This is a genomic window from Chryseobacterium sp. SNU WT5, assembly GCF_007362475.1.
Classification (GTDB): domain Bacteria; phylum Bacteroidota; class Bacteroidia; order Flavobacteriales; family Weeksellaceae; genus Kaistella.
Map to the genome: position 1 here is coordinate 1,786,936 of NZ_CP041687.1, position 57,671 is coordinate 1,844,606.

A 57,671-nucleotide genomic window follows, 5' to 3' on the forward strand; every position below is an offset into this window, starting at 1 on the left:
TATGCCTCAGAATCAAACGCCGCAGAACGGAGCATTTGTGAGACATCTTGCCTCCTTACTATCTTCGGGAGAGCGCTTGAATCCTACTTTATTCAGATTAAGCTGCAAGAGCGAACTCTTCGTTGCCAGTTAAAAGTTTGTAGCAAGGGATTTAAGAGATCGCGCTACGGTTCTCTGCATGCTTACTTATCCATCGATCTTGCTGTCGAAACCAGTCAACCCCAATGTTTGTAAGACTACAAAGATAAGCAAAAATAGTTCTAAAATTATAATCATTTGGGTGTATCCTTTACATGATCATTGCGCGCTCGCCTTGCTCGCGCTCCATTCCTTCTTGGTCCTGGATTTCCGGTTAAATCTTTTTTATTTTCCCAACGTTAATTCCATCACTAGAATAAAAATATTCTACTGCAAATCTGTAGTCATTATTGATACAACTACAAAAAATTCCAAAGGAAATAATTCATCAACCTAATTCCACTACTTCAGTATTTTTGATGAAATGTATAGAATTTATTTTGCAGGGTTGTACTTTTAATCACCGTTTGCTAGGGCAGAAAGCCTTCCGGCATTAACTGCTTAATACATTTTTGGATTGCGTTTGCGGGGATTACATTTAAATCAACCTCCCTCATTACCTCTATCTTGGGAATTTTAACAAAAAACAAATGCCCTTTTTCTAAAAAAATCATAAAAGGGGTTAAAGACGGTTAAACTTTTACCCAATAAAACATTAAATGGATATTTAAACCCCTATCAGATTTATTTTTACGAAAATTATAATGAATGAAAACAAAACTACTTACTCTTATACTCCTTTTAGGAGTTTCTTTTCTTTTTGGCCAGAAAAAATACGTGATAGGAAATGTGAAGAATGAAGCTCAGGACAATATTCCTCAAACCTATATTTACAATCCGCGCACAGAAGAAATTGTGGTTACTGATAAGTCCGGTGATTTTATTATTTCCGTAATTCCGAGCGATGAGCTTCGTATTGTGAAAGCGGGATTTGAGAGGCTAACCTTAAGAATTACTGAAGATAGTTACAGCAAACCAATGCAACTTACGCTTAGTAAATTGCCTTTTGATATTGAAGAAGTAACCATTGCATTTAATCCGACTGGTAATTTAAAGAAAGATCTGGCATACTTTAAAACCTCAGCCAAGAAAGAGAAGCTGAATACCGAAATGAATAAATATATGAGAGGACCTTTAACTGAAATGGTGCCGCAAAATAACATTCCCTCGATGTTCGTTATTAAAAAGCCAGGTGATGGGCAGATTTCGCTGCTAACTATTGGTTCTGACGGATCAGGTGGCATTTTTGGCTTGATCGGAAGCGCAATTATAGGTAAGAAAAACAAGCCGACACCACCGAATCATGCTGAAGTTGAAGATTTTTACCGCCGCGTAAAAGAGGTCGTTAATTTGGGTTATTTCAAAAGTTATGGGATATCAGAATATGATTTTGATATATTTTTAGCCTATGCAGACCAGACTCATTCCCTTTCAAAAAAGTACTTTAGGAACTTTAATAAATCGGCGATCGAAACGGAGCTGAAAGTTGCTTTGATAGAATATCTTAAAACCCATAAAGTGAATTCTTGATGTGTAGAATAGTTGTGTTGTTTTTATTTTGTTTATCGTTTAATTCATTTGGGCAGCAAGTTTCGGGTATCGTTACAGATGATGAAGGAAACCTTCTTCGCGCGACTATGGTATTTAATATGAAAACCGAGCAGAAGTCTTATACTAATAGTAGTGGTGAATTTAGTATTGAAGCAAATGTGCGTGACGAGTTACGATTCATTCGGGCAGGTTTCGAGAGAACTTCAAGAATTGTAAATCAATATGATCTTAGTAATCAATTAAAAGTCGTTATCATCAGAAGTGCGGAGAATATTGAAGAAGTAAAAGTTCCTGCGGTACGACTGACCGGAGATTTAGATAAAGACACCAGAAATTTAGCAAAGCTTGATAAAGTGGCTCAGCTTCAAAGGGAAGTAGGAGTTCCCGGACCACCAGAAAAACCCAGAGAAACTCCACCACCTACAATAGAGCGCGCAGGCGTCCTACGTTACGCATTGAGTAATTTAAATTTTAATAATTTATACAAAAACATTTCTGGGGATGCCCGCAGAATGCGTACGCTTTATCGTTACGAAGATCTTCAGGATCATATTTCCTGGTTAAGAGAAAGAATACCTGATGAATATTTCATAAAAATGGGAATACCTGAAGAAAAAATTTCGGAGTTTTTACAATTTTCAATTGGGGTGCAACCGGAGATCACTAAAGGAATCGAAGTTAAAAATCTCTCGAAAGTACTTTTCCTTTTAGAAGAAACATTTCCTATTTATATTGATAAAATGTCCATGAAAGCCAAACCATAATGGCTCGTTATGCTTTTTTAATATTTTTGTTATTTTCCATCCATTTCTTTGCACAAAAGGTGTCCGGAATCGTCGTTGATGAAGATCAGAATCCTCTTTCTGCCGTGTTGGTATTTAATATGAAAACAGAAGAGAAAACATACACCAATTTCGATGGAGAATTTATCATTAAAGCAATTGCGAATGAGGAATTACGATTTGTTAGAAAAGGGTTCGAAAGAAATTCTACGAACGTAAATCAACAGAATTTGAATGTTGCTGTTAAAGTTATCCTTATTCGAAGTATCCAAGAAATTGAAGAAGTAACCATTGCGTACCAACCAACAGGAGATTTAGTAAAAGACGAGAAAAATTATGGTGACACAAAATTGGTTGCTAAAATGAAATTAGAAACCGCAGAATATATTCGTTCAGAATCGTCACCAGAAGTTTTAGCGCCAAAACCAGGTGAATTTGTGCAACCTGTTGGACCCGGGTTCTCGGGCGGTTCTATAAAAAATCAATGGGATGATGTGGATTTTATGGAATTCCTTATTGAAAATATCGGCCAAGATTTTTTTACCGATGATTTGCGTCTCACGAAATCAGAAATTCAACCTTTCATTTATTATGTATTCAGAAATTTTCCCCGAAAAAGAATTCTCTTTAGAGGAATATGCACACAATATGACCTTTCACGCTTTACAAAAGAAGCCTATTTGAAAATAGAATCTTACCGAAAAAACCTGCCTAATTCTGTGTCTCCAAAGAAAAAGTAAAATTGATTTTTAGTGTAGAAGCAACCTGTTATTAAATATCATCCATGTTAATTTGCACTAAATGGTAATTCCGGGATTTTATCTTCGTTGGTGAAAGATTAGGGTTAAATATAATACTAAATATAAATAATCGCAAAAAAACAAATCAAAAATCCGTACCTTTAAGGATAAATTTCACCCTAAATCATAAAACAAATGAACAAAAATATCATTACTATCGCCATTGCTGCACTGGGTTTCATTATCGGAGTTGCAATCCTCGGTAATGCCATTAAAAATAGAAATAAGTCAGATAATACAATTTCTGTAACTGGTTTAGGAACTAACAAATTTACTTCTGATTTGATTGCGTGGAGCGGCAATTTCTCACGGAACAGTTTTGAATTGAAGTCTGCTTACGATGAACTCGCTAACGATAAAAAAGTGATTGAAAACTATTTGGTTTCAAAAGGAATCCCGAAGGCACAAATGGTTTTTTCGGCTGTAGATATTCAGAAGCAATTTAATTATGGCAGTGATGCCAATGGTCGAAGTATTCAAACTTTTTCTGGTTATCAGCTTTCACAAACGGTATCAATTGATAGCAAAGATGTGGCGAAAGTCGAAAACCTTTCCCGTAACATTACAGAAATTATTAATTTAGGAATTGAGTTCACATCATCATCTCCTAATTATTTTTACACCAAATTAGCCGATGTAAAACATGAAATGATTGCGGATGCGACCAAGGATGCGAAGCAACGAGCGGAGAAGATTGCAGAGAATGCAGGTTCAAAATTAGGTAATCTGAAGAAAGCAACCATGGGCGTTACTCAAATTACTGCACCTAATTCTACCGAAGAATATTCCTATGGTGGCACATTTAATACCTCTTCCAAAGATAAAGAGGCGAGTATCACCATTAAACTGGAATATGAAGTCAATTAAAAAAAGATAGCAGGTCATTATTTGTGAAAAATCAGATACTGCTCTTCTTTCTAATAAACAACATACTAATAAATACCTTAAAAAAATGAGCGAAGATCTTTTAAATGAAAGTTTCGGAACACTGTCAGAAACGATAAATGGCTTGATCAAAATAGGTTATATCCATGATTTTAATATTCAGGAAGAATGCATTGTATGTCATCAGACGAATGTGAAACTGTCACCAAGTGAATTTCATATTGAGAAAGTATATCGTTTTGAAGGAGAATCGAATCCAGATGATCAGTCAATTTTATATGTCATTTCTTCTCCAAAATTCAACATCAAAGGTACTTTGGTCAATGGATACGGAATTTCATCAGACGAAGCTACGGCAAAGGTGATTGAGAAATTGCAAACGCACCCTGTTCCTGCTTCTCCTGAAAGCAAGTCAAATGAAGCCACACCACTTCGACCGGAAGGAGATCGGGTTATAGATGCACCATTATTGGAAATGAATTTAGATGGTTTTATTACTCAAATAAAAAACGAAGTTACGTGGAAGGAAAGCGACCGAAATTCGTTGACCATTTTCAAATCTAAAACAATGAGAATCGTGTTAATGGGATTGCATGAAAACGCTGAACTAAAACCTCATAAGGCAAATGGAGTAATTAGTGTTCAAGTATTAGAAGGGAAGATAAATTTTAGTGCAGAAGAGCAAAGTTGTATTTTGGAGAAAGGGAAAATGATAGCCTTGCACGAAAATATTGTTCATAGCGTAACTGCATTGAAAGATAGTTTCTTTCTTCTCACCCTTTCTATGAATGCTAAATAGAAGTAAATATCAACATAGAAGTTTAAAAAATAAAATGATATTGCATTAAGAAGTCTTGAGATGCAATATCATTTTTTTATTTTGATGACGAGAAATAAACTTTGAAAACTGCATAATGTATCAGTTAATTAGCAATAAACGACATCGTAAAGTTCCTCTTTAATCCAATCTGTTTTCTCTGGTTTCCAGTTTGCCAGAAGCCAAAGGTCTAAAGGCTTTTTTTCGGTATCGTACGCAGGTTGAATATATGCCTCTTCGATGATTGAAAAACCATTTCTTTCATAGAAAGAAATTCTTCTTTTTGCGTCCTCATTTAGATCTGAAGGTTCAGCTTCTAAAACAATCCGCGAATATCTCTTAATAAGATCTGCAATAATCTGTGAACCATATTTTTTACTTCGGAAATCAGAGAAGATTTCAAAATGTTCCAGGAAAACAAAATCTGTCAGTTCCCAGCAAATGAGATAGCCGACATCTTGAAGGTGATCTAAAACTGCAAAAATTTTCACTTTTGGATTTGCGAATAAAGCACGAAACTGTGGATCACTTCTTCGTTCATCAGCAGGAAATGTCTGACAGTAATTCCTGTAGATTTCTACCGCACGAAAATCATCGCATAAACTGACCTCTAAATATTCCATAGTAAAATATCAAATTTTATACTTGCAAAAAAGTAATGGAGTTGTTATAAATCGAAAACGCTCGGTCGTCTTGTGATGAACATATCTTTGATCCAAAGCGTAAAAGCCAGTCCTAAATAGATCAGAAAGAATACGCCTGCAGTTGCAAAGGTGGAGTAGATGAAAAAAACCCGCAATTTAGAAACTGGAATTCCCAAGGTCGCACCCATTCTGGTGAGCACGCCGAACCATTGTCTTTCGATAGAATGTCTTAAATTATTTAGCATTTCTTTGTGTTGTTATCAACATTCAAAGGTACTTATTTTTGCTTTAATTTTTTAAAAACAGAGAGGTTTTGCCTGTATTTCTAATTTTAAAAGTAAAGAATCATGGCTGTGGAATAGTTTTAGCTGATAGCTAACATCATCAAGCCATCAAAACACTCACGATATGAAAAAATTAGCAATTTTCCTTCTTCTGATTATATTCTCATGTAATAAACAAGAGTCTGTTTCAACTCAACATTCTCCAGACACAACGCAGGCTATTGATGGCAATTTAGGTGAAGCAGATAGTAACTCAGCCGAAAATGGAGTAGTGCAGGTCCCCACTACTGAAAAAACGGACAGTATATCAAAAATATTCCGTGTGGTTGAGGGAAATAAAATTATAAAAACCATTAATGGAGATATGATTCCTCTAAGTATTTATGATGAATTTACCTCGCCGGATGAACAACTGATCATTAAAATCAAAAATTTTCAAGGCAAAGAGATTTCCGGAACTATCAATCCAGAAAGTTCAAAAATGAACATTCGTTTTAACCAAATTAAAATGGCAAATGGGGAATATGATGGACCTTTCGGTCGAGAGCTTTCTTACTTCATCAAAGAAAATGGGGAGATCTGGCTCATTATTGCAAAAAGTAATATGGCCTCAGGGGAGGCAACGGGAAAGTTTACAGTAAGTCTCAGATAAAATCCTTGCATAAAATTGTAATAAGCTAAAATTGAAAACCATCTCGACCTCGAGATGGTTTCTGTTTTTATTATTTCGGATCCTAATTTACCGGTGCTACAAATTTTGCTAAAGATCGTTCTCCTTTCAGCAAAACTAAATGATTTCCGTCGATCTGGAAGCGATCTGCCGTACTTAATACTTTACTAAGTTCTTTCTCCATGGTCATATCTTGACAAGCCATCAACGTGCTCATTCCTACTCCTAGATTTAGACGATTGTTAGACTCAGTAGCAAAAGTTCCCGACATGGTATTACAACCACCGTTGGCAGAATACCGATTGTCAGTATCGGAGAATTGAATGTAGGCCTCTTTTTGCATGCTTTGGCTCGTGCTTGATTTTCCATCTAATTCAATCAATTTCCATTTTCTGTGCAGAATGCTATAATTATCTTTCGACAGAACATATTTTGAAGCCAATGCGCCCGTCATTTTTTTACCTTCTTGGTCCAGTTGCGTCAAAGTATTTTCTCCCACAAAATAACTGGTTACATCGTTTGCTGATTTTAAACTCACTGTATTTCCTTCTTCATTCCAGGTAAAATTCCCACTCGTTTCAAATGGTTTAACGTCTCTTCCTAAATATTCATATACTGTTTTAAAAGTATTGTTTCTCATCAGATAAACCGTAGCCTTTATTCCTTCACAATCTGCACAGGGAATTGTCCCACGATATATTCCATCATAGTCTAATGAATTTTGTGCGGTATGTGCCGGATCGGGAATGGGTGATACTTCCGTATTTTGAACTTTACAAGAATAAAGTACAAAAAGCAAAAATAGAGTGGCCACTGGAATCGAGGTGAGACGTTTTAGAATTTTATTTTTCATAAGGTCAAATTTAATTATTGAAATGGTACCTAAGCAATGGTGTTCCTATTGGTATAGTTTGCAACATCGCAAAATAACAAAGTTTGTTTCCGGTTAAAAATGAAAGAACCATCCTTTATTTAAGGATGGTTTTTCAATTTTCTTTCATCGGGCTTTATTCTGCTACGGCTTCTTTATTAATGAATCTTTCCGCAAGTCCGGTTAGCGTTCCGTTGGTTGCTTTTTCATTGTCAAGTGTTTCTGCTAATAATCTTTCTTCTTCTTTATGTCCCATGTGGCTTGCAAAAACTTTTAAAGTTCCATAAGTTGCAATCTCGTAATGTTCTACTTTTTGAGCAGCCAATACTAAGCCCGCATCTCTGGTCATCGTATCTTTTGCAGTGTCTTCAATAATAGAATGTCCTTCTTTTAGAATTCCAGCCATCGCCTCACATTTTACACCTTCTGCTTTTTCTCATAAACTTTCGAATACTTTTTCCAGGCGGGAAATATGTTGTTTGGTCTCTTCGTGATGCTTGCCAAAGCTTTCTGCTAATTCTTTACCGGTAGATGCTTCCTGCATTTTAGGAAGTTCTTTTAATAATGCATTTTCTGTCCAGTACAAATCTTTTAATTCATCTACAAAAAATTTGTGAAAGTCAGAATTTTTCATTTTTTCGGAAATCATAATATTTTTTTTAATGTTAGTAATGCTATTCTAGACATACTACGCAATATCCCTTCCATAATCTGAACTTGAAAGTTAATCTTATGTTAAACTGCAAAATTGGTATAGTTTCTGAATATGACCCATTAATTAAAAATTACTATTATGAAAAACATATTTTTATCAGCCGTCGTTGCCACTGCAACTATGGTAAGCTGTTCAACAGTTTCTTCAATTTTACAAAATACCTTTCCTTATACTGCAACGGTTTTAGTAACTTCTGGATCCCCAGCGAACACTACTTTATCCGCAGTTTCACCTTCGCAAAGTATTAATCAGCTTACGGGCTCTGGTGCAAATGTGAAAGATATCCGTATTTCCAACGCAACCCTTTCTGTAGGTTCTAATACCAGTGTTGGAATGTTTAAATCAGTGAAAGTTTATCTTTCTACGAATGGTAACAATGAGGTATTAGTTGCTTCCCGTGAAGATATTCCAGATAATGTAGGAAATTCACTTTCATTAGATGTAAGCAGTTCGCAAACATTAGATAATATGATGAAGTCAGGAAGTGTACAGCAAAGATTAGTATATGTATTAAAACAATCTCCTACTTCTGATATTTCTGTAAAAACTTCTGTTGGATTTAGCAGCGTTCCTGTTAATTAAAATTTTAGGAGCCGTACATATAGAGCTTCTTCCACAATCAGTCCGGCTTTCCGTTGCAATCTTTTTTGCTGATATAAAAAAGCATTTGCACTTCAATCCAGGCTAAAACAAATTAAATTTTTCATTAAATATAACCGACGTTAATCGTTGGTTATTTTTTTTATGCATGTCCGTAACTTCGCATAATTTTGTATATTTGTTTGATAATTAAATCATTAAGATGAATATTTTTAGTTTTGGAGCGGAGTTTAGTAGTGAAGAAGATTGTGTGAAGCATTTTAAGAATGAGCGAGATAAAATTGGAGTCTCTTGTAAATGTGGAAAGACAGATTTTTTCTGGATCAAAAGCAGGTTGAGTTATGAATGTAAGTCTTGTAATAAGCGGATTACACTAAGAAGTGGTACCATTTTGGAAAATTCAAATTTGTCCTTTTTAGTTTGGTACAAGGCAATTTTTCTAATGAGCGCTACAAAAAAGGGATTTTCTGCTAAAGAAATGCAAAGGCAATTAGGTTTGAAGCGCTATGAGCCAGTTTGGGCCATGATGCACAAATTGAGAAAAGCGATGGGAAAACGAGATGAAAGATACACTTTAGAGGGCATGATTGAAATGGATGAAGGGTATTTTACAGTTGAATCTAGAGAACTGGAACAAGAGAAAGGGATTCGTGGAAGAGGTGCAGTTGGAAAGCAAAATGTTGCAGTGATGGCGGAATCTACGCCATTAGAAAATATAGAAACGGGAGAGACATCGAAATCTTGTAGATATTTTAAAGCAATAGTATTAGAAGATCATACAGCAGAGGGAATTAATGAGACTATTAAAGAATCTTTGGCAGAATCCAGCATAGTTTTTACAGATCAAAGCACGTCATATGTTGATATATCACAACTTGTAGAAATTCATATTTCAGAAAAATCTTCGAAAGAAACTACAAAAGATACTTTGCGTTGGGTTCACATATTTATCAGTAATGCGAAAAGGAATTTATTAGGAAATTACCACAAAATAAAACGCAAAAACCTTCAACTTTATCTAAATGAGTTTGTTCATAAGTTAAATCGGAGATATTTTGAAGATAAACTGTTCGATAGACTTGTGATAGCAAGCATTACAGGAGTATGATGAAAAACGGATATACATTATTTTTTTTATACGAATTTAAACAGATGAGTTGAAAAGTCTGTAGATTTCCATTTATAGAGTTGTTTTCAATCCAGTTTTGTAAATATCAAATGAAAAAAATTTCTCTGTGTAAATTTGTAAAATTCGTCCGCAAAGATTTAGTATTAATTAACGAAATACTATTCAATTTTATCATTTAATTATAACTGATTAATGCAAAATAAATATAAGTGTTGTTACACTTACCAATCATTTATGGCCGCAGATTTCTATCATCCAAGATCTCCAGTTCTAGCACAGTATATCGAAGGGTTTTACTTTATTCGAACGGATAAGAAATACCCTTTCGAATATTATACCTTTCCTAACAATTATTGCATTTTGTCTTTATTGAACAATGTTGAACTCAACATCACAGGTGGTTTAGTAGAAATAAAAAAATCACAGCATAAAAATCAGATTTCCAGTCTTACCTTCCAGTATCGGGAACCGCTCAATGTTGTTTACTTAGAACCAGTCGAGGAATTGACTATTTATTTTAAGCCAAATGGAATCAACTTTTTCTTTAAAAATATGGAGGATTTTTATCATAAGAAATCGATGTTGAATTTTAATCCCTTTGCAGAGTTTAAAAATTTATTTTTTAAAGTATTTGAAATCTTCGACCGAGATGCTCAGGTTAAATATATCGAAGATCAACTTTTATATCTATTTCAATCAAGTGATGAAGGTTTAATCGAAAATCTTTTAAATGACTTGGAAACCGATTTAGGTATCGAAGAGATTGCTTTTAAAAATGATATTTCCAGACAATATCTGAATCAGTATATCAAATTAAAATTAGGAAAATCGCCATCTGAATTTAGAAAGATTGCTCGTTTTAGGAAATCATTAACAATGATGAAAAACAGAAATACTACGCTTACAGAAGTTTCGTACGAAAATTTATTCTTTGATCAATCACACTTTAATCGTGATTTTAAAGGACTTACTACTTTTTCACCCAAAGAGTTTTTTCAAAATACCGATTTGGAAAAGAATAATGTGTGGTTTATGCTTTAACACATTTTAATTTACATTTTTACAATTTCGTTATAGCGTAGAAGTATATTTTTGCAGATATACTTTTAAACCGATGAAATACTTTTTACTCATTTTCTTTTTTTGTTCGTCTGTGGTTTTTTCTCAAAAGATGAAGCAAACGAAAATCGTGGATGCAGAAACAGGAACTGCAATTCCCAGTGCAAGAATTATCCATGATCATCAAATTTATTATAGCAATGATGATGGTGTTGTTTCCTTACCAAAAGATTCGAAACAATTTGAAGTTTCGGTCGCTGGATATGAATCCTTGAAAAGTCCAAAACAGCAATCTATAATTAAACTAAAGCCACTTTACAGTGATATCGACGAGATTAAAATAGTCTCGATTGATGTTAAGAAAATTTTCACTGATGTTTATAAGAATTATGAAAAGCGTTATTATAATCAACCAGCGATGTACGATGTCACTTATTCTCAAAAAAGATTTGAAAATAATAAAATGAAATTATTGGTAGTAGCAGACGGGAAATTTTGGACCCGAGATGGACAATATAATGCAAAAGAAGCATTTAATGGAAAACATAAAAATTTTGTGCAATTACAAATTGACACCCTGAGATATTTAAAATTGGAAAACAATGACTTTAATATTAAAGTAAAACCACAAAAAGTAAGTCATGAACCTGTCGGAAGTATGTTTTTTGATTATGAACTTTTTTATATGATGCGACGCAGTAAAAATAAAAATGCGGTAACCTCGGGTAAACTACTTTACGAAAATGAATTCGAACAGGAAATTTCTTACAAGATAAAAACTGAAAATAATGAAATCTATAGTGGTAAAATAATTTTCAATAAAAAAGATCGTGCAATTACGTATTATGAAATGAATTTTGATCAAAGGAGTTATAAGCCAAATCAACTAAAAGATGCAGACGGAAATAATTACCAATACCAACCACCGAACGGAACGTATGTTTTTGATTTTTATAAAAGTGGAGAAAAATATGTGCCATCTAAAATTAACATTAAATATGAAGGAATTAAATACACAATGGGTGATAAAGTTTTCGAATATCGAAATGCCAGAGATATCATTTTCAAAAATTTTAAACCTACTGAAGAAATTGGAGTGGAAAATTCCGTTGAAATTAACGGTTATTTCTGGAAAGATATGAAGATCAATGACGACAAAGGACAGGTAGATTTAAGTAAAGAAGAACAAGATTTTATAAATGAAAAAGCAGATGAAAACTAATATTACATTTTTTATTTTACTCTTAAGTTTTTACGCATCAGCGCAAACGCACCGATTCATCTATGACGTTGAATATAAAAAAGATTCAACTTCTCAAATGACCACCAAAGAAAATTACCATCTTGATATTTCTGGTGATGAGGTTCTTTATTATACGAGGGATTTCTTTATTGCAGATTCTTTGATTGTGAATAATTTTCCGTTTCCTAAAGATATGAAACTAAATACTTCAACAATTATTAAACATAAGAAAGGAAGTTCAAGTTTTGAAGAATATGATTTACTCGAAAATACAGTTCTAAATCTCCAAACCACAGATTCCCAAAACTGGTTATTAACCTCTGAAAAAAAGCAGGTAAAAGATTTGACGCTTCAGAAAGCCACAACGAATTGGGGCGGTCGAAACTGGATAGCCTGGTTTGCCAAAGAAATCCCTTTTCAAGAAGGACCATATAAATTCCATGGTTTGCCTGGACTTATTGTTGAAATCGCGGATGATAAAAACAATTACAAATTTTCATTAGTAAAATCTGAAAATATAAAAGAGTCAGCAGAAAACCAATATATTGAAATGGCTTACCAAATGAGCGTTCCGGTTACTTGGCAAAAATTTAAAAACGCGAAAATTAAATTTTATGAATCGCCTATAAATTTTATAAAAAACGGAATTGGAAGTTTAAAAAACAATGAGTTCTATTTAAACGATGGCACAAATGTAAACTCAACGAACAGCCGAGAAGTGAATGAGCGATTAAGGAATACAATTAAAAAATATAATAATCCGATTGAACTGGATAAGGCGATTTTGTATCCCTAAAGTTTCCAAAGTACAGATTTCACATATTCTTTTGAGAAACCTAAAAATTATTTCATTCTAATTGTTCTAATGATAAAGAAGCAAAATGCATTTATCTGTGAAAATCTGTGCAATCCGTGTGAATAATATTTATCATTCCCGCCTGCAATCCAATCTCACATATCTTCCTTAAATTTGTGTTCTAGATATTTTCCCACATGAATGTTTTTGATCTTATTATTCACGATAAAGAGCAGGTTTCTTTAGATGATGTTTTTCTTAATAATTATAATCAGCAAAATATAGAGCAGCTAATCAAAGAATATAAATATGTTGATGAGCTTACAAAGTACGGATTACCTGTTAATAACAAAATTCTTCTGCAAGGACATTCCGGTTGTGGCAAAACTACTACAGCCAAGGCAATCGCAAATGCATTAGGAAAACCCATCTTGATCCTAAATTTGAGCAATGTAGTTTGTTCCAGAATTGGTGAAACTTCCCAAAACCTAAAACAGATTTTCGATAAAGCAACGCGGGAAAAAGCTGTTCTTTTCTTGGATGAATTTGATCAAATAGGAAAAGAGCGAGGTAGTGATGATAAGGATGTTGGCGAAATGAGAAGGTTGGTCAACACCCTTATTCAACTGATTGATTATTTCCCGGAAAATGCCTTGCTAATTGCAGCTACCAATCATGCGGAAATTATTGATACCGCTTTAATGCGGAGATTTCAACTGCGGATTAATTTCGAAATGCCAACTTCTGACATTTTAGATACCTATTACGATAAGATTTTACTGCCATTTCCCGCAGAGATGCAGCATTTCGAAAGACGATATAATATCTCTTTTGCCGAAGCCAAAGATTATGCATTTACCTGTATTAAATCTTTACTTATTGAGCATTTCGAAAAGTTAGATCATCTGGACGAATTAGCCCAAATAGAAAAATCAGTAGAATAATGGCAGAATCAATTGTAGAAAATCTGAAATTTATTCTTCAGCGGATAGAAAATGCCTGTATTGAAAGCGATCGAAATACGAATGAGGTACGGTTGTTGCTTGCTACGAAAACAGTATCTGCAGAAAACATCAAAATTGCAATTAACGCAGGTCAGCCTTTAATAGCAGAAAATAAAGTGCAGGAACTGAAAGAGAAATACGAATCTTTAAAATCTGTTCCTCATGAGAGTCACTTCATTGGGCATCTGCAAACCAACAAAATTAAGGATATTTTAAGGTGCGACGTTAGCTGTATTCAGTCACTCGATCGTTTGGATTTAGCGCAAAAACTGCATCAGAGATTGTTGTATGAGCAAAAAACAATGGATGTTTTAATTCAGGTTAATACTTCCGATGAAGAAAGCAAATTCGGGGTACATCCCGATGACGCTGTTGAACTGATCTGTCAAGTTTCCAAATTTGAAACTTTAAAAATAAAAGGATTGATGACGATTGGTGTATTCAGTGCCGAAACTGAAAAAGTTAGGAAGTGTTTCCGATTGCTCAAACAAATTCAACAGGAAGTAATTGTTCTTGATATTCCAAATGTAGAAATGAAAGAACTCTCAATGGGAATGAGTGGCGATTTAGAAACAGCGATTGAAGAAGGTGCCACAATTGTAAGAGTAGGCACGGCCATCTTTGGACAGAGAATCTATCCAGACAGCTATTACTGGGATGAAAATAAAAAATAACCGACAATTACTGCCGGTTATTACCATTTTAAGATCAAAATTATCTTATTTTTTATTCTTTTTCCCTACGACCATCTTATTAATGCTTTCCAGAATTTTTGCACTTTCATATTTTAAAGCGAATAAATGTTCGCCACTAAATTCCAAAAATTGTTTTGGTTCACTTGCATTAGTAAAGACCGTCACTCCTTGAGCAAAAGGAACATCTTTGTCTTCTTTACTGTGAATAAATAATTTTGGAATTTGATGAATGAGCTTAATATCCTCCTTTGCAGAATAGGGAGAAATGTAACTGTTCAATAAGAAATCTTTAAATTCAGGAGAATAGAATGCCGCAATATCACCAAAAGAAGCCATTGCTCCTTCCAGTACCAATCCACTTATTTCATCTTGATGGTTTTTTGCTAACAGGGTGGCGATTTGTGTTCCGATGGAAGCACCATAAATAACTTTCTTAGTGTTTTTTATTCCCTCTTTTTTCGAAAGTTCTACAAAAAATTTCTCACCGTCTTCCGCGATGTTTTTATGCAAAGGTTTTCCTGTCGATTTTCCATACCCTCTGAAATCTACGAGTACAACTTGAAAATTGTCTTTGACCAAGGGAGTGATAATGGGTGCGTAATAAGAAAGGTTACCACCTGCACCATGAAAATAGAAAATTGTTGCTTTGGGTTTTTGAGCTGGCTTTAGAATGACCGCGGTAATGGTGTCATTTTCTACAGCTAATTTTACCTCTTCAGTATTAGCCCACTCAATTGGTTTTAATTTTTTTTCAGGGTAATAGAATTTATCATCCATTTGTGCTTTCGCAAGATTGAACTGGAGGATGATCAGTAGCAGGAATAAGATTTTTGTTTTCATTTTGATTATTTGTTATACGAAGATATGCGGCATCATTTGTTTTTCAAAAATAATGATACTGAATGGTAAATATTCGATTCTGAACAGTTTTTTTTCAGGGAAAGTGGAATTTTTTCGACCAAAGAAAACCGACATCACTGCCGGTTTTTTTTTAATTAGTACAAAAGTACATCTTATTTCATTTTATTGTCTTACTTTCCTTTTTTGAAAAAAGCAATTCCACATTCCAGGAAGTTTTTAAAATCTTCTTTCGGCATGTAGCCAGAAACAGGAGTGTTAATTACTTTGCCGTCTGGAGAAACCAAAACATAATGGGGCTGCGAATTATTATTAAAGTTGATCTGTTGGAACAAACTCCATTTATCACCAATAGTCTTAATCTTTTTCTTCTGTCCATTGCCCATATCAATTGATGTCTGTTCGCTTTCCGGTAGCGCTTCTTTGTCATCAATATAAAGAGAAACCATAATAACTTCATTTTGCAGTATCGGTAGAATGTCTGGTTCGCTCCAAACATATTCTTCCATTTTTCGGCAGTTTTCACAACCATAACCCGTGAAGTCGATCAACATTGGTTTGTTTTCTTTTTTAGCAATTTCAATGGCTTTGAAGTAATCGTGTTCGGGATGCATTCCAAGGATTCCATCGCCTTCATTATGCAAGTAGCTTACATTAATTGGAGGCAAAATTCCACTTAAATTTTGAAGTCTTGGACGCTCTGCAGGGAATAACCCCTGAACCAGATAAATGATGAAACCAATTCCTAAAACACCAATTATTTTTCTCGTAATAGAAATTTTTGCATTCTTGTCATCATGTGGGAATCTGATTTTTCCGAATAGATAAAGAACTAAACCGATCGAAATCAAGATCCAGATTACAATAAACAATTCTCTTTTCAGTAAGAATGTTTTTGAAACCAGATCTGCTTTTGACAAGAATTTTAAGGCCAAACCTAATTCAATAAATCCTAAAACTACTTTCACGGTATTCATCCAGCCACCAGATTTTGGTAAGCTTTGTAATGCTTGTGGGAATAATGCTAACAATCCGAAGACAATCGCCCAACTTAATCCAAATCCGGCGAGCGCGAAAGTAAGTAACATTGGAATGTTTGCGGAACCAGTAAGAGAACTTCCTAATAAGCTTCCTAAAATTGGTCCTGTACATGAGAATGATACGATCACCAAAGTCAGCGCCATGAAAAAGATCCCTATAATTCCACCTGCATCTTCTGCTTTTGAAGATTTATTAGCAATAGAACTTGGCAGTGTTATATCATAATATCCGAAGAAACTTCCTGCAAAAAATAGAAAGATCAGGAAGAATGCCACATTCAGCCAGACACTAGTGGAGATCTGATTAAAGATATTTCCTGCAATTCCATCAATAATATGGAACGGAACACTTAATAGTACGAAAATTAACAAAATAAAGAATCCATATATAAATGCATCTCTCTTGCCTTTCGCTTTGTCTTTGGACCCTTTTGTAAAGAAAGAAACAGTCAATGGTATCATTGGGAAAACGCAAGGTGTTAACAAAGCGATTAATCCACCGAAAAATCCTAATAATAGATACGTCCAGAAATTTTCTGAATTTTTTTCTTGTGTGATTCCGCAATCTGTTTGTGGGTGAGCGAAGTCTAAAGATTTCACCTTTAACCCATCTTGAGTGGTTGCAACCGGTGCAACAATATTGGTCGCTTCAATATCAGTCGTTCTGATGCTGTCTGCATTTTCGGCGTCAATGGGCGGCGCAAGTACTTCTTCAGGAGTAGTGCTTGTGTCTACCGTTGCGGTTGGCGTTACTTTCTGTTCAAACTCTAAGGTGTTTGGTGCCAAGCAAACTCGGTCATCACAAGTCTGATAGGTGATTTCTGCAACTACATTCGCAGGTTTTGCATTATTCTTAAGTTTGAATTTTTGTTTAAATAAAACTTTATCCGAATAGTAAACGATTTGAGCACCAAATGCTTCCGAAAACTCATCGTGCTTTTTACCTAATTCCTGAACTTTTCCGATGAGGTCAATTCCTTCTTTGGACGTTAGTTTCATTTCGGTTGGAATCCCAGAATCGGGAGGTAGATCTTTTGAATAGATATGCCAGTTTTTATCGATAGAGGCTGTTAAAACAGCTTCATATTCATTGTTTGCTAAAGCATTGACATTGTATTTGAATTTTACCGGATCTTTAATTTGGGCGGTTATCCCTTGAAAAAGGAACAAGAGAATTAAGAGAAACCAATTTTTAAATTTCATATGATTAGATTTTTTGCAATCAGGATTGCTATAGTTTTACAGTGATTATTTCTGCTGATTCGTTATCTGCTAAAAATCGGCGATCTTGGCGCAAAGGAATAATTCCTAGAATTTGCTCATCCGCGTCGCACAAAAGCCAAGTTTTTTGTTGGGCTAAAATAGGTATTTTTTCATCCTTAAAAAATTTTGAGATTTTCTTTTTACCAATCATTCCTATCGGATGAAAAAAATCACCCTCTTTTTTTTGCCTTAATTTTAAAGGTAAGTGGACTTTCTCTTTATTCAATTTCCAAACGACACCTCCTTCACCATTAGTTTTATTATTAAATTGGAAGGGAATATTAATTTCATTTTGAGCATTGCACTCCAAAGTGAACTCTGCATTAGTGATATACGAGGTTTCTGCTGCTAAAGTTTTTATAAAGTACGTTTCGCGATCTATTACTAATTCATATTGGCTGGAAATAAATTTCTTTCCCGTATCTGCTCTGTTGATTTTTTCGATTTCTAAAAGATCCGTAAAGCCATATTTACGTAGAATTTCAAATTGTACAAAAGCAGTTTGTTTCTTAAATGCTTTTTTATCAATACTTAGATATAGCTCATCTTTGGTAGTTATTTTATTTTCGATAGCTGAAATCTGTTCATGCACAAATTTTTTAGTCTGATGTAGATAATTTAGACTTTTACTGAAGTTTTCCAGAAAGTTTTCATTTACTTGTAGTAAGTCAGGGACTATTTTATTCCTAATTTTATTTCTTAAATAATCACTTTTCTGATTGGATAGATCTTCACGAAAATCAATTTGGTTTTGTTTTGCAAAATCATAAATATCTTCTTTAGTAAACCGAAGAAGTGGTCTCAAAAGCTTATTTTCATTGGCTGGAATTCCTGTTAAACCATTTATTCCGGAAGCTTTTGAGAGATTGATGAGAAAGGTTTCTAGTTGGTCATTTAGATGATGTGCAGTAACAATGAAATCCAGATTATATTCCTTTTGAGTTGTTCTGAAAAAATCATAGCGAACAGTTCTCGCCCAATCCTGAATAGAGTTCTCTGGCTTTTTGTCTTTCGCTGTTACCTTATACAAATGCATAGGAATGTTGTTCTGTTTACAGATCTTTTCTACCAATTTTTGGTCCTTCTCAGAATCTTGTGCTCGCAAGCCGTAATTCACATGCGCAACTTCGAAATATAAACCTACTGAATTGAACAGTTGCATCAATACCATCGAGTCGGCACCACCACTTACTGCCAAAAGGTATTTAGACGATTGGTAGTTTGTTTCGAGTTTTGATAGTGATTGCAGGAAAGACTCTGGATTAAGCAATTTTTAAGGTTTTATTAAGGAATATTTAGCAAAGATAATTCTTCTATTGATATTGAAATACCTATTTTTGGTTGATAAAATTGAAAATTATGAGATTAGGAAAAATTGGAGCCGTTTTAGGAATGGCAGTCATGATGACTTCTTGCGTAAGCAAAAAGCAGTTTGATGCCTTGAATACGAATTACAACCAGTGTATCACCAATGTAGGTGAGAGACAACGTGAAATTCAGGATTTAAAAGGGGTTAATGCTGGTTTGACAAGTGAAAATGCTTTGTTGAACCGTCAGAATGATGCTCTAAAAACCTCCCTTGATGCTTGTTTAGCAAATAGTGGAAAAGGGTCTGCCAACATTGATAAACTGATTGGCGAGATTAATTCTTCTAATAAATATATCAAACAGTTGATTTCTACCAACTCCAAAAATGACAGTTTGAATTTAGCGTTATCTAACAAATTGAAACGTTCTTTAGATAATATCGCGGATAATGATGTGCAGGTAAAAGTTCTGAAAGGAGTCGTAATGATCTCTTTGTCTGACAATATGTTGTACAAAACTGGAGATTATAACATTCTGCCAGCAGCTCAGGACGTTTTAGGAAAAGTTGCGAAAGTAATTAATGATTACGATACTTATTCAGTATTGATTGAAGGTAATACGGATAATGTTCCATTAACTTCTAATAACTTACCAAAAGATAACTGGGATTTATCTGCTTTGAGAGCAACTTCAATGGCGAAAGTGCTTCAGTCAAAATTCGGCGTGAATCCAGCCAGAATTACTGCCGGTGGAAGAAGTGAGTATAACCCAAAAACGACCAATGCTTCAGTTTCTGGAAGAGCAGAAAACAGAAGAACAGAAATCATCATTATGCCTAAATTAGATGAATTCATGAAATTGATGGATGTTGCTCCAGTAAAAAACTAAGCAACCATTAAAATAGTACGAAACCTTGTCAGGAATTAAACCCTCGACAAGGTTTTTTGTTTTAAATGTTTAAATTTGATTTAAAATTAATATTAAATGGGTTTTTTTGAAGAACAGCTTCCAGAAATGGATCGTTATTTAGAGGATCATACTTCTGCTGAACCAGAGATTTTGAAAAGGTTACGGAAAGAGACTTTTCAAAAGACAACGCAACCTCACATGATTTCCGGAGCTTTGCAAGGGAGATTATTGTCAATCTTAGCGAAAATCGCGAGGCCGAAAAATATTTTAGAAATTGGAACTTTCACGGGTTATGCAACTTTGTGTCTTGCAGAAGGCTTAGTGAACCAGGGCAGAATAACAACTTTGGATATTAATGAAGAACTCTCTTACCTTCCTAAAAAGTATTTTAACGAAAGTGAATTTTCGACTCAAATAGATTTTCAATTAATAGATGCCCACTTATTTTTGAAAGAAACGGAGGAAGTTTTTGATTTTGTATTCATCGATGCGGATAAAGAAAATTACGTAGAATATTTTAAATTATTAAAGCCAAGAATAGAACGTGGAGCAGTGATTCTCTTTGACAACGTCTTGTGGTATGGGAAAGTTTTAGAAGAAAATCCTAAATTAAAATCTACGCAGATCATAAAAGAACTTAATGAGATCATCTCAAAAGATGAAGATTTCGAAAATCTTATTTTACCTTTGCGTGACGGACTTCACCTAATCAGAAAAAAATAAAACGGTACGATCACTAATGAATAAAGGAATTTGCACAGTTGCAGTTGCGCCACTTCGAGCAGAACAATCTCATCAGTCAGAGATGACCTCGCAACTTCTGTATGGGGAAACTGCAGATATTTTGGAAACTGATGGAAAATTTCTAAAGGTTAGGATGCATTATGATGATTACCAAGGATGGGTAGATGCACAGCAAATGGGTAAGATATCAGACGAATATTTTGAGAAAAGACGTACAAAGCTCGTCAATAATATATTTGAAACGTATAATACATCACAGGGTAAAATGCTGCTTTCTATGGGTAGTGAAGTGAATTCTGAAATGGGAAGTGCTCCAGTCTTAACAAGTAAAAGTATTTCAGAAACAGCACTGCAATTTTTGAATGTGCCTTATCTTTGGAGTGGCCGAAGTTTTTTCGGCGTAGACTGCAGCGGATTTGTTCAGTTAATTTATAAAACTCACGGCATTGTTTTACCTAGAGATGCTTATCAACAGGCAGAATTAGGAGAGGTTTTGAGTTTTGTGGAAGAGAGTAAACCTGGGGATTTAGCATTTTTTGAAAATGAAGATGGTCTAATATCACACGTAGGATTAATGCTGAACAATAGCGAGATCATTCACTCCTTTGGGAAAGTGAGAATAGATCCTTTGGATTCTACCGGAATATTTAATAAAGACCTGAATAAGCATACCCATAAATTGCGTTTTTTGCGCAGCATTTTTTAAAAATGAAATATATGCTTACTTTTAGAGCAGATCTTTATTTTTTGTATCATGAAAAAACTTCCTTTTTATCTTAAGATTACTTCTTTTTGTCTGCTGATTTTTATTTGGGATTATATTTTCATTCATTACCGTGAGTTACCAAAGATTATTCCTATACATTTTGACTTTCATGGAAATCCTGATGGCTTCGCACCCAAAATGATGATTTGGGTATTAGCAGGAATTGCAACATTTCTTTATCTTTTGCTTTATTTGGTTTCAAAGAATAAAAACTCAAGCTTACTCAATATGCCTCAGAATGTAAAAGACTCAGTCAATGCTTCTTTAATAATAGATTCTATGAACTTGGTAGTGATGCTTATGTTAGCAGTTATCAGTTCAGAAAGTATTTCGGTTGGACTAGGAAAAGCGGATGGTTTAAGTCCAATCATTAATTATTTAGTTATTCTGTTAATTGTAGGAGTTGTAGGAATTTTGATTTATTCCAATATTATTTCTAAAAGAGATCGTTCCCAAAATTCTACAAATTGAAATTCATTTACAATATATTTATTCGACTTCTAATTTCAGCCATGCGTGTTGGAGCTATCTTTAATTATAAATTAAAGAAAGGATTAGCTGGAAGAAGACAGAGTTGTACGATCGTACAATCGAAATTCTCATCTGAAGATCGGGTGATCTGGATGCATGCTGCGAGTTTGGGCGAGTATGAACAGGGGCTACCGGTCCTTGAAAAAATGAAGGTTAAGTTCCCAAATCATAAAATCCTTATTACTTTTTTTTCTCCTTCCGGTTATGATAATGTGATTAAGAAAAATACAATTGCAGACGTAATTTGCTATCTTCCGTTTGATACTGAAGAATGGGTGAAAGAATTTACAGCTCATTTTAAAACCGATCTATTTTTCACGGTAAAATATGAATATTGGTATCACCTTTTACAGGAACTCAAAAAACAGGGAGCACAGATTTATGTAGTTTCTGCTTTATTTTATGAAACGCAAGTGTTCTTTAAAGCGTACGGAGCCTGGTTTGTGAGACAGTTAAAGAAAAACGTGGATTGGTTTTTTCATCAAACTTCGCATTCTACCGCATTAGCAAAAGGAATTGGATTAAAAAATTCTTCTACTGCTGGTGATACCCGATATGATCGGGTTCGTCAACTTCGCGAAAGAGACAACTCGGTTGACTTTATCAAGGAATTTAAACAGGATTTTAAGACAATCATATTCGGGAGCTCATGGGAGGCAGAGGAACGTTTGGCAGAGATCATTTTTTCACAAAACAAAAATATTAAATTAATTATTGCGCCTCATGATTTAAAAAGAGTAGCGCATTTACAATCAATTTTTCCGTCTGCAATTTTATATTCCCAGATTATTGAAAATAGCTCGTTACACTTTTTCAACGTAAGGATTCTGATTATTGATTGTATCGGCTTGCTTTCTAAACTCTATTCTTATGGCGATTTAGCAATTATTGGCGGTGGCTTCCATTCGAAGGGCCTTCATAATATTTTAGAAGCTGCTACATTTGGAATTCCGGTCTTCTTTGGCCATCAGTACACCAAGAATCCAGAAGCAGATGAATTAATTGCCAGAAATGGAGGTAAGGCTTTTGAAGATGAATTTTTTGCAGCACCCTATCTTTTGAATTTATTAAACGATGATGTCTCTCTCGCAAGGATGGGAAATAACGCCCGTAACTTTATTGAAGAACAGCCTATTGCGTCTGAAATAATCGTGGAACAAATTGTCAGGAAGCAACAGCTTTAAAATTATTTTGTAACCTTTTGATTAGTGTTGAACTCTATTAAAGTAGAAATCAATTATTAATATAAATAAAACAAAATGGACTCAACAGCCGTAAAATCTCACGTCGCACCTATCTTTAATCTTTTAAAATTAACCTTCACCGTCGTTCCGATTGTGGCAGGGCTTGACAAATTTTGCAATATTCTGTGTGACTGGACCCAATATATCAATCCGATGATGTTGGATTTATTACCGTTTTCAGGAGCTACTTTTATGATGATTGTTGGTGTAATCGAGATTGTTGCTGGGATTTTAGTTTTTATGAAACCTAAAATTGGTGGATTAATAGTTTCGGCTTGGTTAACGCTAATTGCTTTAACTTTGTTAGTAGGATGGAAGTATGCCGACGTCGCGGTTAGAGATTTAGTAATGGCGATATCTGCGTTTTCGATGGCGAGATTAGCAGTGATTTTCGATAATAAATAATATTAATGAATACAAACGCTCAATACTCAGATCAGGAATTGATTCAAAGGATTCTTAATAAAGAAACTGCACTGTTCGAATTAATCATCAGACGAAATAATCCGTATTTATATCGGATTGGAAAGATGTATCGGTTCAGTCATGAAGATACGCAAGACTTAATGCAGGACTCTTATGTTCAGGCTTATACGCATCTTTATCAATTTAAAAATAAATCGTCTTTTCGAACCTGGCTTTCGAAGATTATGGTGAATGAATGTTATCGAAAATCTCAGAAATGGACTTCGAAAAATGTAGAATCGCTTGAAAACAATACTCCCGCTTTTGAAAAATTAAGCAGTGTAGAAACCGCTCATAATGTTATGAATACAGAATTAAATTCAGTGATAGAAAAAGCTTTACTCCATATTCCGGAGGATTACAGAACCGTATTTACGTTAAGGGAAATTAATGGACTAAGTGTCGCTGAAACATCGGAGATTTTATCAATTACCGAAAGCAACGTCAAAGTTCGACTCAATAGAGCCAAAACCTATCTACGAGCAGAGATTGAAAAATTCTATAACAAGGAAGAGATTTTCGAATTTAATTTAATCTATTGCGATGCAATGGTGGATCGTGTGATGAAGGCAATTTCTTAGTTATTACTTCAACAAACCTTCTGCTTTAATTCCTTTTAAAATTAAATCAATATTATCTGGAATGTTATCGGCTTCTAGCCAGTTTAAAAATAATCCATTATGCAATGCCAGTTCTTCCAAACCTTTACTTCCTAATATTTGCTGATGAACAGCGCTGTAATTTTCCCGTAAATCCAAAAAATAATCAGGATCCAACTTTAAAGTTAAGACCAAAGATCTAAAGATTTTGTTCAGTAAGTAAATATATAATTTATAATGATCGTGAGTTTTGGGTAAATGGCTTAATGTCTCACTGACTAATAAAAGAGTCAACGAAACTTCTCCAAATTTATCGGTGGTAATTTTGACGTGTTCTGTTATTTTCGCACTAATTTTTCGAATGCTTGGTAGAAAATATTTAGTTCGTCCAAACCTTTTTGCGGCTTGCTTAACTTCATTTTTAATAAGTTCTTCCATTTGATTTCGTTTGTCATCGGCAGTTTCTTCATCAATCAATTCGAAATAGAGACGGTGTGATAAAATTCTGTCTTTTTTCAGCAAACGAATAATGAGTTTGTCTTTTTCCTGAGAGGAGAAATTGGAAATCGCTTCCTTAAATTCTTTCGAATATTCCATTAATTAAATATTTTTGAATATTTCATAAATCCGTTCAAAGCCCAATTAGTAGTATAGTACCAAGATTTTAGCGTAGAAAACTTCATGTGATTTTTATATACTAAATATTGATCCTTCATAATATTGGTTTTTCTTCGCGAAATACTGGTGGCGTGCATTCTATATTTTGCCATTGTTTTTGGCAGAGGCTTTCCGACCGGAATTTTCTTCAATAAGTTCAGCCACATCACGTGATCTTCTCGTTTACTTCCTGGTGGAAAAAACTCTTTACCAACTCTTTCAGAATCGTACATCGAACTTAATAATGATAAACGGCAAGTTTTTAATAAGTTATCAAAAGTTACTTCTTTGTCTGCCTGAAAATCTGCAATCTTAGGAGTTAAGTCTTCATCGCATCTTGCATAGTTTGAATAGGCAAGTTCTGCTTTTTCTTTTTTCATGAATGAAACCATTTCCTCTAAAAAATTTGGTTCCCAATAATCATCAGCATCTAAAAAAGTGATGTATTTGCCAGTGGCTTTTTCTAAAGATAAATTGCGGGCGTGGCCAGCACCGCCATTTTTTTCTGCAATCGTGAGAATAATTCTCGGGTCATTAATTTTCATGATAATTTCAACAGAATCATCCGACGAACAATCATCAGTAATCAGCCATTCCCAATCGGTAAATGATTGGTTAGTAACTGATTGAATGGTCTCGTTTAAAAAATTTGCTGAATTATAACAAGGAGTAATAATTGAAACTTCGGGCATTTTATAATGTATTTCAAAGCAAAGATAATTGAATATTATACAAATGCTAAAAATTAAATGGCATAAAACTTGGCTCATATGCAGTACATAACAAAATTTAAATATTATGAAAAAGTTATTTTTAATAAGTACAGCAATAATTTTCGCATTATTAACCAGTTGCCGGAGTGATTCAGATTCAAACTCTGATCAACTCATGCTTACTGGAAATTGGCGACCAGATAAAATTGTATCTGTTGCAACTGAAAATGGCAACAGTACAACAACCACAATTGTCACGAACGATTGTCAGAAAAAAGGAAGGTTGCTATTTAACAACAATGCGACTGGTAACGCAACTTACTGGGACGATGCAACCGGGACTTGTGCCGTAGCGCTAAATTTAGATTTTGCGTACACTTATAATCCAGATACCAAACTATTTACGATTACCATCAATAACAACACAATGGAAGGTGTAGTTTCGACCTTGACGAATACTAATTTAGTCGTTAATTATGTGGATCGGAGCAACCCAGCAATTGTAAATAAAGTGGAGATTTCTGCGACCAAAGTGGCAAACTAATTTCTCGATTTTTATTAAAGAATAGTCCTCATGTAATTAGGTGAGGATTTTTTCATTTCAAAACCTTAAATTTGTGACTTATATAAATTTAAGAATGTTTTACGACCATCAATCGATCGAAAAAAAGTGGCAGAAATTCTGGGAAGAAAATCAAACCTACAAAACTGATAATACAACCGATAAACCAAAATTTTATGTTTTGGATATGTTTCCTTATCCGTCTGGAGCAGGTTTACATGTTGGACATCCGTTAGGGTATATCGCTTCAGATATTTATGCGAGATATAAAAGACATCAGGGATTTAATGTTTTGCATCCGATTGGATATGATTCATTTGGTCTTCCCGCAGAACAATATGCGATTCAAACAGGTCAACATCCTGCGGTAACAACGGAAGAAAACATTACGAGATATGAACAGCAAATGCGTAAAATTGGTTTTTCATTTGACTGGAGTCGTGAGGTGAGAACTTCAGACTCTTCCTATTATAAATGGACGCAATGGATCTTTATTCAGCTTTTTGATTCATGGTATAATATATCGACTGATAAAGCAGAACCAATTTCAAATTTGATTCAACATTTTGAAAATTATGGAACTCAAAATTTATCAGCAGTTCAAAACGATCAATTAAATTTTACGTCAGAAGAGTGGAAGAACGCTTCTGAATTAGATCAACAAGATATTTTGTTAAACTACCGTTTGGCTTATCGAGCAGAAACGACGGTAAATTGGTGTCCGGGTTTAGGAACAGTTTTGGCAAATGATGAGGTAAAAGAGGGTAAATCTGAACGTGGAGGATATCCCGTTTTCCAAAAGAAAATGATGCAGTGGAGCATGCGGATTACTGCATATTCAGAAAGATTATTGCAAGGTTTAAATAATTTAGATTGGCCACAACCTTTGAAAGATGCCCAACAATATTGGATTGGTAAATCTCAGGGAGCGCAAGTTACATTTGATGTCCTCACCCCAACCCTCTCCAACGGAGAGGGAGCAAAGTCTATTCAAAATGAAAAACCACGTTTTTTAACAGGAGGGGACAATTCCAAAATACTTTTACAACATGCAAAAAGCATGAGAAAAGATTCCACGGCAGCAGAAGAGATTTTGTGGCAGGCATTAAGGAATCGAAATCTAGGAGATAAATTTAGAAGACAACATTTGATTGAAGATTATATTGTTGATTTTGTTTGTTTAGAGAAAAAGTTAGTAATTGAAGTAGATGGTGAATATCATAATATAGAAGAGCAGAAAGAAGCGGATGATTTGAGAACGCAATATTTAGAGTTTTTTGGGTTTAATATCATTCGTTTTTCAAATTTTGAAGTTGAAGAACAAATTGAATCTGTTTTAGAAAAAATTAAATTAAAATTAGAATCCCAATCTAACTCCCTCTCCTCTGGAGAGGGTCGGGGTGAGGATAATTCGAAGGTAGTTGCAGAAAAGATTTCAGTATTCACCACACGCCCCGACACTATTTTCGGTGCAACCTTTATGGTTTTAGCACCCGAAAATCCTTTGGTTAAAAGCTTGACGATTGAAGGTCAAAAAGAAGAAGTTGAAAATTATATTGAACAAACTTCGAAGAAAACGGAGCGTGATCGTATGGCAGATGTGAAGAACGTCAGTGGTGCGTTCACCGGAAGTTATGCTTTGAATCCGTTTACCAGTCAGAAAATGCCGATTTACATTTCGGATTATGTTTTAATGGGTTATGGGACGGGAGCAGTGATGGCCGTTCCTGCGCATGACGATCGCGATCATCGTTTTGCAAAGAAATTCAGTTTGCCGATTGTTAATGTGATTGAAAATGACCAGGATATTCAAGAAGAATCATTTGATTCAAAAGATTCGGTTTGTGTCAATTCAGAATTTTTGAACGGTTTAAAATATGATGACGCCAAAACTTTAATAATTTCTGAAATAGAAAAGAAAAATATTGGTCACGGAACAACAAATTACAGACAAAGGGATGCCATTTTCTCCCGTCAAAGATATTGGGGAGAGCCAGTTCCAGTTTATTATAAAGAAGGAATGCCTTATACTTTGCCGATTTCTGCTTTGCCCTTGGAGCTTCCAGAAGTTGAAAAATATTTGCCGACCGAAGATGGAGATCCGCCTTTAGGAAACGCTAAAACGTTTGGTTGGGATGAAGCGAATCAGAAAGTAGTATCTACTGATTTAATAAATAATGAAACGGTATTTCATTTAGAATTATCGACAATGCCAGGTTGGGCAGGAAGTTCTTGGTATTTCTTAAGATACATGGACCCGAACAATGAAGGAGTTTTCACAGATAAAAATCTGTCGGATTATTGGGGACAGGTGGATTTATATATTGGCGGAAGCGAACATGCAACAGGGCATTTACTCTATTCCCGTTTTTGGAATATGTTTATGAAAGACCGAGGTTATATCAGTCATGAAGAGCCGTTTAAAAAACTCATTAACCAAGGAATGATTTTGGGAATGAGTGCATATGTTTTCAGAATTGAAGGGACCAATCAATATGTTTCTAAAAGTTTAGCAAAAGATTATCAAGTACAAAAAATCCATGTTGATGTTTCACTTTTAAAAGGTGGAACGGATGAACTTGATACGGATGCTTTTAAAAGTTGGCGTTCAGAATACGCAGATGCTGAATTTATATTCGAAAGTGGGAAAAGCTCCCTTTCCTCTGAAGAGGGTTGGGGTGAGGAAAAATACATTACCGAGCGGGAAGTAGAAAAAATGTCCAAATCAAAATACAATGTGGTCAATCCAGATGATATTTGTGATGAGTTCGGAGCAGATTGCCTGCGTTTATATGAAATGTTTTTAGGACCTTTAGAGCAATCAAAACCTTGGAATACGCAAGGCTTAAGTGGCGTTTATGGTTTCTTGAAAAAGTTCTATAATCTTTATTTTAATGGAGATGATTTTGAGGTTTCAGAAGAAGAACCTACCAAAGAAGAATTTAAAATTCTTCATACTTTAATTAATAAAGTGGTTACGGATATTGATCACTTTTCTTTCAACACCTCCGTCTCTCAGTTTATGATTGCGGTGAACGAACTGCAGAAAATAAAAAGTAATAAAAGAGAAATTCTAGAGCCGCTAGCCGTGATCGTTTCACCGTATGCACCTCATATTGCTGAAGAGTTATGGAATAAATTAGGACATACAGAATCTATTGAATTTGCATCGTTCCCGGTATTTGAAGAGAAGTATTTGGTGGAGAATGAAATCGAATATCCAGTAAGCTTCAATGGCAAAATGCGATTTAAATTACGTCTCGCTGCTGAATTGTCGGTTCCTGAAATACAGTCAATTATTTTAGAAGACAATCGGACAAAAGAACAATTACAGGGAAATAATCCCAAAAAAGTAATCATTGTCCCAAAAAAAATAATTAATATTGTTTTTTAAAGTTTGAATATTTTAAAATATTTGATAGAATAATCTAAAAAAAGTACGTCCTATTTTTATTGAATTTTTAAGGGTTTTTTCAGAAGGTCTATATTATAGATAATTTTAACCTTGAATTTTAATGATATATGAATGTTAAGAAGCCTTAACATGTCAAAAAAATAGTGGCATTACAGATGAAGTACTTGCATTATTAAATATTTTAACTTTATTTTACAACTCGAAAAATTTAAAAAAATAACAATTTATAATTTAGTTTAGTATGGAAATGAATGTTTCAAACAACGAGGAGCAAATAGTTGCTAAAAAGTTAGGGGGATTAAATCCTATTTTAATTATTCCGATTCTAATCGTTATAGGTATCGCTATCTATATATTCGTATTGGGTAATCCAGGTAATTTTAAAGCTGATCCAAGACTTGAAGGTCTTTCTTCTGTAGCGTTTTCTGGTTTAGAAACCAAAGAATTACATCCTGGAGATGGATTTATGGGAATTATATACATGGGTGGACCAATTGTACCTATCCTTATTTCTTTTATGATTATCGTAATCGTATTCTCTATTGAGAGAGCTTTGGTTTTAGGGAAAGCTACTGGAAAAGGAAACATTGATAATTTTGTTTTAACTGTAAGAAGATTATTGAACCAAAATAAAATTGATGAAGCATTGGAAGAATGTGACAGACAGGAAGGTTCAATCGGAAATGTAGTAAAAGAAGGTTTAACTACCTATAAAGCACTTTCTAACGACACTACTTTAAGTAAGGAGCAGAAAATGGTTGCATTAAATAAGGCAATTGAAGAAGCTACAACATTAGAAATGCCAATGTTAGAGAAAAACATGATGGTACTATCTACGTTAGGTACTGTTGCAACATTAGTAGCACTATTAGGAACGGTAATCGGGATGATTAAAGCATTTAGTGCTTTAGGTTCAGGCGGTGGAACACCAGATTCAGCTGCATTGTCAATCGGTATTTCTGAGGCGTTAGTTAATACGGCTTTAGGTATTGGTACATCTGCAGTTGCGATTATTCTTTACAACTATTTTACTTCTAAAATTGACGGTTTAACGTTCAAAATTGACGAAATCGCAATGTCTATTCAGCAGTCTTTTGCAGAATTCCACTAAGAATTATTGTAAAGATTGGAGGTTGTTGATTTCAACGAATCTCAAAAAACAGAAGTTTAATAAAAAATAATTTACAATGGCGAGAGTCAAACCAAAAAGACATAATATAAGGGTAGATATGACGGCCATGACCGATGTATCATTTCTACTCCTTACGTTCTTTATCCTCACGGCTCAGTTTGCAAAACCTGATATCGAGACGATAACCACGCCATCTTCTATATCTGAAAAGCTTCTTCCTGATGCAAGTTTGATGACTATATTAAGTACAACAGACGGAAGATTCTATTTTACACCAGTGGAAAACGGAACAGAGCGTATTGCTTTGTTAGATAAAATGGGAGAGAAGTATGGTATGAAATTTACTGACAAAGAAAAAGTTGCTTTTTCTAATGCGCAGTCAATTGGAGTTCCCATGAATCAACTGAAAGGATTCTTGGATCTGTCAGATGAAGACCGTAAAGCCTTCAAAAGCAAAACGGGAATTCCTATGGATAGTACGAATAAACAATTAATCGACTGGGTTCAACAAAGTTTAGCCGTAAACCCTGATTATAAACTGGCGATAAAAGGTGATACTGAAACCAAGTACCCAAAAGTTAAATCATTATTTGAAGGATTGAGAGATATAGACTTCTTGAAATTCTGGTTAATAACAAGTCAGGAAACGGCACAATAATTAAGAAATGGCAGAAGTACAAGTAAAAGACAACGGCGGAAAAGGCGGAAAGGTACGCTCTAAAAAGCAAGTGCCTCACGTAGATTTAACCCCCATGGTGGATTTGGCGTTCCTTTTGATCACCTTCTTTATGTTAGTGACTACTTTTAACAAACCGAATGTGATGGATTTAGGTCTTCCGGCGAAACCGAAAAAAGACCAACCAAAACCAGAAGATACTCAGATTGATTTATCAAACTCTATTTCATTAATTATAGGGAAAGACAATAGAATTTTTTATCATCAGTTAGACCAGGCAGGATTGAACGATCAAACCTTACAGGAAACTAGTTTTGATAGAAATGGGATTACGAAAGTAATCGAGCAGGCAAAAGCCAGAGCGAAAGATGGAACCATATTTACGGTTATTATTAAGCCAACGGACGATGCGGTATATAAGAATTTTGTAGATATTCTAGATGAAATGGCAATTACCAAAAATGAGCGATATGGGGTGACCGATATTAAACCTTGGGAACAGGCTATTTATGAAAGAAAAGTAGGTGGTGCGGCAGCTCCGGCAGAAAGTCCTACCAACTAAAATACTACTTTTAATATTTAAAAGAAAGAATAATGGCAGATGAAAACACTTACAATAGTAGTCCAGGATTGGATGAGATTGTATTTGAAAATAGAAATAAAGCGTATGGAGCCTATAATTTAAGAACAAATTATAGATCAATACTAACTAAGTCTTTCATTCTAGGAACAATTTTATTCTTAGTGGTTGCCATTGCACCATTTGTGATAATGAAAATTAAGCAAATGAATGCAAAGGAGGCGCAAGAAGTAAATGCGAACCTAATTGATATTATCCCTGATGAAGAGATAATTATCGAAGAGAAGAAAGAAGAGGAACCACCTCCACCAGAAGTGAAAGAGGAACCCAAACAAGAGGTAATTCAGAATGTTGTTCCAGAACCGGTAAAAGCACCAAAGATTGAAACGCCTCCGCCACCAATCACAAAGCAGTTGGAAACAACTACTGGATTAGTATCTCAGGAAGGGGTTAAAACTCCAGCGTATACACCGCCGCCGCCACCTCCTTCAACAGGAAAGGTACAGACGGTAGAGGTTAAGCCACAGGTTTCAGCAACACAAGTCTATACAGAAGTAGAGCAGTTAGCGGAATTTCCTGGAGGGATCAATGCATTTAGAAGTAAAGTCGGTAACAGTTTTGACACTTCTGCAATGAGTGGAGATGAAGGAACTGTAAAAACTGAGATCACCTTCGTTGTAGAAAGAGATGGTTCAATTACAGATGTGAAAGCAAATGGATCCAATAAGGATTTTAATGCGGAAGCAATCCGTACAGTAAAGTCCGTTAAAAATAAATGGGCTCCTGCAAAGATTAATGGTACACCTGTTAGATACAGATATAGATTGCCATTAACAATGAACTTTGAATAAATAGAAGTGATCATATCGTAGAAAAGAGAAGCATTTGCTTCTCTTTTTTATTTTTTTTGTAGTTTTGTGAAATATGATTTTTAATTGGTTGTCAGTTGTTGCTGGTTTTTTTTACGTATTGCTTGGAATAGTAGTGATCGTATATAAATTTTTTGTAATATTTTTAGAACCTCGTATTGCTTATGCCTTAGGGGCTCTTTTAATTTTTTATGGAATTTTTCGAATAGTGCGTGCAATTTATAGAATACGAGAAAGCAAGAATGAAGAATAGATTTTTAGTATTATTATGTTTTTTTACATTGATTTATTCCTGTAATAAAAAAACACATACAGTAGATAGTCCGCAACAAGGAAATATTACGATCGCCACTGACGAGTCTTTTAAAAGTTTGGCAGAAGCACTCACTGATCGATATATGGCCCTTTATCCCGAGACTAAAATTAACTTGAAAATAGAGAAGGAAGATCTGGGTCTATTAGATTTACTTGATAATAAGGTTAAAGTGATTGTTATGTCTCGAGATCTTTCCGAACAAGAAAAGAAAGCTTATAAAGATAAAGTGGATTTGGATTTGATTATTTCAAATTTTGCTGCGGACGCAGTACTATTTGTTGTTCCTAAAAATTCTCCCAAAGAAAGTATTACCATAGAAGAACTTAAGGAAGAACTCAAAAGTGATAAAAAAAATATTATTTTTGATGGAAATAATTCCAGTAATCTAAATTTTGTTGCACAGAAATTAAATACGGTTCCAAACAATCTGAAATTCTCTATTATTAGTGGAAATAAGAATTTGATCTCACAGCTGGATAATTTTCCTGGGAAAATTGGAGTGGTAAGTTTGAATACATTCAGTAGACCGTATGATCCTGAATCTGAAAATTTACGTAATGCTGTAAAAGTTCTTAAAGTGGTCGATGGTGAAAAATCCTTCGAACCAACATTGCAAAATCTTGCTAGGGGAACATATCCATTTACCAGAATTTTATATTTCATAAGTAATGAGAAATATTTTGGTCTTGGAAGTGGATTTATTCGTTTCTCCTGTACCCAACTTGGCCAAATTGTTGTTGCCAAGGAAGGATTACAACCTTATCATATTTTTAAGAGAGAGGTCCAGATTCGTTAATTTTTATTAATGTTTACCGGTTTTTAGATCTTAAACAGAAAATGGTACAGTAATTGGGTGAAAAATGATGATAATTAATTTAACTAATAAACAATTTAAAATGAAAGATATAATGAATTTGACGAAGAAAATTGCCTTCGGGGTTTCAGTGGGTTTCTTGACTAACTTTGCGTATGGCCAAACGTTACAAGAAGGGATTAATAGTGCAGATAGTCACAAATATGCGCAAGCAAGAGAAGTTTTTAGCCAAATGATTGAAAAATCTGCAACCAGTGAAAACTATTTCTATTTAGGAAACTCTTATTTAACTCAGTTTGAGCCTAACTTTGATAAAGCTCAGGAATATTTTACGAAAGGTTTAGAAGCAGATAAGAAAAGCTATTTAAATAAAATTGGTCTTGCATCAATAAAACTTGGAAAAGGAAACAAGGCAGCAGTTGGTGAGATTCTTGGGATTGTAAAAGATTCCCGTGAAAAAGATCCTGATGTTTTGTATAGAGCAGCAGAAGCTTTAACGATATTCGGAGGTGATTCGAATGCAGATACTGCAATTGATTTATTGAATAAAGCGATCCAAAAATCTGCAAAGAAAGGAACGCCAGCACACTACTACTATACGTTAGGAGATGCATACCGTTTGAAGTTGACCAACAGTCCACAGGTAGCAGGATCAGCAATGACTGCATATGAGAAAGCTTTGCCAAGTGCTAGAAATAAAGCATCTGTATTTACAAGAATCGGAACACTTTGGATGCAAGCTCAGCAGTGGAAACCTGCAAAAGAAAATATTGATAAAGCAATTGCTTCTGATGCAACTTATGCACCAGCGTATAAAGCAAAAGCAGCATATGATATCAGATATCAGCAAAATGCTTTAGCAACTCAGGATTTAATTAACTATGCGAAATATGCAGATGAAGATACAGATACGCAGTTAGAAATTTCTAAGTTATTCTTCACCAATGAAGATTACGAAAACTCTAAAATGTATTTGGATAAAGTATTTGATAAAGTAGAAGATCCAATCAAATATAAGCTAAGAGCGTATCTTCAATATGCAGATGGTGATTATGCAGCAGCCAAAACAAGTATAGATATGTTCGTTTCTAAAGCAGAGAAAACGAGAGTCTTGGCGGCGGACGAAGGATTGCAAGGTTTAATTGCAGCAGGTTTAGCTCAAAAAGAAACTGATGCAACGAAAAAAGCAGCTCTTCTTGCAGAATCTCAGAAAAAAATTGCTTTAGCGAAAGCAGCTAAAGACGAAACCATGAAATGGGATGAGGAATTAGTGAAAATAAAAGGAGGTGGAGCAGTTAATCAAGCTGCAGTAGATGCAGGTGCTACGAGTCCCGCGATTGAAGCATTGAAGAAGCAAGTTGCTGAAAAACCTCAGGATACTGATGCTCTTTTTAAACTGGCAAATGCTTATCAAGAAGTTAAAAACTGGAATGGGGCTATTCATTCTTGGCAGAAGATGAGTGGATTGTTGCCGGATTGGGCACCCGCTTATTATAGTCAAGGTTATGCACAGCAGCAAGCGGGGAATACCGATCTTGCAGTGATAGGTTATGAAAAATATATTACTACTGTAAAACCAGCAGAAGTAGAAAGCAATAAAGAAACATTATCATATGCGTATTTTGCAGTTGCCTACTTATCCAAAGATAAAGATTTGGAGAAAGCTAAAGATTATGTGAATAAATCAGTAATCTTAAATCCAACTTACAAAGATGCAATTAATCTAAAAGCTGAATTGAGTAAGTAAGACCTTATATTAATAAGAGTCCCATTCGAAAGAGTGGGATTTTTTTTGCTCTAAATACATGTTATACGCACGTTGATAATGTCCGTCAAGTTGCTCTTTTTTTAGATTTATTATATATTATATAGAATACCGCGATCAATTGCCATCATTCTTGTCCGGTTTTCGCTATTTCTTTTTTTAGTTACAGGACGTAATCTTCAAGTCCAGGCGGGGTTATATTTAGTGTTCTGCACCCTGTCATTCCCTGAGAGGTGGTGATAGGCTGGAGGATATTTACGGGTATTCTTATTTGGTGGAGTGCTAGTAATTAAAGATTACAGCTAATAAAATCTCAGTTTGAGATAAAGTGGATAACTTTTATCGGTTTGCATTGTGTGGATATTCAATCTCTTAGGGTATTAATTATGCACAAGAATAAAATAAGGTTGTTATTAAGTTGTGAGATATGATAAGTAGGATTACATTTGCACCACTCTAAAAAACAGAGTAGCGAAGTAGATCAGATAGCTAATAATTAGGAATAGAATAAAGGATTAATTTTTTTTATTTTGTTTTAAAAAAAGCTTGTCGATTAAAATAAAGTTATTATCTTTGCAATCCCAAATCGAAAGAAAGGGGAAGCGAAGATGAGCAGATTGAATGATAGAGAAGGGAGGAAATAGTTTAAAAAAACTTTAAAATTTCTTTAAAAAACATTTGGTCAATTAGAAATAAGTTTATACTTTTGCACTCGCAATTCGGGATTAACGACAGAAAGAGATTCCGGAGTACTGCGAGAAGAATAGAGATCATTGACATATAAATAACAACCAAGAAATTAAGGAAAAACAAAGCGTCAATAACTTTGAGTGAGTCAGACAAACATACAATGGAGAGTTTGATCCTGGCTCAGGATGAACGCTAGCGGGAGGCCTAACACATGCAAGCCGAGCGGTATTTGTCTTTCGGGACAGAGAGAGCGGCGTACGGGTGCGTAACACGTGTGCAACCTACCTTTATCAGGAGGATAGCCTTTCGAAAGGAAGATTAATACTCCATAATATATAGACAGGCATCTGTTTATATTGAAAACTCCGGTGGATAGAGATGGGCACGCGCAAGATTAGATAGTTGGTGAGGTAACGGCTCACCAAGTCATTGATCTTTAGGGGTCCTGAGAGGGAGATCCCCCACACTGGTACTGAGACACGGACCAGACTCCTACGGGAGGCAGCAGTGAGGAATATTGGACAATGGGTGAAAGCCTGATCCAGCCATCCCGCGTGAAGGATGACGGTCCTACGGATTGTAAACTTCTTTTGTATAGGGATAAACCTAGATACGTGTATCTAGCTGAAGGTACTATACGAATAAGCACCGGCTAACTCCGTGCCAGCAGCCGCGGTAATACGGAGGGTGCAAGCGTTATCCGGATTTATTGGGTTTAAAGGGTCCGCAGGCGGGCCGATAAGTCAGTGGTGAAATCTCATAGCTTAACTATGAAACTGCCGTTGATACTGTCGGTCTTGAGTAAATTAGAGGTAGCTGGAATAAGTAGTGTAGCGGTGAAATGCATAGATATTACTTAGAACACCAATTGCGAAGGCAGGTTACCATGATTTAACTGACGCTGAGGGACGAAAGCGTGGGGAGCGAACAGGATTAGATACCCTGGTAGTCCACGCCGTAAACGATGCTAACTCGTTTTTGGGGCTTCGGCTTCAGAGACCAAGCGAAAGTGATAAGTTAGCCACCTGGGGAGTACGTTCGCAAGAATGAAACTCAAAGGAATTGACGGGGGCCCGCACAAGCGGTGGATTATGTGGTTTAATTCGATGATACGCGAGGAACCTTACCAAGACTTAAATGGGAAATGACAGGTTTAGAAATAGATCCTTCTTCGGACATTTTTCAAGGTGCTGCATGGTTGTCGTCAGCTCGTGCCGTGAGGTGTTAGGTTAAGTCCTGCAACGAGCGCAACCCCTGTCACTAGTTGCTAACATTCAGTTGAGGACTCTAGTGAGACTGCCTACGCAAGTAGAGAGGAAGGTGGGGATGACGTCAAATCATCACGGCCCTTACGTCTTGGGCCACACACGTAATACAATGGCCGGTACAGAGGGCAGCTACACAGCGATGTGATGCAAATCTCGAAAGCCGGTCTCAGTTCGGATTGGAGTCTGCAACTCGACTCTATGAAGCTGGAATCGCTAGTAATCGCGCATCAGCCATGGCGCGGTGAATACGTTCCCGGGCCTTGTACACACCGCCCGTCAAGCCATGGAAGTTTGGGGTACCTGAAGTCGGTGACCGTAACAGGAGCTGCCTAGGGTAAAACAAGTAACTAGGGCTAAGTCGTAACAAGGTAGCCGTACCGGAAGGTGCGGCTGGAACATCTCATTTTAGAGCGTCTACAGGACGTTAAACAAAAAAGATACGCAAGTATCAGAGCACTTGCTCAAAGTTAGCTTTCGTTTTTCTTTATTTGGTTGCTATTTTATAATAAAACATACCCACTAGGATTAGTATCAAGGGATAAGAGATAATTAAAAGTTATTAATTAATAATTATTAATTAGAGAGAGTCTCGTAGCTCAGCTGGTTAGAGCGCTACACTGATAATGTAGAGGTCGGCAGTTCGAGCCTGCCCGAGACTACTAATAATAAGACGGGAAGATCATAGAAAAAAGATAAAAGACGATTATTAGTCTTTACTCTTTATTCTTTAGTCTCCAGGTCTGGAACTAGCGGGGAATTAGCTCAGTTGGCTAGAGCGCCTGCCTTGCACGCAGGAGGTCAAGGGTTCGACTCCCTTATTCTCCACAATATTGTACAAATTAAAATGTGCAATGTAAAGAGTACTTAAAATAGTACGAAAAGTTGTAGAGATACAACGAAACGCTTCGGAAAGAAGCAAGAATAGAAGATATTTATAATACAGAATAGAATTATGCCGAAAGGAGGCAAAACGACCTAAGGAATTAGGGAGTTTGATAGGATCGAACCTATCTTATTCACAGTTTTGAAGGACTGATTTAAAAGTTACGGATGGAGCCAAAAACACATCTGTTCATCAGTATTACAAAAAGAGATAAGATCATTGACATTAACGATAAGAACATCACAAAGAGAAAACCGAGCACTTTCGAGTGCCGAGTTTAAATAAAACTAGTCTTAACACTTAGGTGTTAGACAAAAAACTGAACTAATATATTATTAGGAAAGAAATCGTTAAGGGCGTATGGCGGATGCCTAGGCTTTCAGAGGCGAAGAAGGACGTGGTAAGCTGCGAAAAGCTGCGGGGATCGGCACACACGAATTGATCCGCAGATGTCCGAATGGGGCAACCCGGCTGGTTGAAGACCAGTCACTCTAAATTTATTTAGAGAGCAAACCCGGAGAACTGAAACATCTAAGTACCCGGAGGAAAAGAAATCGAAGAGATTCCGTAAGTAGCGGCGAGCGAAAGCGGATTAGCCCAAAAGCTTTTATATGTTTAATAGAATGTTCTGGAAAGAACAGCCATAGAGGGTGATAGCCCCGTATATGAAAGGCATATTTGAGTGATAAATGAGTAGGGCGGGACACGTGAAATCCTGTTTGAATATGGGGGGACCATCCTCCAAGGCTAAATACTCCTGAAAGACCGATAGTGAACAAGTACTGTGAAGGAAAGGTGAAAAGCACTTCGAATAGAAGGGTGAAAGAGAACCTGAAACCGTACGCCTACAAGCGGTCGGAGCCCACAAGTTGGGTGACGGCGTGCCTTTTGCATAATGAGCCTACGAGTTAATTTTACTAGCGAGCTTAAGTACTTCAGGTACGGAGGCGGAGCGAAAGCGAGTCTGAATAGGGCGCTTAGTTAGTAGGATTAGACGCGAAACCTTGTGATCTACCCATGGGCAGGTTGAAGCTTTGGTAACACAAAGTGGAGGACCGAACCGGTTGACGTTGAAAAGTCTTCGGATGACTTGTGGGTAGGGGTGAAAGGCCAATCAAACTGGGAGATAGCTCGTACTCCCCGAAATGCATTTAGGTGCAGCGTTGCGACAAGTTTATTAGAGGTAGAGCTACTGATTGGATGCGGGGGAGTCAAATCCTACCAATTCCTGACAAACTCCGAATGCTAATAAATGTTTCGCAGCAGTGAGGGCATGGGTGCTAAGGTCCATGTCCGAGAGGGAAAGAACCCGGACCAACAGCTAAGGTCCCCAAATCTATACTAAGTTGAAATAACGCGGTTGAACTGCATTGACAGCTAGGATGTTGGCTTGGAAGCAGCCATTCATTTAAAGAGTGCGTAACAGCTCACTAGTCGAGCGGTTCGGCATGGATAATAATCGGGCATAAGTATAGTACCGAAGCTATGGATTTATAATTTTGAATTATATCTGGTAGGGGAGCATTCTGTTTGCACAGAAGCAGTATCGTGAGATGTTGTGGAGCGGACAGAAAAGAAAATGTAGGCATAAGTAACGATAAAGCGGGCGAGAAACCCGCTCACCGAAAGACTAAGGTTTCCTCAGCCATGCTAATCAGCTGAGGGTTAGTCGGGACCTAACGCGAACCCGAAAGGGGAAGTGGATGGACATAGGGTTAATATTCCCTAACTTGCTCACACTAAAAAGGGGACGGAGTGCCGTACTTACTGGAGACTGACGGAATAGTCAAGACCTAGCCTTCGGGCGAAGTTGTTGTAGGGAAAGTGCTTCCAAGAAAAGCCGAAGTGAAGCAACCCGTACCAAAACCGACACAGGTAGTCGAGGAGAGAATCCTAAGGTGCTAGAGTGAATCATGGTTAAGGAACTAGGCAAAATAGTCTCGTAACTTCGGAAGAAGGGACGCCAGCAGCAATGCTGGCCTCAGTAAAGAGGCCCAGGCGACTGTTTATCAAAAACACAGGACTCTGCTAAATCGAAAGATGCTGTATAGGGTCTGACACCTGCCCGGTGCTGGAAGGTTAAGGAAGGTTGTTAGCGTAAGCGAAGCAATTAACTGAAGCCCCAGTAAACGGCGGCCGTAACTATAACGGTCCTAAGGTAGCGAAATTCCTTGTCGGGTAAGTTCCGACCTGCACGAATGGTGTAACGATCTGGGCACTGTCTCAACCATGAGCTCTGTGAAATTGTAGTCTCGGTGAAGATGCCGAGTACCCGCAATGGGACGAAAAGACCCTGTGAACCTTTACTATAACTTCGTATTGACTTTGAATAAACAATGTGTAGGATAGGTGGGAGGCTTTGAAGCTGGCACGCTAGTGTCGGTGGAGCCAATGTTGAAATACCACCCTTTGTTTATTTGGAGCCTAACTTCTCACAAGGAAGGACACTGCGTGGTGGGTAGTTTGACTGGGGTGGTCGCCTCCAAAAGAGTAACGGAGGCTTTCAAAGGTACCCTCAGCACGCTTGGTAACCGTGCGTAGAGTGTAATGGCATAAGGGTGCTTGACTGTGAGACCTACAAGTCGATCAGGTGCGAAAGCAGGACATAGTGATCCGGTGGTTCCGTATGGAAGGGCCATCGCTCATAGGATAAAAGGTACTCCGGGGATAACAGGCTAGTCTCCCCCAAGAGCTCATATCGACGGGGAGGTTCGGCACCTCGATGTCGGCTCGTCACATCCTGGGGCTGGAGAAGGTCCCAAGGGTTGGGCTGTTCGCCCATTAAAGTGGCACGCGAGCTGGGTTCAGAACGTCGTGAGACAGTTCGGTCTCTATCTATTGCGGGCGTTAGATGTTTGAGAGGGCTTGAATCTAGTACGAGAGGACCGATTTGAACAAACCTCTGGTGTATCAGTTGTTCCGCCAGGAGCACCGCTGAGTAGCTACGTTTGGAAAGGATAAGCACTGAAAGCATATAAGTGCGAAACCTGCCTCAAGATGAGACATCTTTTAAGGGTCGTTGGAGATGACAACGTTGATAGGCTATAGGTGTAAAGGCAGTAATGTCATAGCCGAGTAGTACTAATTACCCGTAGATTTATTGCCTAATTAAGGCACTCGACAGTGCAACAAGGTTTGCTCTTTGTGAACGTTTTTATCGATTTTTTTAGTTAGACTAAAAGAACCAAGATTAAAGAAGCAAGACACTTATGTCTTTTATCTTTCTTCTATTCTCTTTTATCTACTAATAACATATACTGTACATCCTTTTGTACAAAACAGCCTTTAGGGTGGTTTTAGCAGAGGGGCTCACCTGTTCCCATTCCGAACACAGAAGTTAAGCCCTCTAGCGCCGATGGTACTGCTAACGCGGGAGAGTAGGTCGCCGCCAGTTTTTTATCCGCCACGGCGGACACAGAAGCTCATCAATTTATTTTGATGAGCTTTTTTGTGCTATAAATTCAACGGAATTTTGAAAGGTTATAAGAATTTTTGAATAAGAGAGCAGAGTCTAAGATTCTAAGAAATACGAATAGATAATAGACGGAGGAACTTGCAATAGAACAGTTTAAGAATATACAGTTTAGTCGAAAATTTATTATACTATTTTTAATGATGAATTATCAATATTTTCATCTTTTAATGATCTGAATCTCGTCTAGAATGTATTGTATTTTGTCTGATGATACAGGGATTTGATAACCAAAATTTAATTCTAAACTACCACCATTAGACTTATTAAGTACAACAACGTTTTCTAAATTTACGATATAAGATTTATGAACTCTTAAAAAGCCATTATTGAAACAGAGAATATCTTCGAACTTACTTATCAATAGAATAATTAGAAAAATAGTAAGAGAAGTATTATTTGTCTTCCTTTTTTTCGTGAACTGAAAACCGCTTTTTGTAAACGGACTTCCAACTATATTAAAATTTGACAGATCTGGGTAGAAACTTTTCTTCGGTTTTTAATCGATGAGATAATCCTTTTTCCTTGATAAAGGAGTTGTAAGCTTCTTTGAAAGTTATATCTATTGTTTTTTTTATTAAACTTTTCTTGTGCTTTTTTCTCAGCTTCAATTTTTGCTTTGTCCAGTTTAGGCCATTCTGCATTTTTTTATTTTCAATCGCTCATTTATTTCATCAAGTTTTCGTTGATCTATTTTTGTTTGATGGTAATATTTCCATAATGTTTCAAATACTTTGTATATAGGCGCTCGCTTAATATCATCTTCATCTTCTACGTAAATAGGAACTGTTTCAATTTCTTCTTTTGTCTTAAAACCGATTCTCAATGCTACCGGAATTTTCTCGGTTTCTGTTCCATGAATTGAAACCAATTCTCCACCGTAAGGTTGCATTGAAATTACTTTTCTGAAATCAAATTTCACGGTATTTTTTATAGGTTTATCTTTCGAATCATAAGTATTGTAGGTAATTTCGAAAAACGATCCTGAAAAAGTTGGATAATATTTATTTTATTATCTTCGTAAATGTGTTGTTAATAGACTGTATATGAGGTAGGTCTATTCATAGAAATTAAAATATATTTAAAAAGTCTGGTAGAGATTGATACCTATTATCAGTTTTAAAACCGACTCAATATTCCCCAGTGAATTTTGGTGTCTCCGAATTTAATTGGATTTCCAAACTCGCTTCCGTTCGAGATCTGAAAACTCATCAATCCAATAGGCAAAATGAAATTAAAGCCTAAACCTAAACTGTAAATTTTGGGTTTTAGGTCCAAGTTTTTATTATGAATTTCTCCGTATTGACCAAAGATATCGAAGAAAGCTTGATCGCCAACCAAATATCGATATTCGGTCGTTCCGAAATAATAGAAATCTGCAAACAGAGAATTTTCATTAAAACCACGGAAGGAATTCCAACCACCAAAGCGCAATAGTTCATTGGTAGACAAAGTGTTTTTTGAGTTGATAAGAGCTGTTTGTCCTTGAAAATTCAAGTAATGATTTCCAGAAATATGAAAATTCCGTTCGGCAGAAAGAAAATATTGTGTTTGATTGGCATTGAGATCTTCTTTTGAGTAGTAGGTGTTGCTGTAACCCGCATCAGCGCTAATTCTGCTTCTGTACTGAAATAATTCTATGGTAGTTGGTTCAGTATAATCGTACCAAAGACCAATTCCTTTTTTACTGAAATCTCTCCCTTGAATATAAAGAGAATCCAAAACCGTAGAAGTCTCGATAGTTGCTCTTAATCCGATCCTTTGATTGCTTTTTAAATGAAGATAGAAAGCGGGTGTAAGTTTTACATTCGCATAAGTTGAATCCTGTCGAAAGATATTAACTTTAAAGTTTCCGCCAATATTAGATTTAAATAGGTACGGGATGTCGGTTTGCAAATCAAAAGTTTGTCCTTGATCTGGATTTCGTTGCCAAAAGAAATTTACTGTTTCAAAACCATTGAACATATTTCTAAAATTGAAATTGATACTTCCGTTGAAACTGAATTTTTCTGATTTATCATTTCCAAAACCAATTATTCCATCAAAACTGTTAGATTTCTTCTTTTGCAGAAATAAAAAAACTTGTGTAGAGTCTTTCGTAAATAATGTTTGTGGTGGCTTGTCGAGTGATAAAAATGGATGATTCTGCAATGATTGTCCCAATTTTATGAGCCTTGATTCCTGGTAAGTCTTTCCGGTATATTCCTTTTCTAAATTTTTAACGAAACGATTTGGAACTTTTTCGTATCCTTTAAAAACGAGTCCATCAATTTTTCGCTGATCACTTTTAATTACGGAGATTTCAACCTGGGGAATATCAGCTTTCATTCCTTTAAACTGAGATCTTATACGATTGAAAACAAAACCTTGGACTCGATAATTCTCATTGATTACTTTTTTTAATGAATCTAAATTTTTGGTAAAGAATTCCTTAGAATATTTGGAATCTTGTACAATATCATCCGAAAGTTTGACATGTGCTTTATTGTAGTTTCTTCCTTTGTTAAAGAAAATTTCAGTCAGTTTACCTTCCTGAATTACTTTTTCTACTTTGGTGAAATAGTAATAATTTTGAGTTAAAGAATCTAAAAATTTCACTGCAGAAACAGAATCCTTTGCCATTGTTTTCTTATTGGTCTGAATGTCAATCAGCCAATACTCTTTAACCTGCGCTTCAACTGAAACGCTGGTTAGTAAAATCAATAGATATAGGATTGTTTTCAATGAATTAATCTCTATGGTTGAACTCAATTTTATCTTATTTATTATGGAATAAGCGAGAATTTTTTATCTTTATAAAATTAGCGGTTTCTTATGGAATTAGCCTAAAAATTGAAAAGAAGAATTCGTAGTGTTATGAAAAAAGTTGGTTTGTTTTTCGGGAGTTTTAATCCCATTCATATTGGTCATTTAATTCTGGCAAATTATATTATTGAAAATACAGATATGGATGAACTGTGGTTTGTAGTTAGTCCACAAAATCCGTTTAAAGATAAAAAATCTTTGCTGAAAGATCATAACCGTTTAGATATGGTGCAACTTGCAGTGAAAAACTATCCTAAATTGCGTGCTTCCAATGTGGAGTTTTCCTTACCGATACCCAGTTATACGATTGATACGTTGACTTATTTGCATGAAAAGCATCCCGACTATTCCTTTTCTCTCATTATGGGTGAAGATAATTTGAAGGGACTTCAGAAATGGAAAAACTCCGATATTCTGATCAAGAATTATCAGATTATTGTTTATCCAAGAGTATTTGAGGAACGAAAAGTCGATAGCCAATACCTGCAACATGAAAATATTTCATTAATTAAAGCACCTATTATCGAACTGTCTGCCACAGAAATTAGGAGGATGATTAAGGAAGATAAAAATGTAAGGCCAATGGTGCCGCCTGAAGTCTTTGACTATTTAGACGGGAGCAGCTTTTATAAATAGAAAATATTCGCAATCCCATTTTTTAATCCTTAAATTTGCAGATTAACTTTTTTAAAAAGTTTTCTAACTAATTTCTATGAAGTATATCGAGGATTTTTTTGCAAAATATAGCCAAAATCAAATTGACAAATGGTTTAAACAAATTTGTCTTGCAGAGGCGATTTCTTGGCTATTTCTCTTCAGTGCCATGATCTGGATTCGGTATGATCGAGATGGGCTTTTACCTACGATTTATATTATAATTATTGGTAATGTTCATGGTCTGTTTTTTACGTTGTATTTATTGCTCCTTGTGAATGCAAGAAAAATGTATAGTTGGGATGAGGAGGATACCGTCTTCGCGTTACTCGCTGCTTTTTTTCCCTTTGCAACCATTTGGGTGGATAAGAAATTGGCACACCTCAAGCTGTAAGTCTTGATCAATAATCAAGTGATAATTTAAAGAGTAGAATTTTTCTACTCTTTTTTTTGTTTTATGTAATAAATAGGGTATTTCAATTGTCTTAATTAAGAAGCATGGATTAAATTTTTCATACTGATAATCAACGTATTAAATTTGTTAATGAATTATTTACACTACTTTGTATTACATAATACTAAATAAATAACATATCTTTGCAATGTAATACTACTAAAAACATCACTAACGATAAAAGAAGGAAAAAAACGGATAACCAGAATTTAAAAACATCCCAAAAACTAATAGCTCAACTTCCTTCTTTTTTTAAAACTCTAAACCATGAAAAAACTAATTCTTTCTCTTTCGCTTCTTACCGGTGTTGTTGCTTTTGCACAAGAAACGGCAAAATCCGATTCTACTAAAGTTCAAGATATTAAAGAAGTTACAATGACCAAAAAAGTCTTTCAAAAGAAAGCAGATCGTTTTATTTATGATGTAGCATCTTCCCCAGTTGCAAAAGGCAATACGGCTTTTGGATTGTTAAAAGAAACTCCGCTTGTATCTTCTACAGATGATAAAACTTTGCGAATTGCCGGAAAATCAAATGTACTTATTTATCTAAATGGTCGACCAACCCAAATGGATGCAGAATCTTTGGTTCAGTTTTTAAAAAATACTCCTGCAGAAAATATTCAACGAATCGAAGTAATCACAATGCCCGGAAGTGAATATAAAGTAGAATCGTCCGACGGCATCATCAATATTGTTCTTAAAAAGAAAACCAGTGATGGACTGAATGGTAATTTGAGAATGAATAATCAGCAAAATTATCACAATTCTACCGCCGCTGGCTTAAGTTTGAATTACAGAAAAGATAAACTAGGAATTAATTCTAACATCAATACAAGTGAAAATGTCCAAGATCAGTATTACATTTTGAGAAACGGAAATAGTCAAGCTACCAATCAATCCGAAGGAAGAATTGCTGATCCCAATCTAAATTTAGGTGGCTATTTAAATATTGATTATCAGTTCAACGATAATAATAGTTTAGCGCTTACCTACAACTCATCAGCCAACAAAAGCAATAATTCTACGGTGAATCTTTTTAATACAACGAAAGATCTAGTTAATAATGTGACCGATTATACGTGGACTAAAAGTAGAGAAGATGCTCATTCCTACAACAACTCGATCAACTTGAATTATGAATTAAAAACGGACTCGTTAGGAAGTAAATTGAATTTGAATGCAGCTGGTTTACTGTATAAAAGATTACAAAGTTCTAATAATTTCACTATTGCATCTGATCAAACTGGAAATGACAACGGGAAACTTTTGAAAATTTACATGGAACAGCCTCAGTTCATCAATAATTTCTCCGCTACTGCAGATTACATTCAAAAGTTTAAAAAAGATTTAACAATTTCAATTGGTGGGAATTTTAACAAGACAAAAACAGACAACGATACCAAATACGACACCTATAATTATACTACGAATGCATTAATTAAGACACCGAATCATTTTCTTTATGATGAAAATATATTTGGTGGTTATCTAACGGTAGAGAAAGTATTGACGCCCAAGTTCTCTGGAAAAGTCGGTGTAAGATATGAGTTAACGCAGAGTGAGGGTAAATCTGATAATGCGCAGGATGTTAACCTTCGTAATATCAAAAGAGATTATGACAAATTACTGCCTTATCTAAGTTTGAACTACGCAATTAACGATACTAATAATATTTCTTACGCATTTTCAAGCCGCATGAGAAGACCAAGTTTTTGGGAATTAAATCCCGTACGAAATGTTTTAACCGAATTTAATTATACCCAAAACAATCCTTTTGTAAAAGCATCAGCTGTTTACAATCATGAATTAACTTACATGTACAAAAACTCCTACTTTCTTATCTTAAGTCATAGTTTAGAAAAAGATGGTATTACGCAAGTTCCTTTACAAGGCGTAATTAATGGCAAAAATCAATTGAGATATATTAGAACAAATTTTGGTGATACTCAAGAAATGAGCGCCATGCTGGGAATGCAGAAAAGTTTTTTCAAAGGATATTTAACTTCAAATTTCAATGTTGGACTGCAGCGGAAAATCAATAATGGAAGTTTAAGTCAAGATCCTTTAACGGGTGATATTTTCCCACTTTATGAAAACCACACTGTCTCAAACAGTTTTATTTTGCAGACCAGTAATAATATTCGATTGGATCAAAAGAAAACATGGTTTGCTGGGGTCAACTATTTCTACGTAGACAAACAGCAGATCGAATTAGGTCAGCTTAAAGGATTAATGAGTTTGGATTTAGACGTTAAGAAAATATGGAATGAGTGGACTTTTGCGCTCGCCTTCAGAGATGTTTTGGACACTCATAAAATCGTCATTGAAGACTACCAGAAAAACGGAAATTATAATTACGTTAACCAAAATCAGTACATGAGAGGGGTGGAATTAACTATCGTTTATAATTTCGGAAATCAAAAAGTGAAAAAGGTCAGAAATATCGAAAGTGCAGATAAAGATATTAAAAGCCGAACCAAATAGACTTCATACTATTCAATTATATTTTTTGAAAAAACCCTTAGGATTTCTAAGGGTTTTTGATTTTTACTAAAGAGAATTAACCTTTTCAAGGTTTCTATGTGGTACAATTTATTTCTTCGGCAAGAAAACTTCTGCCAGCATGCATCTTGCACTTCCGCCACCATTCACCTCAATCGTATTCAGATCAGAATAGATGATTTCACAATAACTTTCAATTTTTGCAATTTGTTCTTTCGTTAAAGCTTTGTAAGCAGTTTCACTCATGACCAAAAACTGAGTTCCTTCTTCATTTTGAACCTGGAGCATATTTCCTGCAAATTGCTGCATTTGATCTTCAGAAATTTCGATTACTTCTTTTTCTGTTGATTTAATTACTTCCTGTACTTTACTTCGTTCCATTTCATCATCAATGCAATCCAGGCAAATGACCACAAATTGTTCAGCTACACACATCATCACATTCGTGTGATAGATTGGTAATCTTTGGTCGCCAACATTCTGAAACGAATGAAAAACGATGGGAGTATAACCATATTTATTGCAAAATCCCCGAAATAATTCCTCGTTTAACCGAAGAGAAACAGATCCATAAGCAATTTTATAATCGTGATCGAAGATCATACTTCCTGTACCTTCCAGAAACTTTTCCTGATTTTCGGGAGCAGATAAGTCATCTACTTCAGAGATCGTAAAACCTTCATTTTTAATAGTCTCCAAAATGTCAGTTCTTCGCTCTACTCTTCTGTTTGGGGCAAACATAGGATACAAAGCGACTTTGCCATCTTCATGAAAGCTTACCCAGTTGTTTGGGAAAATAGAATCTGGCGAATGCGGTTCTAATGTATCTTTTACCGTAATCACGTTAATTCCTTTATCACGCAGCTTGTCTGCGAAAGTATTGAATTCCTGAAGCGCTTTCTCTTGAATATCGGCTTCTTTTTGTTCGACCTGGAAATAGTTATTTTCCGCGGTTTGTGAATTGTAACCGAAAGCAATCGGTTCTACCATCAAAACGGTACTGGCTGTTTGCATGAATTATTAAGTTTACTGGATTGTCATCCTTTATCTCACAAAAATACTTAAATTTATAGATAATAAAAAACCCATGTTAGAAATTGCTTGTTTTGAAATGACTTCTGCAGAAATTGCTTTACAGTCAATGGCCGATCGAATTGAATTTTGCGAGAATCTGGACTTAGGTGGGACTACTCCTAATCTTTATGAATTTTTGCATTTAAAAAGACATTATCAAAAACCAGTATATGTGATGATTCGTCCAAAAGGGGGCCCTTTTTATTATACTGATGCAGAGTTTTTGGAAATGAAAAACAGCATAATCATATTTAAAGAAGGGGGAGCTGACGGTTTTGTGTTTGGGATCTTAGATGCTCATAATGAAATTGATAAAGCCAGAAATCAAGAATTGCGTGAACTTGCTGGTGACACGCCTTGTACCTTTCACCGTGCTTTTGATCGGACATCAAATTTGGATCAATCTATAAAAACCTTAATTAGTTTGGGGTTTACTACCGTTTTAACTTCGGGTGGAGAGAAATCAGCGTTGGAAGGAAAAGAAGTTTTAAAAGCTTTAATTGAAAAATATGCTACTAAAATAGAAATTTTGATTGGCGGTGGGGTGCGCTCAGAAAACCTGCAACAAATTAAAGAATTTACAGGCGGTACCAGTTTTCATTCTTCGGCAATATGTAAATACGACACCTTTGCTACCGAAAATGAAATTAAAGAACTTAAGCAATTAAGTTATTAATTTAATAATTGAACATGGTAAAGATCGTGACGATCACCGGTAATCGAAATATTCTAAACCTAATTTTCTACGGTAAATTTTTTGGATAAGCAATTCACTTTTAGTAAAACAAAGATTAACTTACCTTAACCCCCAAAAAATTATTCTCTAACCAGAGGCATAGTTGAACATCTTAACAGACCACCCATTTTAGAAATTTCGCGGTACGGAATTTCTTCAACCGTCATTCCCCATTCATTTCGTAAGTGATTATTCATTCTCGTAAACGCTTGGTCCGAAACTACGATCTCCGGTGAAATTGAAAAAATGTTGGGGTACATTTCAAACATCTCCTGATCGGTAACTTCAAAGCAATTTTCTTTACCGAAAATGTCCAGGATTAAATTATAATCTGTTTCATCTACGAATCCATTTTTGTAGATGATGCATTTGTCAGTTCCGACAGGATTAAAGGTACAGTCTAAATGTAAAATACCTTTGTAAGGTTCGCGGTCGTTTTTCTTTAATTCAAAATCAAGAATTCTTTTTTTAGGAAAATATTCTTTTAAGATATTGATGGCGTACTCATTGGTTCTGGCGGTTTTAAAGTTTCGGTAATCTTCAGAAAAACATGTTCCAATGAATAAGAAATCGTTCCAAACTATGACGTCTCCTCCTTCTATATGAGCAGTTTCCGGTAAGTTGATAATACCCCGCCATTTTACCTCTTCGAAGATTTTACGATAGGCTTCCTGCTCATCTGCCCGATCCGAAATTACATTAGAAATAATCATCTTATCATCAATTACGAATGCAACGTCTCTTGCAAACACTTGATTGTAATCTTGAATGATTTCCGGACGAAACACCTTTACGTCATATTTTTTAAGAACTTTTTCAAATGAGGTCATCTCGGAGATCACTGCTTCTTCTGTAGGGTAGATTCCTTTCTCGATAGTATTATAGGATTTTGCATCATAACTTTCTTCCAAAGTAGGCACAGCTCCTAAAGAGTTAGGTTGTCCTAAAACAACAGATTTCAGTTTACCAGTTTCATTCGTAATATTAAGTTTCATAGAATCTTGTCGGTTATGATTTTGCAAATTTTTATTGACCAAGTAATTCTTCATCAAGAGCCAAATATAATAAAGTTTTTGTTGAACTTCATAAATATTTGGCTTATAAAATGACATAGAAAAGCTGGAGACCTATAAAAATTATTTTTATTTTCAATAATTTCTTAAAATAAATTTAAAAACCTACGATTGTTGTTAATTATCGTTAAACTTGAAACAAACCCTTTTTTCTTTATACTCATTTAGCATTAAATTTGTTTACCAAACAATATTATAACGATCTTAAATAATTTATGAAGATGAAAAATACCTTAAAAAAACTAATTCCTTACGCTGTAGTGGGGGTGCTGTCTGGTGCTACTACAGTAGGTGCATTCACTTACTTTAATGTAAAAGATGTTGGTTCAGATTATTCTTACTTTGCTCCTAAGAATTCTGATGCAAAATATGCATCGTTTAATATGACGGGAGTAGGTGATGATTTTGTGAAAGCTGCCAAAATGACAGTTCCGGCAGTGGTGAGTATCAAAAACTTCTCTGCTAAAAAAGGAAGGTCCAATGATCAAGATCTTTTTGACCTTTTCTTTGGAACTCCCAGATCTCAACAGCAACAACAGGCTCCTCCACCAAATATGCCTACGGGAATGGGGTCGGGTGTGATCATTTCACCAGATGGATATATCATTTCCAATAACCATGTTATCGCTGGTGCTAATAAATTGGAAGTAGTTCTTTCTAACAAAAAATCTTATATTGCTAATCTGGTTGGGACTGATCCTACTACTGATATTGCTCTGTTAAAAATTGAAGAGAAGGGATTACCTTACCTTAATTTTGGAAATTCTGACAATGTAGAAGTTGGTCAGTGGGTATTGGCAGTTGGAAACCCAATGGGATTAAATTCTACAGTAACTGCAGGGATTGTTTCTGCAAAAGGTAGAAGCATTGATTTATTGAGTCAACAATCCAGAACACCGATTGAGAGCTTTATTCAAACCGATGCTGCCATTAACCCAGGAAACTCTGGAGGTGCATTAGTAGATCCAAATGGTGAGTTAATTGGTATTAACTCTGCAATTTCTTCAAAAACAGGTTATTATGAAGGGTATGGTTTTGCAGTCCCTGCAAACTTAGCAAGAAAAGTGGTGGAGGATATTAAGAAATTTGGTCTTGTTCAAAGAGGTTTCTTAGGAGTTGTGCCTTTAGATCTAGCCGATCCAAGACAGGTCGCAGCTTATAATCAAGAGAAAAAAACAAATTTGAAAGCGGGCGATGGCGTTTATCTTATTCAGGTTGCCGAAAAAGGTGGTGCTGAAGATGCAGGATTAAGAAGTGGTGATATTGTTACTAAAGTAGATAATACTACAATATCAAGTTACTACGATCTATCATTTGCGGTTGGAAGTAAACGACCTGGTGACAAAGTAATGGTAACCTATTTAAGAAATGGAAAAACAAATACAACTGCGGTAACTCTGAAGGATCAGAAAGGTGGTACAACACTAAGAAGCAAAGCAGATCTTACGGTAACGGAAAAAATTGGATCTGAATTTGAACCGCTCAGCGAGAAATTTAAAACTGATTACGGTTTAAGCAGTGGAGTAGTTGCTAAAAATGTAGTTGATGGTAGTGAAATATCTAAAATCGGAATCGTAGATAATTATATTATTATCGAAGTCAATGGAAAAACAGTGAATTCACAGAAAGACATTGAAAAGATATTACAGGGATATAGCGGAAATGTACAGATAAAATTTGTAGATGAATACGGTAGGATTACTACAAAAGGATTCAAAATGCCTTAATAACTGAAAAGGTGAAAAAGAAGAACGCCACATGTAAATGTTGCGTTCTTTTTATTTAAATAATTTTTTTCTTCGTCTTTTTTTTCTTTCATAAAGAACTTCTGTAATCTTTCCGCCGATCCAGGCAAAGGGAAAGAAAGTAAGAAATATAAGAATTTTATAAAAAGTTGGATGATAAGGAAAAATGATGATGTCTAACATCGCTATAAAAAGAAGAATAAAGCCAATTAAAATGGCGTATGCCACTTTTGCATACTTCACGATTATCGCGGTAACAACGCCGCCAACTGTTGCTGCGATTCCCGAAGAGATAAGCAATGCAACAAAAAAGTAAGGCTTATGTTCCATTGATTTTAGCAAACTCTCCCACCGTTGAAACGGTGCGAAATCATAATTAACCCATGAGGAATTAAGTCTGATACCCAAGGAGATAAGTAAAGCTGCAACCGCTAAACCCGTAAGAACGGCAAAAATATTTCTGAAGAAATTCATTTAAAATTGGTGTGCGATCATAGAAATTTCAATATCCACATTTTTCGGTAAACAAGAAACCTGAACTGTTTCACGAGCTGGGAAACTTTCTGGATTTAGGTAAGAAGCGTAAATTTCATTCATCACGGCAAAATCATCCATATTTTTTAAAAAGATAGTTGCTTTAGCAACATGACTGAAAGTTAAGCCAGCTTCCGTTAAAATTGCTTCCAGATTTTTCATTACCTGATGCGTTGCTTTTTCGATTCCTTCTTCAACGTTACCTGTTTCAGAGTTTACAGGAATCTGTCCTGAAATATACAGTACTCCGTTTACAAAATTTGCTTGTGCATATGGACCAATTGCTGCTGGAGCTTTTGGTGTCGTTATTATTTTTTTCATATAAATGAGAATTTGGCAAATATAAAACTTAATTTATTTAATTGAAATTTAAAATGGTGCATTTGGTTGTGTAAAGCTTCTGTCTTTGTATTTAAGTGCATCGCGCAAGATATTAGCTTTGATCCCAATAAAGAAATCATATACTTTGTACTGTCCAAAGGGAATCCAGTTAAAATTAATGGTAAAACTCCGTTGGTCTCGCGAAAATCCCAATTGAGTGTTCGCAATTTCTTTATTTACGACATCATAGTATAGATTTCCTGTCAAATTCCAATAAGGTGTCAATTTAAGACTTCCGTCTAATCCTACAGAGGCTACACTATTGCCAAATCGCGTTAAGCTTTTGGTATAACCATATTGTGCGTTAATGTTTAAGGTCCATGGCTGTGTAAAGCGAGCGTAATTATCTTCGTCGAAATAATAACTTTCATTCCTAATCTCTCCCTTAGCTTTATACATTTTCGAAATATCTTCTTTTTCACCAAAAATTGCTTCACTTAATGGATATGAAAGTTGTGCGTTAAAACCCTGTATACTGAAATGTCCAAAATTTTCGGTGCGAACTCCATATTCCTGGCCTGGTGCAAAGGTGATCTCGTATGGTTCTAATGTTAAACTGGTATTAAGGTTAAGTTTTTCAAATAGAGTGGTTTGTCCATTAAAGCTAAACATTGACCATTTGTAGATCGGAGCTGCAAAATTATAGCTCGTATTGAAATTTAAGCTTTCAAAAATCTTCAATTTTTTAACTCCAGTAGAATCTTTTTTAGATCTTACTTTCATTTCCACATTATTGTTGAGAGAGAAGTTAAGTGATTGTACCAATCCAGAATTTGGTGATCCAATGATCCCTCGGTCAAAAATAGAGTAAGGAGTCATTTCCCCACGATCATTATAGTAGTTTTTGAAATACCCAAATGCAGGTGTTGAAAAATCAGGTGAGTAACTGAAACCAAGTTGTGGAGTAATCATATGACGGACAGCCTCAATGGCCGAACCCTTTTTGAAATTCAACATTCCATACAACACCGTCTGTAAACTGGCACTGGTAGAAAAAGAAGAGTAGCCAGCAATTTTTTTGTTAAGAATATCTTCTACTTTATTTGAAATTGGATTATAGGTACGGGTTAAGGTTTTTGTAGTTAGGGCATTATCAATATTTGCAGAGACTGAAAACGTAAAATATTTTGCCACAGTTGTATTGGTTCCCAAAGAAATGTTATTTCTTAATCCCGTTTGCATTTTGTCCCACATTACTTTCGTAAAGAGTTCACCTTCATTGGTTTGAACGTAGTTGTTTAAATTTAAGCCAGTGTTTACTGTGATGTTTTCTAAAAGACCTTGTCTAACTCCAGTTTTAGGTTTAAATAAGTAAAATTGATTCACAGCAACATTGAGCACTGGGAGCTTTAAATCTGCCAGTCCTGTGGAGAAATTCTGGGAATAAGAAGAGGTTCCTGTAATGGTTATTGGTAAAGTCAGAAATCTTTTCACCACACTTATCGAGGAGTTTTGCTGTGCGTTCAGGTTGTTTTGGTTAAATGCATAATTGTTATTAACCGTATTGTTGTAGAATTTGTTGCTCACTACATCAACTGACGCAGAGAAAGTTAGAAAGGGGTTTGCTTTAGTATCCTGTTGGTGTCTCCACGCAATACGGTAGGTTCCGGTCTTTGAGTAATCATCCAATCCTTTGATTCCTCGAATGGTTGTTCCTATATCTGCGGAGAAATTTCCGGTATATTTATAATTTTTCTTGTAGTTGACCTCAGGCCTTAAATTCCAACTTCCTTTAGTGTAAAAGTCAGTAAGGATCTTGAAATCGAAATGTTCGCCTATGGGTTGATAGTAACCCAGTGAATTCAGGAAGAACCCAACATCTTCACGTTCCCCAAAACTTGGGATAAGTATTCCTGCACTTCTTTTATCAGAAAATGGTAAGATGGCGAAAGGCATAATTAAGGGAGTGGGGACCTGTTCAATATAGAGTTGAATAGGACCTGTGATCACTTGAGATTTCTCTTTTCCTTTAATTAATTTAATCGTTGGAGCGAGTAAATAATAGTCGGCAATCGTATCTTTTTTCTTAATGAAATATTCATCGGTCGTGTATTTCCCACGTCTCATAAAGAATACTGAATCATTATATTTTTTGGTTTTTTCCGCCACAATTACGCCTTCGCTTTCTTCGGTCCTCGCATTGAAAGCGATTGCCTGCCGGGTTTTAATATTATAAGTAAACTCATCATATTCATAAGTTTTGCCACCTTGCGTTGCTTTTGCAGGATTTTTAATCTTACCAATAGAATCAACTTCACCCCGGGCGTAAATTAATGATTTATCCCAATCTATCGAAATGTAATCTGCATCAATAACCATATCCTGGTAATTAACCTGAGCATTTTTATTCAGGTAAGTCATTTTTTTTGGGATATCGTTTCGGATGCGTTCTGCTTTTGTCTTCACAACAGATTCGAGCTGTTCTTTTTTGAGAACAACGGTGTCTTTCCTATTAATAGGTTGATTAACCATCTTATTTTCAGTCAAGTTTTGAGCCCCGAGATGTGCTAAAAAATTGTTAAAAATTAGGATAATTAGAATTTGTAGTATATTTTTGAAGCCAGTTTTGACCAAAGCGCTTAATCTATAATTGGCGTCAAAATTAATATAATTTTTAAAATTTAATGATGATTACGGATAGTTTTTCTTTTAAAAAGTGTTTATTCCTGTTTTTTACGATGATATTCTTTCTTCCAACTGCTCAAAAAAAGTTCACTATTGTTCTTGATGCAGGCCATGGAGGGAGTGACCATGGAGCAAATAGGAGTTATAGTGATTTGGGTATAGTACGAGAAAAAGATGTCACTTTAGCCATTGTACTCAAATTGGGTAGAATGCTGGAAAAAAATAAAGATTACAAAGTTATTTATACCAGAAAGATTGATGAATACCCATCACTCACTTCCCGAACTACTCTAGCGAATCGCAGCAAGGCAGATTTATTTTTGAGTGTACATGTTAATTCTTCAGCATCATCTTCATCAACAGCAATTGGGACGGAGACCTTTATTCAAGGTCCGAATCAAAATAGAAAGAATCTGGAAGTTGCGAAAGCAGAAAATGATGTGATTTTTTTGGATGAGAAAGACCGTGAGACTTTTGCGTCTTATGACCCTTCATCTCCGGAATCCTTAATCGCACTTAAAATTCAACAAAGTAAATATTTAGAAAGTAGTTTGCTCATAGGGAGTATCGTGGAAGATAACTTTGTAAATAAAGACAAAAGAATTTCGCGTGGAATTAAGCAAGCAGACTTACACGTTTTACGAATGAATGCAATGCCGTCTGTTTTAATTGAAACAGGATTTGTAAATAATTATGAGGATGCCAGATATTTAGCGTCTGATAAGGGACAAAGTGATATTGCAGAAAGTATTTACGATGCGATTAGTAAATACAGAGGCACTATGGACCGAAATGGTAGCGCGCAAAAGCAACCGAAAGAACCGGAAAAACCGGAAGAAAAGCCTTTAAAAAATGATTTTAGAATTTTATTAATGTCTTCACCGGTAAAATATACCCATACAGATCCTGCTTTGAAAGGGCTTAAT

At 35.4% G+C, this 57,671-nt stretch carries 50 protein-coding genes, 2 tRNA genes, 3 rRNA genes, 1 other RNA gene and 1 pseudogene (2 of these 57 only partly in view); 39 read left to right on the forward strand and 18 right to left on the reverse strand.

Annotation, left to right across the window (positions count from 1 at the left end):
- Positions 1-223: a transfer-messenger RNA gene (ssrA, locus tag FNJ88_RS08530) on the reverse strand; it reaches 176 nt to the left of the window's first position.
- 563 nt (positions 224-786) lie between these two features.
- Here ssrA and FNJ88_RS08535 point away from each other — a divergent pair.
- The 5 genes from FNJ88_RS08535 to FNJ88_RS08555 all read left to right on the forward strand — a co-directional run bounded on the left by FNJ88_RS08535 (position 787) and on the right by FNJ88_RS08555 (position 4,895).
- The gene (locus FNJ88_RS08535) at positions 787-1,608 is read left to right on the forward strand and encodes a hypothetical protein (protein ID WP_143852779.1); all 822 of its coding nucleotides are present in this window, start codon (positions 787-789) and stop codon (positions 1,606-1,608) included.
- Positions 1,608-2,393, forward strand: a complete 786-nt coding sequence (locus FNJ88_RS08540) for a carboxypeptidase regulatory-like domain-containing protein (protein WP_143852780.1) — start codon at positions 1,608-1,610, stop codon at positions 2,391-2,393. The genes FNJ88_RS08535 and FNJ88_RS08540 overlap by 1 nt, the downstream gene beginning before the upstream one ends.
- A 59-nt stretch (positions 2,394-2,452) precedes the next feature.
- Entirely contained in the window at positions 2,453-3,151 is a 699-nt protein-coding gene (locus FNJ88_RS08545) for a carboxypeptidase-like regulatory domain-containing protein (RefSeq protein ID WP_185145795.1), read from the forward strand.
- Between the two features lie 195 nt (positions 3,152-3,346).
- Positions 3,347-4,078, forward strand: a complete 732-nt coding sequence (locus tag FNJ88_RS08550) for an SIMPL domain-containing protein (RefSeq protein WP_143852782.1) — start codon at positions 3,347-3,349, stop codon at positions 4,076-4,078.
- Between the two features lie 85 nt (positions 4,079-4,163).
- On the forward strand, positions 4,164-4,895 hold the full coding sequence (locus FNJ88_RS08555) for a cupin domain-containing protein (protein ID WP_143852783.1): 732 nt from the start codon (positions 4,164-4,166) through the stop codon (positions 4,893-4,895).
- A 128-nt stretch (positions 4,896-5,023) separates the two neighbouring features.
- Here the strand turns inward: FNJ88_RS08555 and FNJ88_RS08560 are convergent, their stop codons facing one another.
- Together FNJ88_RS08560 and FNJ88_RS08565 are read right to left on the reverse strand one after the other, a co-directional pair.
- Entirely contained in the window at positions 5,024-5,536 is a 513-nt protein-coding gene (locus FNJ88_RS08560; RefSeq protein ID WP_143852784.1) for a GNAT family N-acetyltransferase, read from the reverse strand.
- 44 nt (positions 5,537-5,580) lie between these two features.
- On the reverse strand, positions 5,581-5,802 hold the full coding sequence (locus FNJ88_RS08565; RefSeq protein WP_143852785.1) for a PspC family transcriptional regulator: 222 nt from the start codon (positions 5,800-5,802) through the stop codon (positions 5,581-5,583).
- A 163-nt stretch (positions 5,803-5,965) separates the two neighbouring features.
- On the opposite strand from FNJ88_RS08565, the gene FNJ88_RS08570 reads away from it, so the two are divergent.
- Positions 5,966-6,493, forward strand: a complete 528-nt coding sequence (locus tag FNJ88_RS08570) for a hypothetical protein (protein WP_143852786.1) — start codon at positions 5,966-5,968, stop codon at positions 6,491-6,493.
- An 82-nt stretch (positions 6,494-6,575) separates the two neighbouring features.
- Here the strand turns inward: FNJ88_RS08570 and FNJ88_RS08575 are convergent, their stop codons facing one another.
- A complete protein-coding gene (locus tag FNJ88_RS08575) occupies positions 6,576-7,364 on the reverse strand; it encodes a copper resistance protein NlpE N-terminal domain-containing protein (protein WP_143852787.1) in 789 nt (262 codons plus the stop codon).
- Positions 7,365-7,518: 154 nt separating this feature from the next.
- Positions 7,519-8,031: pseudogene (locus FNJ88_RS08580) on the reverse strand (ferritin-like domain-containing protein).
- 144 nt (positions 8,032-8,175) lie between these two features.
- On the opposite strand from FNJ88_RS08580, the gene FNJ88_RS08585 reads away from it, so the two are divergent.
- The 7 genes from FNJ88_RS08585 to FNJ88_RS08615 all read left to right on the forward strand — a co-directional run bounded on the left by FNJ88_RS08585 (position 8,176) and on the right by FNJ88_RS08615 (position 14,602).
- Positions 8,176-8,679: a hypothetical protein gene (locus FNJ88_RS08585; protein WP_143852788.1), complete on the forward strand. Its 504-nt coding sequence runs from the start codon at positions 8,176-8,178 to the stop codon at positions 8,677-8,679.
- Between the two features lie 220 nt (positions 8,680-8,899).
- Positions 8,900-9,805 (forward strand): IS1595 family transposase, encoded by a 906-nt coding sequence (locus tag FNJ88_RS08590; protein ID WP_143852789.1) that lies wholly within the window; start codon positions 8,900-8,902, stop codon positions 9,803-9,805.
- A gap of 213 nt (positions 9,806-10,018) precedes the next feature.
- Positions 10,019-10,867 (forward strand): helix-turn-helix domain-containing protein, encoded by an 849-nt coding sequence (locus FNJ88_RS08595; protein WP_143852790.1) that lies wholly within the window; start codon positions 10,019-10,021, stop codon positions 10,865-10,867.
- Between the two features lie 130 nt (positions 10,868-10,997).
- A complete protein-coding gene (locus tag FNJ88_RS08600) occupies positions 10,998-12,107 on the forward strand; it encodes a hypothetical protein (RefSeq protein ID WP_143852791.1) in 1,110 nt (369 codons plus the stop codon).
- Positions 12,097-12,924 (forward strand): GLPGLI family protein, encoded by an 828-nt coding sequence (locus FNJ88_RS08605; protein WP_185145796.1) that lies wholly within the window; start codon positions 12,097-12,099, stop codon positions 12,922-12,924. Before FNJ88_RS08600 ends, FNJ88_RS08605 begins: the two co-directional genes overlap by 11 nt.
- Positions 12,925-13,121: 197 nt before the next feature.
- Positions 13,122-13,868 carry an AAA family ATPase gene (locus FNJ88_RS08610; RefSeq protein ID WP_143852793.1) on the forward strand — a complete coding sequence of 249 codons (747 nt, stop codon included), beginning with the start codon at positions 13,122-13,124 and terminating at the stop codon, positions 13,866-13,868.
- Positions 13,868-14,602, forward strand: a complete 735-nt coding sequence (locus FNJ88_RS08615) for a YggS family pyridoxal phosphate-dependent enzyme (protein ID WP_143852794.1) — start codon at positions 13,868-13,870, stop codon at positions 14,600-14,602. Before FNJ88_RS08610 ends, FNJ88_RS08615 begins: the two co-directional genes overlap by 1 nt.
- Before the next feature lie 45 nt (positions 14,603-14,647).
- On the opposite strand, the gene FNJ88_RS08620 is transcribed toward FNJ88_RS08615, so the two are convergent.
- The 3 genes from FNJ88_RS08620 to tilS form a co-directional block, all read right to left on the reverse strand.
- Positions 14,648-15,463 (reverse strand): alpha/beta hydrolase, encoded by an 816-nt coding sequence (locus tag FNJ88_RS08620; protein WP_143852795.1) that lies wholly within the window; start codon positions 15,461-15,463, stop codon positions 14,648-14,650.
- A gap of 191 nt (positions 15,464-15,654) precedes the next feature.
- Positions 15,655-17,724, reverse strand: a complete 2,070-nt coding sequence (locus FNJ88_RS08625; RefSeq protein WP_143852796.1) for a protein-disulfide reductase DsbD family protein — start codon at positions 17,722-17,724, stop codon at positions 15,655-15,657.
- Between the two features lie 28 nt (positions 17,725-17,752).
- On the reverse strand, positions 17,753-19,054 hold the full coding sequence (gene tilS / locus FNJ88_RS08630) for a tRNA lysidine(34) synthetase TilS (protein ID WP_228414503.1): 1,302 nt from the start codon (positions 19,052-19,054) through the stop codon (positions 17,753-17,755).
- Between the two features lie 89 nt (positions 19,055-19,143).
- Here tilS and FNJ88_RS08635 point away from each other — a divergent pair, with 89 nt between their 5' ends.
- The 7 genes from FNJ88_RS08635 to FNJ88_RS08665 all read left to right on the forward strand — a co-directional run bounded on the left by FNJ88_RS08635 (position 19,144) and on the right by FNJ88_RS08665 (position 24,332).
- A complete protein-coding gene (locus FNJ88_RS08635) occupies positions 19,144-19,980 on the forward strand; it encodes an OmpA family protein (RefSeq protein WP_143852797.1) in 837 nt (278 codons plus the stop codon).
- 96 nt (positions 19,981-20,076) lie between these two features.
- Positions 20,077-20,724 carry an O-methyltransferase gene (locus FNJ88_RS08640; RefSeq protein WP_143852798.1) on the forward strand — a complete coding sequence of 216 codons (648 nt, stop codon included), beginning with the start codon at positions 20,077-20,079 and terminating at the stop codon, positions 20,722-20,724.
- A 16-nt stretch (positions 20,725-20,740) separates the two neighbouring features.
- Positions 20,741-21,451 (forward strand): C40 family peptidase, encoded by a 711-nt coding sequence (locus FNJ88_RS08645; RefSeq protein WP_143852799.1) that lies wholly within the window; start codon positions 20,741-20,743, stop codon positions 21,449-21,451.
- Between the two features lie 48 nt (positions 21,452-21,499).
- Positions 21,500-21,982 carry a DUF1648 domain-containing protein gene (locus FNJ88_RS08650; protein WP_143852800.1) on the forward strand — a complete coding sequence of 161 codons (483 nt, stop codon included), beginning with the start codon at positions 21,500-21,502 and terminating at the stop codon, positions 21,980-21,982.
- Positions 21,979-23,226, forward strand: coding sequence for a 3-deoxy-D-manno-octulosonic acid transferase (locus FNJ88_RS08655; RefSeq protein WP_143852801.1), 1,248 nt, complete (start codon positions 21,979-21,981; stop codon positions 23,224-23,226). Before FNJ88_RS08650 ends, FNJ88_RS08655 begins: the two co-directional genes overlap by 4 nt.
- 75 nt (positions 23,227-23,301) lie before the next feature.
- Positions 23,302-23,691, forward strand: a complete 390-nt coding sequence (locus tag FNJ88_RS08660) for a hypothetical protein (protein WP_143852802.1) — start codon at positions 23,302-23,304, stop codon at positions 23,689-23,691.
- 5 nt (positions 23,692-23,696) lie between these two features.
- Entirely contained in the window at positions 23,697-24,332 is a 636-nt protein-coding gene (locus tag FNJ88_RS08665) for a sigma-70 family RNA polymerase sigma factor (RefSeq protein ID WP_143852803.1), read from the forward strand.
- Positions 24,333-24,335: 3 nt separating this feature from the next.
- Here FNJ88_RS08665 and FNJ88_RS08670 read toward each other — a convergent pair whose 3' ends face one another.
- Both FNJ88_RS08670 and FNJ88_RS08675 read right to left on the reverse strand, forming a co-directional pair.
- Positions 24,336-24,947 (reverse strand): deoxyuridine 5'-triphosphate nucleotidohydrolase, encoded by a 612-nt coding sequence (locus FNJ88_RS08670; protein ID WP_143852804.1) that lies wholly within the window; start codon positions 24,945-24,947, stop codon positions 24,336-24,338.
- Positions 24,947-25,699 (reverse strand): glycosyltransferase family 2 protein, encoded by a 753-nt coding sequence (locus FNJ88_RS08675; RefSeq protein ID WP_143852805.1) that lies wholly within the window; start codon positions 25,697-25,699, stop codon positions 24,947-24,949. The genes FNJ88_RS08670 and FNJ88_RS08675 overlap by 1 nt, the downstream gene beginning before the upstream one ends.
- Positions 25,700-25,805: 106 nt before the next feature.
- On the opposite strand from FNJ88_RS08675, the gene FNJ88_RS08680 reads away from it, so the two are divergent.
- From FNJ88_RS08680 to rrf, 13 genes are all read left to right on the forward strand, one after another.
- Positions 25,806-26,264: a lipocalin family protein gene (locus FNJ88_RS08680; RefSeq protein ID WP_143852806.1), complete on the forward strand. Its 459-nt coding sequence runs from the start codon at positions 25,806-25,808 to the stop codon at positions 26,262-26,264.
- A 94-nt stretch (positions 26,265-26,358) separates the two neighbouring features.
- Positions 26,359-29,676, forward strand: a complete 3,318-nt coding sequence (locus tag FNJ88_RS08685) for a leucine--tRNA ligase (protein WP_143852807.1) — start codon at positions 26,359-26,361, stop codon at positions 29,674-29,676.
- 262 nt (positions 29,677-29,938) lie between these two features.
- A complete protein-coding gene (locus FNJ88_RS08690) occupies positions 29,939-30,808 on the forward strand; it encodes a MotA/TolQ/ExbB proton channel family protein (protein ID WP_143852808.1) in 870 nt (289 codons plus the stop codon).
- Positions 30,809-30,884: 76 nt separating this feature from the next.
- Positions 30,885-31,487 carry an ExbD/TolR family protein gene (locus tag FNJ88_RS08695; protein ID WP_143852809.1) on the forward strand — a complete coding sequence of 201 codons (603 nt, stop codon included), beginning with the start codon at positions 30,885-30,887 and terminating at the stop codon, positions 31,485-31,487.
- Between the two features lie 7 nt (positions 31,488-31,494).
- Complete coding sequence (locus tag FNJ88_RS08700; protein ID WP_143852810.1) at positions 31,495-32,067, forward strand: ExbD/TolR family protein; 573 nt, start codon at positions 31,495-31,497, stop codon at positions 32,065-32,067.
- A gap of 32 nt (positions 32,068-32,099) precedes the next feature.
- On the forward strand, positions 32,100-32,936 hold the full coding sequence (locus FNJ88_RS08705; protein ID WP_143852811.1) for an energy transducer TonB: 837 nt from the start codon (positions 32,100-32,102) through the stop codon (positions 32,934-32,936).
- 260 nt (positions 32,937-33,196) lie between these two features.
- On the forward strand, positions 33,197-34,066 hold the full coding sequence (locus FNJ88_RS08715) for a PstS family phosphate ABC transporter substrate-binding protein (RefSeq protein WP_143852812.1): 870 nt from the start codon (positions 33,197-33,199) through the stop codon (positions 34,064-34,066).
- A 100-nt stretch (positions 34,067-34,166) separates the two neighbouring features.
- Positions 34,167-35,831, forward strand: a complete 1,665-nt coding sequence (locus FNJ88_RS08720) for a tetratricopeptide repeat protein (RefSeq protein ID WP_143852813.1) — start codon at positions 34,167-34,169, stop codon at positions 35,829-35,831.
- Positions 35,832-36,696: 865 nt separating this feature from the next.
- A 16S ribosomal RNA gene (locus tag FNJ88_RS08725) occupies positions 36,697-38,213 on the forward strand.
- A gap of 179 nt (positions 38,214-38,392) precedes the next feature.
- Positions 38,393-38,466: transfer RNA gene (locus FNJ88_RS08730), tRNA-Ile, on the forward strand.
- Positions 38,467-38,558: 92 nt separating this feature from the next.
- Positions 38,559-38,632, forward strand: a tRNA-Ala gene (locus FNJ88_RS08735).
- A gap of 398 nt (positions 38,633-39,030) precedes the next feature.
- Positions 39,031-41,795, forward strand: a 23S ribosomal RNA gene (locus FNJ88_RS08740).
- Positions 41,796-41,976: 181 nt separating this feature from the next.
- Positions 41,977-42,084, forward strand: a 5S ribosomal RNA gene (gene rrf / locus FNJ88_RS08745).
- Together the 16S, 23S and 5S rRNA genes with 2 tRNA genes alongside form the textbook arrangement of a ribosomal RNA operon.
- 238 nt (positions 42,085-42,322) lie before the next feature.
- Here the strand turns inward: rrf and FNJ88_RS14630 are convergent.
- The 3 genes from FNJ88_RS14630 to FNJ88_RS08760 form a co-directional block, all read right to left on the reverse strand.
- A complete protein-coding gene (locus tag FNJ88_RS14630) occupies positions 42,323-42,526 on the reverse strand; it encodes a LytTR family DNA-binding domain-containing protein (RefSeq protein ID WP_185145797.1) in 204 nt (67 codons plus the stop codon).
- Positions 42,527-42,790: 264 nt separating this feature from the next.
- Positions 42,791-43,084 carry a hypothetical protein gene (locus FNJ88_RS08755; RefSeq protein ID WP_143852814.1) on the reverse strand — a complete coding sequence of 98 codons (294 nt, stop codon included), beginning with the start codon at positions 43,082-43,084 and terminating at the stop codon, positions 42,791-42,793.
- Between the two features lie 197 nt (positions 43,085-43,281).
- Entirely contained in the window at positions 43,282-44,913 is a 1,632-nt protein-coding gene (locus FNJ88_RS08760; protein WP_317132168.1) for a hypothetical protein, read from the reverse strand.
- A gap of 105 nt (positions 44,914-45,018) precedes the next feature.
- Here FNJ88_RS08760 and nadD point away from each other — a divergent pair, with 105 nt between their 5' ends.
- The 3 genes from nadD (at position 45,019) to FNJ88_RS08775 (ending at position 48,559) form a co-directional block, all read left to right on the forward strand.
- Entirely contained in the window at positions 45,019-45,603 is a 585-nt protein-coding gene (gene nadD / locus FNJ88_RS08765; RefSeq protein ID WP_143852815.1) for a nicotinate (nicotinamide) nucleotide adenylyltransferase, read from the forward strand.
- Between the two features lie 76 nt (positions 45,604-45,679).
- On the forward strand, positions 45,680-46,015 hold the full coding sequence (locus FNJ88_RS08770; protein ID WP_143852816.1) for a DUF3817 domain-containing protein: 336 nt from the start codon (positions 45,680-45,682) through the stop codon (positions 46,013-46,015).
- A gap of 327 nt (positions 46,016-46,342) precedes the next feature.
- Positions 46,343-48,559 (forward strand): outer membrane beta-barrel family protein, encoded by a 2,217-nt coding sequence (locus FNJ88_RS08775; RefSeq protein ID WP_143852817.1) that lies wholly within the window; start codon positions 46,343-46,345, stop codon positions 48,557-48,559.
- Positions 48,560-48,667: 108 nt separating this feature from the next.
- Here the strand turns inward: FNJ88_RS08775 and ctlX are convergent, their stop codons facing one another.
- Positions 48,668-49,591, reverse strand: coding sequence for a citrulline utilization hydrolase CtlX (gene ctlX, locus FNJ88_RS08780; RefSeq protein WP_143852818.1), 924 nt, complete (start codon positions 49,589-49,591; stop codon positions 48,668-48,670).
- Between the two features lie 73 nt (positions 49,592-49,664).
- On the opposite strand from ctlX, the gene FNJ88_RS08785 reads away from it, so the two are divergent.
- A complete protein-coding gene (locus FNJ88_RS08785; RefSeq protein ID WP_143852819.1) occupies positions 49,665-50,327 on the forward strand; it encodes a copper homeostasis protein CutC in 663 nt (220 codons plus the stop codon).
- A gap of 140 nt (positions 50,328-50,467) precedes the next feature.
- Here FNJ88_RS08785 and FNJ88_RS08790 read toward each other — a convergent pair whose 3' ends face one another.
- Complete coding sequence (locus tag FNJ88_RS08790; protein WP_143852820.1) at positions 50,468-51,382, reverse strand: dimethylarginine dimethylaminohydrolase family protein; 915 nt, start codon at positions 51,380-51,382, stop codon at positions 50,468-50,470.
- Positions 51,383-51,681: 299 nt separating this feature from the next.
- Here FNJ88_RS08790 and FNJ88_RS08795 point away from each other — a divergent pair, with 299 nt between their 5' ends.
- Positions 51,682-53,187: a trypsin-like peptidase domain-containing protein gene (locus tag FNJ88_RS08795; RefSeq protein ID WP_143852821.1), complete on the forward strand. Its 1,506-nt coding sequence runs from the start codon at positions 51,682-51,684 to the stop codon at positions 53,185-53,187.
- A 51-nt stretch (positions 53,188-53,238) separates the two neighbouring features.
- Here the strand turns inward: FNJ88_RS08795 and FNJ88_RS08800 are convergent, their stop codons facing one another.
- From FNJ88_RS08800 to FNJ88_RS08810, 3 genes are read right to left on the reverse strand one after another with little or no spacing between them, the layout of a single operon-like run.
- The gene (locus FNJ88_RS08800) at positions 53,239-53,679 is read right to left on the reverse strand and encodes a hypothetical protein (RefSeq protein ID WP_143852822.1); all 441 of its coding nucleotides are present in this window, start codon (positions 53,677-53,679) and stop codon (positions 53,239-53,241) included.
- Positions 53,680-54,060, reverse strand: a complete 381-nt coding sequence (locus FNJ88_RS08805) for a Rid family detoxifying hydrolase (RefSeq protein ID WP_143852823.1) — start codon at positions 54,058-54,060, stop codon at positions 53,680-53,682. It lies immediately after the preceding gene.
- Positions 54,061-54,108: 48 nt separating this feature from the next.
- Positions 54,109-56,694, reverse strand: coding sequence for a putative LPS assembly protein LptD (locus FNJ88_RS08810; RefSeq protein WP_143852824.1), 2,586 nt, complete (start codon positions 56,692-56,694; stop codon positions 54,109-54,111).
- 53 nt (positions 56,695-56,747) lie between these two features.
- Between FNJ88_RS08810 and FNJ88_RS08815 the strand changes: the two genes are divergently transcribed.
- Positions 56,748-57,671: the 5' portion of an N-acetylmuramoyl-L-alanine amidase gene (locus FNJ88_RS08815; protein WP_143853902.1), read on the forward strand. Its footprint extends 372 nt past the window's final position; only the first 924 of its 1,296 coding nucleotides appear in the window; its start codon is at positions 56,748-56,750; its stop codon lies off the right edge, out of view.

Excerpts from the sequence above, each read along its gene's own strand:
- FNJ88_RS08535 (WP_143852779.1), top strand. The coding sequence starts at position 787 with ATGAAAACAAAACTACTTACTCTTATACTCCTTTTAGGAGTTTCTTTT.
- FNJ88_RS08540 (WP_143852780.1), top strand. The coding sequence starts at position 1,608 with ATGTGTAGAATAGTTGTGTTGTTTTTATTTTGTTTATCGTTTAATTCA.
- FNJ88_RS08550 (WP_143852782.1), top strand. The coding sequence starts at position 3,347 with ATGAACAAAAATATCATTACTATCGCCATTGCTGCACTGGGTTTCATT.
- FNJ88_RS08555 (WP_143852783.1), top strand. The coding sequence starts at position 4,164 with ATGAGCGAAGATCTTTTAAATGAAAGTTTCGGAACACTGTCAGAAACG.
- FNJ88_RS08560 (WP_143852784.1), bottom strand. The coding sequence starts at position 5,536 with ATGGAATATTTAGAGGTCAGTTTATGCGATGATTTTCGTGCGGTAGAA.
- FNJ88_RS08565 (WP_143852785.1), bottom strand. The coding sequence starts at position 5,802 with ATGCTAAATAATTTAAGACATTCTATCGAAAGACAATGGTTCGGCGTG.
- FNJ88_RS08570 (WP_143852786.1), top strand. The coding sequence starts at position 5,966 with ATGAAAAAATTAGCAATTTTCCTTCTTCTGATTATATTCTCATGTAAT.
- FNJ88_RS08575 (WP_143852787.1), bottom strand. The coding sequence starts at position 7,364 with ATGAAAAATAAAATTCTAAAACGTCTCACCTCGATTCCAGTGGCCACT.
- FNJ88_RS08585 (WP_143852788.1), top strand. The coding sequence starts at position 8,176 with ATGAAAAACATATTTTTATCAGCCGTCGTTGCCACTGCAACTATGGTA.
- FNJ88_RS08590 (WP_143852789.1), top strand. The coding sequence starts at position 8,900 with ATGAATATTTTTAGTTTTGGAGCGGAGTTTAGTAGTGAAGAAGATTGT.
- FNJ88_RS08595 (WP_143852790.1), top strand. The coding sequence starts at position 10,019 with ATGCAAAATAAATATAAGTGTTGTTACACTTACCAATCATTTATGGCC.
- FNJ88_RS08600 (WP_143852791.1), top strand. The coding sequence starts at position 10,998 with ATGAAGCAAACGAAAATCGTGGATGCAGAAACAGGAACTGCAATTCCC.
- FNJ88_RS08605 (WP_185145796.1), top strand. The coding sequence starts at position 12,097 with ATGAAAACTAATATTACATTTTTTATTTTACTCTTAAGTTTTTACGCA.
- FNJ88_RS08610 (WP_143852793.1), top strand. The coding sequence starts at position 13,122 with ATGAATGTTTTTGATCTTATTATTCACGATAAAGAGCAGGTTTCTTTA.
- FNJ88_RS08615 (WP_143852794.1), top strand. The coding sequence starts at position 13,868 with ATGGCAGAATCAATTGTAGAAAATCTGAAATTTATTCTTCAGCGGATA.
- FNJ88_RS08620 (WP_143852795.1), bottom strand. The coding sequence starts at position 15,463 with ATGAAAACAAAAATCTTATTCCTGCTACTGATCATCCTCCAGTTCAAT.
- FNJ88_RS08625 (WP_143852796.1), bottom strand. The coding sequence starts at position 17,724 with ATGAAATTTAAAAATTGGTTTCTCTTAATTCTCTTGTTCCTTTTTCAA.
- FNJ88_RS08635 (WP_143852797.1), top strand. The coding sequence starts at position 19,144 with ATGAGATTAGGAAAAATTGGAGCCGTTTTAGGAATGGCAGTCATGATG.
- FNJ88_RS08640 (WP_143852798.1), top strand. The coding sequence starts at position 20,077 with ATGGGTTTTTTTGAAGAACAGCTTCCAGAAATGGATCGTTATTTAGAG.
- FNJ88_RS08645 (WP_143852799.1), top strand. The coding sequence starts at position 20,741 with ATGAATAAAGGAATTTGCACAGTTGCAGTTGCGCCACTTCGAGCAGAA.
- FNJ88_RS08650 (WP_143852800.1), top strand. The coding sequence starts at position 21,500 with ATGAAAAAACTTCCTTTTTATCTTAAGATTACTTCTTTTTGTCTGCTG.
- FNJ88_RS08660 (WP_143852802.1), top strand. The coding sequence starts at position 23,302 with ATGGACTCAACAGCCGTAAAATCTCACGTCGCACCTATCTTTAATCTT.
- FNJ88_RS08665 (WP_143852803.1), top strand. The coding sequence starts at position 23,697 with ATGAATACAAACGCTCAATACTCAGATCAGGAATTGATTCAAAGGATT.
- FNJ88_RS08670 (WP_143852804.1), bottom strand. The coding sequence starts at position 24,947 with ATGGAATATTCGAAAGAATTTAAGGAAGCGATTTCCAATTTCTCCTCT.
- FNJ88_RS08675 (WP_143852805.1), bottom strand. The coding sequence starts at position 25,699 with ATGCCCGAAGTTTCAATTATTACTCCTTGTTATAATTCAGCAAATTTT.
- FNJ88_RS08680 (WP_143852806.1), top strand. The coding sequence starts at position 25,806 with ATGAAAAAGTTATTTTTAATAAGTACAGCAATAATTTTCGCATTATTA.
- FNJ88_RS08685 (WP_143852807.1), top strand. The coding sequence starts at position 26,359 with ATGTTTTACGACCATCAATCGATCGAAAAAAAGTGGCAGAAATTCTGG.
- FNJ88_RS08690 (WP_143852808.1), top strand. The coding sequence starts at position 29,939 with ATGGAAATGAATGTTTCAAACAACGAGGAGCAAATAGTTGCTAAAAAG.
- FNJ88_RS08695 (WP_143852809.1), top strand. The coding sequence starts at position 30,885 with ATGGCGAGAGTCAAACCAAAAAGACATAATATAAGGGTAGATATGACG.
- FNJ88_RS08700 (WP_143852810.1), top strand. The coding sequence starts at position 31,495 with ATGGCAGAAGTACAAGTAAAAGACAACGGCGGAAAAGGCGGAAAGGTA.
- FNJ88_RS08705 (WP_143852811.1), top strand. The coding sequence starts at position 32,100 with ATGGCAGATGAAAACACTTACAATAGTAGTCCAGGATTGGATGAGATT.
- FNJ88_RS08715 (WP_143852812.1), top strand. The coding sequence starts at position 33,197 with ATGAAGAATAGATTTTTAGTATTATTATGTTTTTTTACATTGATTTAT.
- FNJ88_RS08720 (WP_143852813.1), top strand. The coding sequence starts at position 34,167 with ATGAAAGATATAATGAATTTGACGAAGAAAATTGCCTTCGGGGTTTCA.
- nadD (WP_143852815.1), top strand. The coding sequence starts at position 45,019 with ATGAAAAAAGTTGGTTTGTTTTTCGGGAGTTTTAATCCCATTCATATT.
- FNJ88_RS08770 (WP_143852816.1), top strand. The coding sequence starts at position 45,680 with ATGAAGTATATCGAGGATTTTTTTGCAAAATATAGCCAAAATCAAATT.
- FNJ88_RS08775 (WP_143852817.1), top strand. The coding sequence starts at position 46,343 with ATGAAAAAACTAATTCTTTCTCTTTCGCTTCTTACCGGTGTTGTTGCT.
- ctlX (WP_143852818.1), bottom strand. The coding sequence starts at position 49,591 with ATGCAAACAGCCAGTACCGTTTTGATGGTAGAACCGATTGCTTTCGGT.
- FNJ88_RS08785 (WP_143852819.1), top strand. The coding sequence starts at position 49,665 with ATGTTAGAAATTGCTTGTTTTGAAATGACTTCTGCAGAAATTGCTTTA.
- FNJ88_RS08790 (WP_143852820.1), bottom strand. The coding sequence starts at position 51,382 with ATGAAACTTAATATTACGAATGAAACTGGTAAACTGAAATCTGTTGTT.
- FNJ88_RS08795 (WP_143852821.1), top strand. The coding sequence starts at position 51,682 with ATGAAAAATACCTTAAAAAAACTAATTCCTTACGCTGTAGTGGGGGTG.
- FNJ88_RS08800 (WP_143852822.1), bottom strand. The coding sequence starts at position 53,679 with ATGAATTTCTTCAGAAATATTTTTGCCGTTCTTACGGGTTTAGCGGTT.
- FNJ88_RS08805 (WP_143852823.1), bottom strand. The coding sequence starts at position 54,060 with ATGAAAAAAATAATAACGACACCAAAAGCTCCAGCAGCAATTGGTCCA.